Raw genomic sequence first — 57,671 nt, 5'->3', positions numbered from 1 at the left:
ATGAATCCTGGACGTTGGGATTACATTTACAACTATATCCCTGGAACTTATGCAAAAAAAGCAAAAATTCCAGCAGCACATGGTCAACACTTAAAGGTTTATTTTGATCAATCAGGTATTGTAAACAAAATCGAAGGTTTGGAAACCATTCCTGAGTCACAACCCGGTTTACCCGCTTCTAAAGAAGCAATATTGAATGCGCCTCCACTATAGACACTTTGTCATAAAAAGAAACCCCTCTTTGAGGGGTTTTTCATATGCATTCAATTGTTTAAAGCGATTAGCTATAATCGCTTAAGATTTGAAGAGTAATTGCTGATAACGATTTCCACGGCAATAACGCCCAACAGGATTGGCTTTGGCGCGATTACGACGAATGTCTTTGGGATTAATGGTTAAAGCTCTATAGATTTCAACACGATCACCAGCTTCTAACAAATGTGCTTGATCTTTAATCTTGACACCAAAGATGCCAAAACTAAAATTTTCAGGCAATTCTACTTGCTCCGCCAAACCACTTTGGGCAATTGCATCAGCAACGCTCATGCCCGGAGAAAATTGTAACTCAATGTGAAATTGTTGCTTTTCGGTAGCATATGCTACCCAAATTTTATCCACTTGATTCACCAATACCCTTAAATAAATTGTCCGATATACGCAACCAATGCAATTAAAATGGCTAAAGGTAAAATGATACGCACTGCAATACGCCAAATATTATAAAAGCCTTCTGAACTGAAATTAATTGCTTTTCGTAAGTGACTGATTTTCATCATCCAACCCACAAAAATTGAATAAATCAAACAAATCAACAACCCCCAGATCATTAACAATGGATTAAATATCATCGAAATGTTTGGAATCGCCCAAATAAATAATGCCACCAAAAGCACTGCAAATTGAATTACCACAGCCACTTGGCGTTGCACTAGCTGTTCTTTGCTCAATTGTAATAATAGAGCAGCGGAAATGATCGCAGTAAATAATAATGCATAAGCTGGAATTTGTGATGAAACAGCAAAAAAACCAAATGCTATTACTGCAATCAATTGTGCAATCCAGATCGGTAGAGCGGTTTTGCTTGCCTCATTGCGCTGTTGGACATTGAGCAAGCTTGTTTGCCAATACAGCCCAAGACCTAACCCTGTTGCAACTAAAGCTAAAATTGTGGCAATACCCCACTCTTTAAACTCAACAGGTGTCACATGCCAAGTCTGCAAACCTGTTCCAAAAAACTGAGCCAAAGCCAATGAAACCAGTACGCCAACTGTTGTTAAACCGACCAAGAACTGACGCGGAACAAAAGATAATGCAAAAGCGACCACAGCACTGCCAACAAAAATCAAATGTGGCGCAACTGGAAGTTGAGCAATATGTGCAGCACTAGCACTAATATTTGAAAGTATGCCACCCGCTAAGAATGGAATAAAAATGACTGCCAACCATCCTACAATACGCCAGGATTGTGATGCATCTGCGTCACGAGTTAAGCTAGACAAGGCATTTAATGCGGTTGTTTTAGAGCGTTTTGCTAAAGCAACCTCTAAATAGGTAATCGGCAATGCCAAAATCAGCATTGACACTAACCACAATATCCAAAAATCAATTTGTCGATCAATTTGAATACCCAGACTTGGTGCTAAGCCTGCGATAATCATGAATGATAAACAAAATGCCATGAGCGGCGATAACCATCGTGACATAGAATTATCCTGCATGAGGTGTTTCGTAAAAAGTTCTGCTATTTTGCCTTTGTCGATGCTGAAAATCAAAGCTTAAAAGAAAAAAGCAAATCACCCCTCGATGATTTGCTGCGCTAGACTTTTTTATAATCGCTCTTATTTCTTTTTATCCCCTCTGAATTTTTTTAATTAGAGAGCTGGTCATTTCCATAACTTAGGCTGAAATCAGCATGAGGTTATGAAAAAAATCGTGCAAACCAATTCTTGCCTTTTTTCTTTTCATTTTCTTTAATGATCCCCATCATATTTAATTTCACAGCTCCAACATAATCAGCGTCATCGTGCTGAATATGATTAATTAACCATTTAGACAAGACTTCATGTAATTCTTTTTCGATTGAATGACCTTGTTCAAAACTTTCACGGTAACTTTCTATACGCTTGATAAATAAATCATGAACACGTTTATGTGGTACACGATATTTATAACCTGCTTCTTCTTGTAAACTTTCTTCAAATGTAAAATGTGATTGCGTATAGTCGATAATATTATCGAGTATTTGTTTAATACGAACACGATCCGTTGCTATACCAATTTCATCAATTTCATTGATGTAATCCAAAATCCTTCTATGTTGATCGTCAATCACATCGATACCAGTATTATATTCTGGAATCCATTTCATCTTCATACGATCACCTTAAAAAATAATGTCTTGACCTTTAAAATCCATATTAACGAGAATCAAGTCAAATAAAAATGAACCGTATTACTCGGGATTCATTAAAAAAACCGTATTATTATTTAAGTTATTGTTTATATTAAATTAATATTATTAATCAAACTAAAAGAGTAAGATATTTTTTAACCAATATTAAAATTCAAATGATTTTATAGATGATTTAATTATCTATTTATAGGTTTAATTCATTAGAGTAGATACATAGTAATTTCAACTCATCAATTAATATTAAACTAATGCTGATCTGCCTTGGTTATTCTGACTAAACTCGGGTCAGCTGCTTCACGCACCAAGCGCTCGACATGAGTGGTGGCAGTTTTTATCACCTTCCCCTCTTTAAATAAAATCATTTCACCTGGTTTATAAGCTGTCCACACTTCATTTTGAGTCAACGGTTCTGTTGTTATTACAGCTACACGATCTTCTTTGGTGGTAAATTGACTAAAATCGATATCGACATCAATATCAATTAAACGCGCATATTTAAAAGGATACTCTCTAACAATCCAATGCAGTTTGGTCGTCGCATAACTGAATAATGCTTGTCCATTAGAAAGACAGAAATTAAAAGTCCCGTATTCTGCAATTTTAGGAGAAATTTCTTCAAGTAAAGCAAAAATATCATTTAGACTTGGCTCAAAATAACCAAATCTTAAAACCAGCTGTTCGAGTAAATAGCAAAATGCCAATTCACTGTCTGTACTGCCTACAGGCGTAAAGCGCCCCGACAAATGCGGATGAAAATTAAGTAAGTCGCCATTATGTGCAAAAATCCATTGTCTCCCCCACAATTCACGAATGAAAGGATGCGAGTTTTCTAAAGTGATTTTACCTTGTGTCGCCTTACGAATATGTGCAATCACATTGCGTGATTTAATCGGATAATTACGTACCAACTCAGCAATTGGCGATACGACTGCAGATTGATTATCCACAAATAAGCGACAAGCTTTATCTTCAAAAAAAGCAATACCAAACCCATCAGAATGATCAGAGGTTATTCCTGCACGTTGAGAAAACCCACGGAACGAAAATGTAATATCGGTGGGTGCAGCACAGTTCATTCCAAGCAATTGGCACATAGCGTATTCATACAGCGTTTTATTTATAAGAATATTGTGCATGACTCCGCTTCCGCTTGCAAATCTCAATAACTGAAAATAACAGCATACAAGCGGATATTAGACCAAAGGAGTGAAATTGGGCATTGAAAGAAAAAAAAGGATATCTTTAGGCTTTCATACTTCATCGGCAAGTATAAAAACTTAGGCAGTACCCTTTGATCATTTAAACTTAGCGATTAACCATTTTATTGAGTACGAATTTTTTTGCGACTTCATTGACATCGAGAAATACAAAATAATCCAAGCAATTGAATGCTTCATCATGATATGCCTGCTTTGATAAGCGTGCATTCATTTTCAAATACACATCAAATAATTTTGGAATTCTTTCATCTTGTGGAAAACTGTATTCTGGATGGCTCGGTTCAAAAGCGGGTTTAGCCTTAACATCAATTGATTGCTTAGCCGTCATTTTTTTAAGATGTTGGTGAGTATAGTAAGCGCGTGCTTTATTGTCTTCCAAACGAATGCTGACACAGCCCATCAGATGTTTGGCTTTCATTTTCCAAAGTACTGTAGGAACTAGATTTAACCAAAGCATCGACAGCGCGCGTCCATTACGATAGCGAGGATGGACACAGGTACGCCCAATTTCAACAATATTTGATAGGTCTGAGAACTGTGAAACATCAAATTCTTGCGCGCTATAACTACGCGCAAGCTCATGACCTTGGATCAATTTTAAACGGGTATAAGCAACAATTTCATTGCTCCACTTATCTCGTAGCACAGCATGTTCACAATCAAGATCATAAAGATCTTGATCTAAACCATTTTCAAAGTAGATACCAAACTGATCTGCAAATTGTACTGCGCGGAATTTTTGTACTTCTTTAAGCTGTTTAAGGTCTTCAACCCATTCAAATTTATATTGTGACTGTGCTTTTTTAGGTTTAGGCAAAGGTAAATTGAAGTTCTGGAAGTTCTGACGATACTGATTTAATTTTGCGAACATATTTTTAGACTCCTTGAGCTTTTACTTACACTAGGCAATCCACATGACACTTATATGACGAAAAAATGACCATTTTAAAACACACTACAAACGGTGATAGGGGATAAATCCCTCCTCCAATAAAAAACCAGTGTAAAAACACTGGCTTTGATCAGACAAAAATAGATTTATGCGTGATTAGACTTTGAGCGGTTGGTAATCAAAGTACCCACACCATGATCAGTAAAGATTTCTAATAATGTTGCATGAGGTACACGACCATCAACAATATGTGCACTGACCACCCCACCTTTTACGGCATCTAAAGCACAGCCTACTTTTGGAATCATGCCACCATAGATCACCCCTGTTTCGATTAGGCGATCAACTTCTTGTGTACTGAGCCCAGTGAGTAGATTTTTATTTTCATCTAAAACACCGCTAATATTGGTCAACAAGATCAGTTTTTCAGCACCTAAAGCTTCTGCAACTTTACCCGCCACTAAATCTGCATTGATATTATAAGTTTGACCATCTTCATCCACACCAAGCGGTGCGATCACTGGGATAAAATCACTTTGTGTAAACATTTCCAAGACATCGGTCTTTACACCAGTCACTTCTCCCACAAGACCTAAGTCAATCTGGGTCACTGTACCATCATCTTGAGTTTTTTCCATCAACAGCTTTTTGGCACGTAATAAATTACCGTCTTTACCTGTTAAACCAATTGCGCGACCACCATGCTTATTGATCAAGTTGACGATTGATTTGTTCACGCTGCCACCTAAAACCATTTCAACCACTTCCATGGTTGCTGGATCAGTTACACGCATTCCATCAATACGATCAGACTCACGTCCTAACTGTTTTAATAATGAATCCACTTGCGGACCACCACCATGTACAACAATTGGATTTAATCCGACGGTCTTCAGCAAGACAATATCGCGCGCAAATGAACTTTCCAATGCAGGATCAGTCATTGCGTTACCACCATACTTCACAACTAGCGTTTTACCTGAAAAGCGTTGAATATACGGCAAAGCTTCTGTCAAAATTTGTGCTTTGTCGATGCCAGTGTGCTGGTGTGGCATTCGTCTCTCCTTAATGAGCTATAGCGACTTGATCGATGAGTATGGATCGTGCAAAAAATCAATGTGCCTGTAAAATATCTTGGGCGATCATAGGATAGCGATCATGGAGCATAGACGCAAATGTCTGACGAATCTCATCTAAACGATTTTGACAATCGGCATCAAAACGAACGGTAAAATACTCCCCCGTATTGGATGCGCGAATAATGCCGAACCCATGTTCAAAATCAAGTCGAACCCCATCAATTTTACTTAATTCAGCACCAAACTGATGACTGAGATGCTCAATTTCATTCAGCACAATTTTTGGATCTGTATGGTGGGTACTGATATAAGTATCTTCAGTATAAAAACGATCAGGATAAGTAGCTAAAATTTCTGACAATGTGGCTTGAGGAAAATGACATAAGTATTCCATCACACGCAAAGCAGCATATAAGCCATCGTCATAGCCAAGCCCACGCCCGTCGTTAAATACATAATGACCCGCATACTCGCCACCAAACACAGCATGTCCTTTTGACTGCGACATATACTTACGTAAAAAACTACTGCCTGTACGAATCATTTTCGCTTGTCCACCTAAGTGCTCAACGACCTGACGCACCATAGAGGAACATTTCACATCAAAAACAATTTCATGTTGTGGATGATCTTTTAAACACATTTGTGCAAATAGAGCCAACAGTCGATCAGCCGAAATGATATGCGCATTTTCATCGAGTAGAACAACCCGATCTCCATCACCATCTAAAGCAATCCCTATATCCGCTTGATGATTGAGTACATTCTGACGTAACAATTCTAAATGTGTCGCTTGTGATGGATCTGGTGCATGATCTGGAAAATTACCATCCGCATTACAACGCAAAGCAATTACTTCGCAACCGAGCTTCTTCAACACAAGATTGGCACAAAACCCAGCCGAACCATTTAAACCATCAATCACCACTTTTAAAGGTCTGGTTAATTGAATATCGTTAAGTAGTGTGGATTGATAAGATAAACAGAACTCAGATTTAATGTGATGCGATGCTGTTTTAAATCCTGATACTGGCATACGCTCCACAGACTGGGCATTTTGCAGATATTGTGCGGCTTGAACCCCAATATGTTGGATCATTTCTGGAGATGGTGGCTCAGACTGAATAATCCATTTAATACCGTTATCCGTTTTAGGGTTATGGCTGGCGGTCACCATAATGCCATTTCCCTGCGTATTACGTGCGGCAAAATACAATTGCGGTGTGGAACAACACCCTATTTCAGTCACATCGATGTCTTTATGTTGAAATACTTGTTTGATAATTTGAGCAAAAACGGGGCTGCTTAAACGTGCATCATAGCCCAAAGCCACTTGTGATTGACCCTTTTCAATGAGTTGATTTGCTAAGGCATCAGCAATGCCCTGAATTAACTCAGGTTTCATCATTTCAACTTTTCCACGAATATCATATGCACGGAAAATTTGAAAAGGAAAATCATTCATTTTCATCATAAGCAAAAACTTCTATTTGCCAACCCTCTATTACTCAACTTTCATTTTGATCATGATGAGTAAACAATTCATTTATTTGAGAATTTATTCTAGGGCTCAATGCAATTTATCAACAAATTCTTCATAATATATTCAGTTTTCTACTTGGCTTTATACATACTTTTTGTTACATATCAAAAAATACTTTAAAAAGCCTGATAACTCAGGCTTTTTAAACAAGTGTTAAACGATTAGTTTTTGCCTGTATGACCAAAGCCACCAGCACCGCGTTCTGTCGCCTCAAACTCATCCACAATATCAAATTGCGCTTGAATTACAGGTACCAACACATATTGTGCCAAGCGCTCACCAGGTTCTAAAGTAAACGTTGTTTGACCACGATTCCATACAGAAACCATCAATTCACCTTGATAGTCTGAATCAATCAATCCAACTAAATTACCCAACACGATACCATGCTTATGACCTAAGCCTGAACGCGGTAAAATTAAGCCTGCAAATTGAGGATCTTCGATATAAATCGCCATCCCTGTTTTTACTAAAACGGTTTGACCTGGTTCAATTTGAATCGCCTCATCAACACATGCGCGCAAATCCAAACCTGCAGAACCTGTAGTTGCATATGTAGGCATTGGCCATGCTTGACCTAAACGTCGATCAAGAACCTTTACTTGAACTTTCATATTGAAATCCTTGCTTAAATAAAAAAATTAAATGCACTTTGCGCTCTTGCTAAATTGCCTGTGTATCAACAGTCAGGATACAGAACAAGCAAAGTGCATATTTCAAAATTAGCGTTTTAATAACGCTTTTAGATTCTGTAAATACTGTTGAGCCTGTTGTTTTGGATCAACATTTTCAGCAAGTTTTTTCTTACGCCCCAACCAATCCAGCTCATCCTGTGGCAGTTCATCTAAAAAGCGACTCGGCGTCATTTGCTTCATTTGCCCACCGTTTTTACGCTGCTCAGCCAAAGTTAAAGTTAAACCTTGTTGTGCACGAGTAATGCCCACATACATGAGACGGCGTTCTTCCTCAATGGTTTCCGCGGCAATCGAGTTCTTATGTGGTAAAAGTTCTTCTTCCAAGCCCATAATATAAACAAATGGAAATTCCAAACCTTTGGATGCATGCAGTGTCAAAAGATTAACTTTGTCAGTGTCTTCATCTTCCTGTTGCTGCTCTAACATATCCAGTAAGACCATTTTACGAATTACACTTTCAATGTTCTTTTCATCCACATCTTCTGCACGATTGATTAAACTCTGGATGCTGGTATAAAGCATTTCGACATTATCCAGTTTGGTTTTTTCTTGTGCCGGCGTCGCCGCAGTTTCACGAAGATAATCAATATAGCCAGCTTCATTCATCATCTGACGAATTTTAGGAACAGGTTCATCGTCATCCAACAATTCACGAGTAAAATCATTGATAAAGCCTGCAAACTCAGCCAACTGTGTGGTTGCCTTTTTCGGCATCACCATTGTCAAACGCTGATCACTGGCTGCTGCCAATAAAGATAAATGGTTTTCCTGCGCAAATAGTCCCAATTTTTCCAATGTCACTGGACCAATGGCACGTTTAGGCGTATTGATGATGCGTAGGAATGCACTATCGTCTTCAGGGTTAATAATGACACGCAAATAGCTCATGACATCCTTGATTTCAGCGCGTCCAAAGAATGATTGTCCGCCCGATAACTTATAAGGAATCTGCATTTGTCGAAGTTGAGTTTCCAGTACACGAGCTTGGAAGTTACCACGATAAAGCACCGCATAATCCTTCCAATTCTTACCATTCATTAATTTATGCGTAAGCAAGTCTTTAACGACACGTTCTGACTCATCATCATCATTACGGCAAGTAATCACTCGAATCACTTCACCATGCCCTTTATCACTCCACAATTTTTTATCAAAAATATGCGGATTGTTTTCGATTACATGGTTGGCTGCTTTTAAGATACGACTGGTTGATCGGTAGTTTTGCTCAAGCTTGATGACTTTTAAATTGCGGAAATCCTCTTTAAGTAACGCCATATTCTCAGGCTTGGCACCACGCCATGCATAAATGGACTGGTCATCGTCGCCTACAGCAGTGAATTGCCCCATGACCCCGACCAATAATTTTACCAAAATATATTGGGCTGTATTGGTATCCTGATATTCGTCTACCAACAAATAACGCACACGGTTCTGCCAACGATCACGCACTTCGGCATTCTCTTGTAACAGGCGTGTTGGCATCACAATAAGATCATCAAAATCTACTGCATTATAAGCACGCAGGTTTCGCTCATATAGCTGATACAAATGGGCAAATTGGACATCTTCGGGTGTTTCACAGGTGGTATGTGCTTGCTCAGGCACAATCAGATCATTTTTCCAATCAGAGATCTTCTTCATGGCTTTAGCAATCAAATCTTTACTTTCAGCACCTGACAAATTATCACGATGCATTAAGTCCATCAGGATTCGTTTACAGTCATCCGAGTCAAGAATTGAAAAATTATTTTTAAGTGGTGTATTTTTAAGCTCTATACGTAATAGATTTAAACCAAAGGTATGGAAAGTTGAGACTGAGAGCCCTTTACCTTCTTCTTTACCCAATAATTTACCAACACGCTCTTTCATTTCACGCGCTGCTTTGTTGGTAAAGGTCATTGCTGTAATTCGGTGTGCAGGAATACCACATTGCTGTACAAGATAAGCAATTTTTCTTGTAATTACTGAAGTTTTACCTGAACCCGCCCCTGCAAGTACTAACAAGGGTCCTTGAGTATATTTCATGGCTTCAAGTTGCTTGTCATTTAGTTGACTTGCTTTCGACATTGTTCATCCTCATCAAACTTCGAGCTCGATTATAGTCATCTAAAGTAGACTTGCAAAATGCTTAATTTGAATTTTTCCGACATAAAAAAACCACGTCTAGATGGTTTACTTTAAATAACGTATTTGGTGATCTATTTTGCTTGTTGAGTTTCAATCACTACCTTTTTTTATACAATCATTATGCCCATTTTAAATTGCAGTTGGTTGTTCAGCCATTTAAGACCCTCCCTATTCTCCTTAAACAATCATCGTCGATTATTTTCCAAACAGTTTGCTTGAGTAAAATATAGGCTAGATACATCAGCACTTTTTTAGCATTAAATCACCAGTTAATAGTCAATCATCTGCTATATCAACCACAAAATAAAAAAAGGAATCATAAAATTATGATTCCTTTTCAAACACTTAAACCAAAAGAATAAGTATTTATCGTTTTTAGCTTGCAGCGTAAATGCTGATTTCTACACGACGGTTTTGTTCACGACCAGCAGCAGTTGAGTTATCTGCGATTGGGTTTTGTGAACCATAACCTTGAGTATCAATACGGCTTTGAACACCTTGACCTCTCAAATAGTTTGCTACAGAAGCAGCACGGTTTTGTGACAATGGGATATTGATTGAATCATTACCAGTATTATCAGTATAACCAGTCACAAGAATTACACTCTTGTTGTCTTCTTTCAATGTTTGAACAACTTTGTTCAACGTACCGTAGAAGTTAGGTTTGATGTTTGCCTTGTTGGTATCAAAAGTAATGCTACCTGGCATAATCAATGCAACAGAGCCATCTGGATTACGGCTAACTTCTACACCAGTACCCTGCATTTGTTGACGTAATTTTTTCTCTTTATTGTCAAGGTAAAGACCAGCACCCGCACCTAAAAGTGCGCCAATTGCTGCTGCACGGTTGTTTTGTGCAGAACTGTTCGCGTTACCACGAGACAAACCATAACCTGCCGCCGCACCGATCAAACCACCTAAAGCAGATTTGTCGTATTCCATACCGCCGATGTTATTACCAGTCGTTTGACAGCCAGAAAGTACAAGAGCCCCAGCTGTAAGTGTTGTAATTAATAGTGCACGCATTGCATGCCTCCAAGTTGTGTTTTTTGTTAGGCTAATTTTGGTATAAAAAACAAAGCGCCACTATAGACGTTTTGTTAAAATTCACATTTTTTTTTACATTTTGTAATATTTACAACGAAATTAACAAAACTGATCATCATAATTTATACATAGTCATTAAATGTACCTTTTTAAATTAAATCGTAACGACTATATTGTGTACTTTGAGCACACATTCACCATAAATCACTAGGACTGTTCTATGTCATCTCAGCAGCAGAAGCAACCTATTTTAAAAAAAATTACGAAAGGGCTAACCGTTGGTACAGTGATCACTGGGAGTACTTTTTTTCATGGTCCGCCAGTGCTTGCTTTAGGTCTGACTAAATTGTTTAAAAAGTCCAAGAAAGTGGATGAAACCAACATTAATATCACCAATAGCTGGCTAGCTGTAAATAACTGGTTGATTGACCATGTTTTACCAGAAACACAATGGGATATCAGTGTTGATGACAATCTCGATCTGAATATGCAGGGACGTTATTTAATGACCTGTAACCATCAAAGCTGGGTAGATACCACGGTCAACCAATACTTCGGCTTAACTCGTATGCCTTTGACCCGTTTTTTCACCAAATGGGAACTTATATTTATTCCCTTTGTTGGGCAAGCCTTTAAAATTTTAGGCTTCCCAATGATGAAGCGACATAGTAAAGCGCAAATTACAAAAAATCCAGAACTCAAATATCGCGATTTGGAGGAAGCACGAAAAGCCTGTGAACAGCTTCTCAGCCAGCCATTCACCCTATTAAACTATTTGGAAGGTACACGATTTACCCAACAAAAGCATGATCAACAACACTCTCCTTTCACCCATCTGCTTAAACCGAAAGCAGGAGGATTAGCGCTTGCTTTAAGTATCTTGGGTGATCAAATTGATGCTTTGGTGGACATGACCATTGTTTATCCAGATGGTGCACCTGGTTACGGTGAATTTTGGTTGGGTGAAGTGCCCCGAATCGCTGTAAATATGCGTAAAATTGAAATTCCAGATTGGGTACCGGGCGGGAACTATGAAGACGATGCGGAATATCGTCAACGTTTTCAAAATTGGGTAGATGCGTTGTGGGCTGAAAAAGATCAGTTGATCAGCACCATGAAAGAAAAATATAAAAGCTAATCTCAGCTTTTTTGTAAATTCAATGTAAAGGATTGGCATGACAGAGCAAGTTAACGCCCCTCAACAAGAGGCACAACCCAAACAAGAGATGTCACGAGGATGGTGGATATCATTTGGTTATGACATCTTTATGATGTTTATCATTGTGTTTAACTTATTCTGTTTATGTGCCAATGCCTTTTTGATGAGCAATTTTGGCGATTGGTTGTTTAATGAAATTCACCTTCCCCAAGTATTACAGTACTACAAAACGGATTTACATCCCTGGGTGATTAAAACAGAAAGTTGGTTTATTACTTTCTTGGTTGTTGAGTTGGGCATCCGCTGGTTGATTGCTATTGTCAACAAACATCATGCCCGTTGGTTCTTTTTCCCCTTTATTCACTGGTATGAAATTTTAGCCATTATTCCCTATCTACGTTTTTTACGTTTAATTCGGGCAGGCATCATTGCATATCATTTTCATGAATTAGGCTATAAGGTCATTCCTGACAGTATCATGAGACGTATCGTCTTTTATTATCGTGTACTGATGGAAGAACTTTCTGACCGTGTTGTCATCACTGTGATTGATGGGATCAAACATGAACTTGACACCAGTTCGAGTCATAAAAAGATTATTCATGACTTGGTGGATCACCACCGAGAACGTTTTGCACAGACTTTGGCTGAAATTTTACAGGAGTCTTTGGCTGTAGAATTAAAAGCACAAAGCACTCAAATTACCCACAATGTTGGGCAAATCGTTCGTCAAGCCATTGAAGATACCCCCCAACTCACTCAATTATTAAGATTGATTCCGATTGCAGGTAGCATGATTGAAAATCAAATTCAAAATATTGGACAACAACTGGGAGAAAACATTACTCAAGGCTTAGTGCAACCATTTACCCAAGGTAGTGTGCAAAATCCAAACGCAACTTATCAACTTATTTCAACCAAGCTAAGTCAGATAAATATTGAAAATCAGCATCTTGAAGAATTAGTTGAATCTGTTGTCTATGAAAGTTTAGAATCATTAAGAAAGCAAGTGAAAGTAAAACAATGGCAAATTGAATTAGAAAAAAATGATCAGGTCAAAGATTGAGTGATTCAAAGAATAAGCAATTCATTGAAAATATTTGTATCTTTGCTAGAGAAATCATTGAATATGTTCTAGCATTTGCCCTAATTTACAATTTGACTTTAGATAGAAAAATTTAGGTCACAAGCCTTTTAAGGAACAATTATGGCTGATATACGGATTACAGGCAGAATGGTTAATTTTACCCGATTAACCTTCGATACTAATGATCATGATGCCATCCGCCAGCAATTAACTTCAATGATGAGTGAAACCTCTTATCAAGGGGCTTTGGTCATTATTGATACCACAGTTGAACAAGAGCTTATCGCCTTGATTCAATTGATTATCAGCTTAGATTTACAGCCAATGGCTGTGATTGATGGTTTGTTGGGTGATCAAGCCAGAGCAATTCAATTCCCTGTTTTGCCTGCCGATCGTCCTTTACAGCGGATTAAACCCACCAAAGAACAAGTGGTTGAAACACCTGTAAAACAGCCTGATCAACCAACAAAAACTGCAACAGTGAATACGCCTAAAACATTAAGTCATGCAACCTCATATCATGATGAAATTTTAAGAACTGGGCAATGTATTGTTCAAGACCACGGCGATGTCATTCTAAATGCTGGTATCAATAGTGGTTCAGAAGTCATTGCTTCAGGAAATATACATATCTATGGCAGTGTTCGTGGTAGAGTCATCGCTGGTGCAGGTGGGAATACCACTGCAAGAATTTTTTGTCATTCATTAGAAGCCGAATTGGTTTCTATAGCAGGAACATATTGTGTAGCAGATGACATTCCACAAGATGTCATAAAAAAAGCTGTACAAATTTACTTGAATGATCAGCAAGAGCTAGTATTTGAAGCTTTGCAATTTTAAGGTATAAATTAAACACCATATAAAACTCGTTCAATCGAGTAAATGACCATAACAGGAGTGGATTCGGTGGCCAAAATTGTTGTCGTTACATCAGGCAAAGGTGGCGTAGGTAAAACTACGACGAGTGCATCTTTTGCAACAGGATTAGCCCTACGTGGTCATAAAACTGTTGTGATTGATTTCGATGTGGGGTTGCGTAATCTTGATTTGATTATGGGCTGTGAACGTCGTGTTGTTTATGATTTTGTTAATGTCATCAATAACGAAGCGCGCTTACAACAAGCCTTGATTCGTGATAAAGATATTGAAAATTTATATATTTTACCTGCATCACAAACACGTGATAAAGATGCCTTAAGCGATGATGGTGTCGCACGTGTAATTGATGAACTTTCTCAAGAGTTTGATTACATTATTTGTGACTCACCTGCTGGGATTGAACGTGGTGCGATTTTAGCCATGTATCATGCAGATGAAGCCATTATTGTGACCAACCCTGAGATTTCTTCTGTTCGAGATTCTGACCGTATTATTGGAATGCTCGACAGCAAAACGAAAAAAGTTGAAAACAACGAAGGACGTGTTCGTAAACATTTATGTATCACACGTTTTAACCCTGAACGTGCTGATAAACAAGAAATGTTGACCATTGACGATATTTCTAAAGATATCTTACGTGTGCCTACTCTTGGTGTTATTCCAGAGTGTCCAAGTGTGCTTCAGGCATCGAATGAAGGTAAACCTGTCATTCTTTACCAAGAAGCTTCTGCTGGACAAGCGTATGATGATTTAGTTGCTCGTTTCTTGGGTGAAGAACGTCCTTATCGTCACATTACAGTGAAACCTAAGGGTTGGTTAGCACGATTATTTGGAGCGTAGAAATGGCAGGATTTTGGAGTAAACTTTTTAGCAACGATGACAAACCATCTAGCGCCCAAACTGCTAAAGATCGCTTAAAAGTTATTGTTGCTTCTGAAAATGGTTTGGGCAAACGCCTGAGCCAAGACAAGATTGATCAAATGAAAAAAGAAATCATGCAAGTGGTCAATCGTTATGTACGTGGTGTGGATGAACAGCATATTCAAATGCAAGTTCGTTCAGAAGCCAACATTGAAATGTTGGAAATGAATATCAATTTACCTGAAGAACGATAATTTCATTATTGATTAGTCAAGTGAATTGATTCAGGGCAAAATATGTCGCGGAGTTAGAAAAGCATGGCTTTTACTCTTGCTAGATATTTTGCCCTTTTATTTTAGATTTTATTCAGCTAAATATTGTATTTATCCGTATTAGCGTAAATATCAATAGCTTTTATATAATGCTGCAAACTAAGATAAACAATTAGATTTAGATTTTTTGAGGAGATGCTGTTATGGCACTTTCACAGCCAGCAACGTTCAATGAAGAATGGTCAGACGAGCGTGTATTTGCCTATTTAGATCAACTTCCTCCTGAAGGAATCAACACAGATTTCCATGTGTTGTATCATGCTTTTAAGCATATGCGTCCTTTTGATTATGAACGCTTATTGACTAAGTTTGTTGCTGATGGTCGTGACATCAATGCAACCAATCCTGAAGGTCAGCGTATTCATGACGTGATTGCTGAATACCCGCGTCAAAAAGAAGGTTTCTTAGAAGTATTGGCAAAGTTTGCTTAAACACTCAAAAGGAATAGTGACGAACTTTTAAAAAGTTTAGACTTATTTGATACAAACGCTCGATGAATATCATTGGGCGTTTTTTATTTTTTCTGAATAACAAAGCTAAAGCAACGAATACATGATTGTGTACTAATTTTTTGTATTAGATATAAATATTGACGATCACCAAACATTAAAGATTTCAGGATAAATGTTGGGTGACTTTTTTGTGCCCTTATTCTCCCTCTCATGAAGATCCATTGTTGAAGTTAAAATATAGAGTTATTCAAAATAATCACCAGTTTACTTCACAAATACACCTTGAAAGATATAACTTATCATCAAGCATAAAAAAACCCAGCTTACGCTGGGTTCTTCGAATCAAGTCAGTGCTTAGTGAGCAGCGAATTGGTTCATTGTGTTTTTAGCATCGTCATGCGCTTTAAGTGCATTGTCACCAGAGAAGATTTCTTTGTGATCATCACCGATGTCTGAACCAGCCATTGCTTGGTGTTTAACACAAGCAATACCACCGCGGATTTCTTTACGCTGTACGCCAGCAACATAAGCCAACATACCTTCAGAACCGAAGTAACCTTGTGCAAGCTCATGAGTTGAAAGCGCAGCAGTGTGGTAAGTCGGAAGTGTGATCAAGTGATGGAATACACCTGCTTCACGAGAAGCATCTGCTTGGAAAGTACGGATTTTTGCATCAGCATCAGCAGCTAATTCAGTGTTATCGTACTCAGCGCTCATTAATTTAGCACGGTCGTAAGCAGAAACATCTTTACCTTCAGCAACCCAACGATCGTAAGCTTGTTGACGGAAGTTTAAAGTCCAGTTGAATGATGGGCTGTTGTTATAAACAAGCTTCGCATTTGGAACTGTTTCACGTACACGGTTAACCATGTGAGCGATTTCTTCAACGTTTGGAGTTGCAGTTTCGATCCAAAGAAGGTCAGCACCATTTTGTAAGCTAGACACACAGTCAAGTACAACACGGTCAATTTGAGTACCTTCACGGAATTGATATAAGCCAGAAGCTAAACGCTTAGGACGGTGTAATTTACCATCACGTTTGATCAAGATTTCATCTTCTTGAGCATCAGCAATATCAATTTCTTGAGTATCTAAGTAGCTGATATATTGAGAAGCAATGTCACCTGGCTCTTTAACCACTGGGATTTTTTGAGTCAAGTCAGCGCCTTCAGAGTCAGTACGTGCAACGATGATACCGTCATCAAGACCCATTTCTAAGAATGCATAACGTAATGCATGGATTTTAGCGATGAAGTCTTCGTGTGGAACTGTTACTTTACCAGCTTGGTGACCACATTGTTTCGCATCAGATACTTGGTTTTCGATTTGAAGGGCACAAGCACCAGCTTCAATCATTTTACGCGCAAGTAAATAAGTTGCTTCTTCGTTACCGAAACCAGCATCGATGTCCGCAATAATTGGCACAACGTGAGTTTGGAAACCATCGATTTGAGCAGTAATTTCAGCAGCTTTTGCAGTATCACCTGCTTCTTGAGCTTTATTAAGCGCACGGAATAAATCGTTTAATTCTTTCGCATCAGCTTGACGTAAGAATGTATAGATTTCTTCGATCAATGCAGGTACAGAAGTTTTTTCGTGCATAGATTGGTCAGGAAGAGGACCGAATTCTGAACGAAGTGCAGCAACCATCCAACCAGAAAGGTAGATGTAACGTTTGCTTGTTGTACCGAAATATTTTTTGTTCGCGATCATTTTTTGTTGCGCGATGAAACCATGCCAGCAACCTAATGATTGAGTATATTTGCTAGAATCTGCATCATATTCAGCCATATCACGACGCATGATCGCAGCTGTGTATTTAGCGATATCTAAACCAGTTTTGAATTGGTTTTGCATCTGCATACGAGCAGCATCTTCTGGGCTAATATCGCGCCATGTGCTTCCGAATTTTGCTTTTAATTCACGGATTGCATCAATCGCTGTTTGGTATGTAGTCATGATATGTTCCTGTAATAATATTAGGATTTCATCAATCGAAGAGCCAAATCCACTCGGTATTTGATTGTTCAGATTTAGAACACTTCGTTGTTATGAAGTTAGCTTAGATTGAGTGCCTAAATTAATCCAATATTTTGAGTTAATTTTCAGTATTTATTTAAAAAATATATAGATCAAAGTCGTATTATAATTATGTAAGAATTTTTTAAGCCTTTATTTTTTCTTTAATTTTAAATCATCTCAATCAAAGAACTTTGATTAATTATGCGCCAAAATGCTCAATTTATATTTATTAGACTTAAGTCTGAAGTTGTTAAAAATATACTTGACGCTGTTTTTTTTGATGTAAAAATATACAAACACTGAACTTCTTATGCTTTAAATGAGTACCATATTTGCTGTTTGGAAGGCGCATAGCTCATTGCAAAGTACACTTTCATATAGAATCTCAAACATGATGATTTGTATTTTTGAAAGTATTTAACCTATCCAATACAATTACGCACAAACTACCTTTAGAAATCTCATAATAAGTAGGGTCTGTTGTTGTTTTTTCATCTACTTTTTACACAAAAGCATTTCCTTATGGCATAATCCCATGTGATTTCTAAATTTTATTTTCGGTATTTTTTTTATGAATCTGGAGCGGGTCGATCTTAACCTCTTAATTTACCTTGACGTTCTTTTACGTGAAAAAAATGTGACTCGTGCAGCTGAACAGTTGGGTGTAACGCAACCGGCAATGAGTAATATTTTACGTCGTCTGCGTAATTTATTTAATGATCCTCTTTTGATTCGCTCATCGGAAGGTATGACACCAACAGAACGTGCACTGGAATTACAACCGCGTATCCGTGATGCCCTCTCTGACTTATCGATGATTTTAGAACCACGTACTGAGTTTCGACCTTATACCAGTAACCGTGTCTTTCGCATTATGACTTCAGACTATGCGGAGGCAACTTTAGTTCCTCGTTTAGTTAAAGCACTACGCTCAGAAGCCCCGAATGTGGTTCTTGACTTTCTTACGCCAAGTGACGTGTCTTACCGAGATATGGAACAAGGTAAAGTTGATTTAGCGATTAACCGCTTCAATGAAATTCCACAAAGCTTCCACCAAGTTTTAGTGTGGCGTGACAGCTTTTCTTGCCTACTCAATAACAAACATCCTGCTTCAAGCAACTTGAATCTTAAAAGCTATTTAGATGCACAGCATATTTGGGTTTCAAAAACGGGAATGGGTGTAGGATTTGGAGTTAACCCTGAAAAACAAGCTGGATTAGGTTGGATTGATCAAGCCTTAGAGCGTATTGGTCAAAAACGTAAAATTTCTGTATTTACCCGCCATTATCAAATGCCAGCATTATTGGCATCGAATGTAGATTTGATTGCCACTTTGCCGACGCGTATTGCGCGCTTACAAGCGAAAAGCCAGAACTTATTAATCAAAGATCCTCCATTCTATATTCCTGAGTTTGAGTTAAAAATGGCATGGTGTCCTTTACTACATCATCACCCTGCTCATCGTTGGTTACGTCAATTGATTCTTTATGTTGCACGCCAAATGATTGAAGAAGAAAACCGTGAATTCATGCAAAATAATTCACATTTTTCGCAATATTAAGATAAATTTCTTAAATTCTTATCATTTCAAGCTTATACTCATTCCAAATCGGTAGTGGATTTATTCACTACCGCCCCTTTTTATGTGTTAATTTATTATGTATTCATAACTTCTCATAATAATGATGATCCACAGGTGGATTCGTGAGCCTCTTCCAGAATATCCTAATTATCGCAGTACTCATTGCAGGAGCTGGTTTTTTATCTTTAACTGAAATCGCACTTGCCGGTGCGCGTAAAGTTAAACTCAAAATTCTTGCCGAATCTGGCGATGAGCGAGCACAAAAAGTCTTAGACTTACAGCAAAACTCTGCCGATTTCTTTGCTGCCTCCCAAATCGGGTTAAATGCGGTCGCTATTCTAGGTGGTATTTTAGGTGAAGGCGCATTCCGCCCTTATTTCTTTGAATTTGTTTCTCGCTTTTATGTAGGTCCGTGGGCTGAAACCATCAGCTTTGCACTGTCCTTTACTTTAGTAACCTCGCTATTTATTCTTTTTGCAGACTTAATGCCAAAACGTATGGCAATGATTGCACCTGAAAAAATTGCAGTTGCAGTCATTAATCCAATTCAAGTTTTTATCGTCATCTGTAAACCTTTGGCTTGGTTTATCAATGCAGTTGCAAACCTATTGTTCCGCCTGTTCAAAGTGAATACCACCCGCGAAGACAACATCACTTTCGATGATATTTCAGCAGTGATGGATGCTGGTGCTCAAGCAGGCGTGCTACAAAAACAAGAACACCATTTTATTGAGAACGTGTTTGAGCTTGAAGAGCGTAATGTTCCCTCAAGTATGACACCACGTGAAAATGTGGTGTTTTTTACATTAAAAGAGCCAGAGGAAAGCATTCGTCAAAAGTTAGCGGAATATCCCTATTCAAAATTTTTAGTTTGTAATGAAACGATTGATCAAGTGATTGGCTATGTGGATGCTAAAGATATTTTAGTTCGCATTCTCAACAATCAAAAAATCAATCAATTAAACGAATCGACCATTCGTACTGTGTTGAGTATTCCAGACACGCTGACTCTTTCTGAATTGCTTGACCGTTTCCGATCAAGTAAAGAAAAGTTTGCGGTGGTGTTTAATGAATATGCTTTAGTGGTTGGTGTGATAACCCTCTCTGATATTATGATTACAGTGATGGGTGATTGGGTAACCCCAATGGACGAAGAGCAACAAATTATCAAACGAGATAATAATTCGTGGCTGATTGATGGAAGTACGCCCATTGAAGACATGAAGCATGCGCTAGAAATTGATGAAATGCCAGATGAAGAAAACTATGAAACTTTGGCAGGTTTTATGATGTACCAATTAAGAAAAATTCCTAAACCTGCAGATACTGTTATTTTTGGCGGCTATAAATTTGAAGTAGTCGATGTCGATCATTTTAAAATTGATCAGCTTTTGGTGACCCGCTTACTTGAAAGACCAGAACTACCACCATCTGAAGAAAACCCTTCTTCATAGCCATTTATTTACTACAAAAGCTCAGTTTCCTTACTGAGCTTTTACCAATAAAAGATTCCCTTTATCACAAAAGCTTTGCTCTTTTATGTTATTCCTATCACATTTATTCATAATATTTTGAAATATGAAAATTACCATGAATCCCTCATTCAAAAACAATATTAGAATAAAAATATATAAATCAATGCATTAAATTTTATAACCATTTTGGTGCAAAAATGAATGACGTTTTTAAATATCTGTTTTAAATACTCTATTTATTAAAAAAATAGTCACTCATTTAATATTTCTACAAATATATTTAAATTTAATCAAATAACTATTAGCATTCTTCTGCTTAAAAAACTAAAAGACTTCTGCAATAAAAGTCTCATTCAAGGATTGAACTATGCTAACCGTATTAGGTTTAGGCATGATTTTATGCTTTATGTATTTAATTATGTCTAGACGAATGACTGCACTTGCTGCGCTCACACTTATCCCAATTCTATTCGCACTCATCGCTTACGGTCTTGGCTTCTACGTGGACAGTCTAGGGCATATTGAAATCAAAGAACTTGGCGAAATGATGTTAGAGGGTGTTAAAAAGCTTGCCCCTACTGGCGTGATGCTATTATTCGCCATTCTCTACTTTGCCATCATGATCGATACAGGTCTGTTTGATCCTTCAGTCAAATTCATTTTAAGACTGGTTAAAGGTGACCCGTTAAAAGTCGTCATTGGGACAATTACTTTAACCTTAATTGTTTCTTTAGACGGTGATGGCTCAACCACCTACATGATCTGTGTAGCCGCAATGTTACCACTCTATAAACGATTGGGTATGAGCCCACTGATCATGGCATGTTTAATGATGCTTGCCAGCGGAATTATGAACCTAACTCCTTGGGGTGGTCCAACTGCTCGTGCTGCCAGTGCATTACATGTAGAAGCAAGTGATATCTTTGTCCCGATGGTCTTACCGATGTTAATTGCCATTCTATGGTTATACTTCGTTGGTTTTATGTATGGGCGTATGGAACGTAAGCGTTTAGGGATTATCGAACTTGATGTCAGTCATGGTGATGACATTCAGATTTCAACTAATCCTGAAGCAAACCGTGCACATTTAAGATGGTTCAATGGTTTATTAACCGTTGTATTAATGATCTGTTTAGTGAAAGGTGTTTTACCTTTACCCATTCTATTTATGATCGCACTTTGTATTGCACTGGTTGTGAACTACAAAGATATAGATATGCAAAAATCTTTAGTCGCTCATCATGCAGGGAGTGCGCTAAACGTCGTTGGTATCATTTTCGCAGCAGGGATCTTTACGGGGATCTTAACAGGAACAGGCATGGTCGATGCCATGTCTAAAGAATTGGTGGCGATTATTCCACAGAGTATGGGTCCATTTTTAGCACCCATTACCGCTGTGATTAGTATGCCATTGACTTTCTTCATGTCGAATGATGCGTTCTACTATGGTGTACTGCCGATTCTTTCAGAAGCTGCAAGTCACTATGGGATTACACCCGTAGAAATGGCACGTGCTTCAATTGTGGGGCAGCCTGTACATTTACTCTCACCACTGGTTCCATCCACTTATTTATTATGTGGATTGGCTGGGATTGAATTTGGGCAACATCAAAAGTTCACCATTAAATGGGCGATTCTCACCTGTTTAGTCATGCTCGTTGCAGCAATGCTACTTGGCGTATTCCCATTATATTCAACCATGCATTGAACGTAATAGATGCTTAAAAATGCAAAAAAGCCGATATTAATATCGGCTTTTGTGCATTTAACGGTATAAGCACATACCCAGCTTAAAAATATTCCTGACTTTTGGCGCTATTTACATAAATAGAAGTATTTGAATCAAACAAAATTGCCTAAAATTCATGAATAATTGTATGTTTTTAGACTAAAAAAACGATAAATCATTTCAATCTATTTAAAAATTTTTTCAAGAAAAGGAGATACAAATAATCCTTTTGGATCATATCGTTTTAATACCTGTCCTGCGGATTGAATCGTTAAATCATTACTTTGACCGAATGCATGTACTTTAGGTAATTCATTTTCTAAGTAATTTACATTGTCCCATGCCTTGTCATAGGTATAAGCCCATCCTTTTGACCATTCAGGACGAACCAAACAATCTCCTTGATAGTGCTGAGTCATCCATGATTCGATTTCAGCATAGAACCTTGCTGCAAAAGGCGTACCTGGCAAAGTTAATATATCAAACCAAACCGCACAGTCCCATTCTGGATGATCAGGACATGGCTTTATCGCAGATAAAGCGGCAGTTTGTGCATTGGCAAGTATTGAATCAGCGGGATGATCCAATCCAGTAACACGTATCTCAACGGGTCCATTCACTGGGTAACGATTTATTCGTTGGTATTGTTTTAAACGGATTTGATATTCTGAACAGAAATCAGCAATCACACGTTGCACATTCTCTCGACTGGTCAGTACAGCATAACCATTTGCAGTGACCCTTAAAGTTGTTGGTTTTACATAGAGTAAAGTGTTTTTAGAGGGTCCCCATAAATCAGATGTTTGTGTTGCAGCTAAACCATGCGTAAGGATCGTCGTAATACCTGAAAAAATTGTCCCTTGCAGCCCCAATGTCGCAATTTGTAACTGCATTTGTCCAAATGCAGGCGTTAAATAATGATTCTTCTGAATGACAATTTTTTGAATCAAATCTGCAAGTGGTTTAGGTAAATTATCTGAAAACCAAAAATTAAAAGGATGGAATGCAATACGAGATGTCAGTGGTCTACGTGGAGTCACTGACCAAACTTTCAACCAAGGATAATCGGTAAACGGAAACCATATCGCTTCAACTCGACCAGACTGATCAAGAAATTTAGAGAAAGTACGCCCAGCATCTTTATTGGGTGAAAATAACTCTAATTGGTGAATATCGGTAATACTTTCACAGCGTAAATATTGATTTGCTCCTGTTTGCAATTGTACAGATAACACAAATGCACGACCAAGATTCACCAAGAAAGCTCGAATGTCGGGATTGTTCCGATAAAAAGTTTTTTCGACATATTTCTGCTGCTGTGCATCAAAGACAGCGACTGTCATTGAGACGACCAAATTACTGATCGAACCAAATGTTTGTCCTGCAACTAAAGTTTCTCCCTTGGCAGGAACACCCGTACCATGACCATTAATTGCCAAAACACCACCCAATGTTAAATCACCTGGTGCTGGTATTGAAACAAAGCCACGCCCATTGTCCTCCATGAACTTTAAGAGTGCCTCCATTTGAATTCCCGCTTCAGCAGTGACCACCCCATCAGATTCAATAGACATTCTATTGATATGAGTCGGCATATCGATCAGAATCACTTTCATGATTTGATCGTGGTCATCTAGCATTAAAGGCGACCAATTATGCGACATACCTTTTGCCCGAACTTTATATCCATTTTCAGCAGCCCAATTGATCACCGCTAAAATCTCTTGTTGATTTTTGGGTACAGCAGTCCATGCATTTTCATATTTTGATTCACCCGACCAATTTTCATAGCGTTGCTTATGAAGACGTATTTTCGATGGAAAATTATTTAATCGATCATGGTGTTGAAATATCCAAGCCTTGGCACTTTGAACAGGCATCCATGTAGTCACGGCACCAAATGCAGCAAGGCTTCCCATTGTTTTTAAAAAATCACGTTTTGCTGGATCGAAATCAACTTTCTTATTCATCATCATCACTCTTTTTCAAGGTTTATTTTTATCAATCAGCTGTAAATATGAAGATTTACAGACCAAATCAAAAGTTCGCACTAGGCGCAATTTAAATCATAAATACATGATATTTATAAATATTAAATAAATTACAAACAACGTTTTTAATCACGTTGAAGAATGTACAAGAACAAATGAAATCTATATTTAAATTTTGAAGTACCCTCCGCCTTTCAAAACTAAAAAGGGGCTTAATTGTGTTCATAAAATTTACTTGCTCAACATAATGTTATGAATTCAATCCCCACAGCGCATATATCAAATGGACTTGGTACTGTTTTGCTTGAATTAAAATCATATGATTTCCCTCTTTTATTGAGTTTATTGTTAAATGATTATCTTAAATTATTAAGAAAACCTTAATCTATCACGATTATTTTTCATTCGCAAAAAAATTATACAACAATACGATATTTTCTGATTTATTCAGTTTCTGTGTTACGAAATAAAATAAAAGAAATCAATAAACCAAGCTCAAATAAAAAATACATAAAGCAACCAGCAATTGCCATCGAAAGCATATCTGGCGGCGTGATAAACATGGCAATAAAGAAACAAAAAACAAAGATAAATGATCTTTTTTGTTTTAACACGTTTAAATCAATTAAATTAAAATATACAGCAAGCACAGTAATGAGTGGTAATTGAAAAACAATACCCAAAACGACAAAAAGCTTTATCGAAAACATTAGATACTGATTTATATCCGTCATGGGAAGAACAACATCTGGAGCAATCCCCATAAAAAAACTTAACACCTTAGGTAAAATAAAGTAATACCCAACCAATATTCCCAAATAAAATAAAATGACGCTAGACATAAAAAACAAAGACAGCACCCATCGCTCCTTTTTATGAAGTGCAGTATTTAAAAATGAATAAACCTTATAAAAAATAAAGGGCATTAATAAAATCAGCGTAATAAAAAAAACAAGCTTAAAGGGTGATAAGAATGTAGATGTTACATCGGTGGCAATCATATGTGCAGAAGGTGGCAACTTTAACTGTAGAGGTAAAGCTAGAAAACTATAAATTTTCGCTGAAAATGGCGCTAAGCTTAAAAAAATCATTAAAAAAAGAATAGACAGTTGAATGACAATTTTTCTTATTTCAATAAAATAGAGTAAAAACCCCTTTTCTTTTATGATTGGCTTTTCTGTAAGAACGTTATTCAAAACTTCTCCTCTTTTTTAAATCTTAAAACAGTTCCATAACATCAGATGCTCTAGAACAAATACTGTATTAAAAGGTGCTTTAAATTGAAAATGATCGATTGGATAATATTTTATATTTTCTTCCTTATCTTTATTTTCCATATAGTTTAAATATTCATATAATTTTTCCTCTAATTTTTTTATATTACCCATTTCATGTGTTAATTCACTTTTTAAATCATTTAAATCTAATTGCTTTTGAATAGATTGATGAAATTCACTTTTAAAATGACTTAATTTTCTTCTTGCTTGAATAATATAATTTATTGCATCAGATGCTTTATTTGGTCCTAAAACAATAATTGCAACAATGATAAGTAAAATTAGCTCACTAAAACCAACATCGAACATAATTCTCCACCACGCTCAATTTATTTCAAATGTGTAGAGTCTTGGTCATCTTCTTTGATTGCTTTTCTAAAATCTTTGACTGCACCACCAACATCTTTTCCAAGATTCTTTAATTTGGCAGTACCAAAAATAACAAGGATAATGATTATAAATAAAGCAATATGTCCAATTGACATTCCCATCATTATTTTTATCTCTCAAATGTAGTTTTGTTAAAATAAGCAGTATAAAACAATTATTATTATTGACGAATATAAATTGTTAAACAATTGTTAAGATTTTCTTTATTTTTATATTTTCTAATCAGCAACAAAACCTTTGCTTGTGCTGATTAGCGCTTTTTATAATTCAAGGATGAATTAAGACATCGAGTAATGCTTGATAGTGGATTGAAATATCATCTTCTAAAATTTTATAAGCACTGTCGAATTGTACCATTGGCCAACCTTCTTTCCAGAATGGGAAAATATTGTGCAAATCATGTGTCACAATTGCATCTTCACGAACAATTGCCTGCGCGACTTGTGACAATACTTGCGCTGTTTCAGCACCATCAATCGCTAAATAATCAATGCCTTTGGCTTTTAAAATACGAACACGGTCTTTTTTGTAACGGATTTTCTTCGCTTGCGCTTCATTCAGATTTAGAGCCAATGTAACCGCTTCAACAAATTTATCTTCAAAGCTCTGGTTTAATGCAACCAATGCCTGTTTATGTGCTTCTTGACGCCCTGCTTTTCCACCCTCACGAATGATTTTTTTTGCATCAACATTCAATTCATCCGATTTCATCGACTGAAGAATGTCTAAAATTTCAATATCACTTAATGATGCAGAAGAATCTGTCATGGGAGTCCTAAAACAAAAAATAAATAGAATCGCTATTTTCGCATAATTTTGAAATTAAATCAGAGTTAATCTTAATTTCAGATCCATAGAAGATTGGCTTCAAAATATTCATCTCACAATCATTCTTAAACTGCCTCTATTTGCAATTTTTTCATTGTATAAACATATATTTAACCAGACACCTCTTCTACTATTGTTTTGCTTAGCCACCATCTGTGTACTTTTCGCAATTCTCTCAAGCATTGTTGTTTATATCCATTCCATTAAAAGTAATGACAAAGTGGTGGTAAAATTTTAATCATATCTTCGCTTTATACCCTACTTTTACAGTTCATGAATTTTCTTCAATCTAGTTTTGTTTTTTTGTGGTCGAATTTTTTATTAAAAATAACGTGAGTTCGATGCAATTAAATATTCAACTCATTGAAAAATAATAAATCTCTATGGATTCTTGCTACCTTTTCATCCAATTTTAGAATGAGGAGCGGAGCTCCGCAAGCGCAACCATCAATAGCGTTTCATTTCTCTTGATCAATAAAATGAAAGCGATCAATAGATTGTTTGATGATCTAAAGCTTGCACTGCCATGCTTTACTTCTAACGTTTAAATTGTTTTGCGTAGTCGATGCCTCACTTTTCAGAGATGAAAAGTGACAAAAATCTTTCGGTGAGCTAGGGGTACATCCTTTACCCCCGCTCAACATGGCGACATCCATGTCGCCTCACGATCGCAAGACCATCAATGATTCAAAAAGTACAAAATAAATGAATCATCTAAATCACTTATATGAATAATCAGGCAGTTTGACTGTATCATTTTTCATCAAGGATTTTTATCGAACTCAGGTTAAAGATACTCATTTAAATTTAAAGAATAATCATCTACTCACAAATTTATGCTTTCATCTACGCTTTTTTTTTGCTATTGATTTGATAACGCAATAAAAAATAGTGAACTTCATGAAAGCTGTTGCCTATAAAAAACCTTTAGCAATTACTGAAACCCATGTTTTTTCCGAAATTGAAATTGATACCCCAGTCGCAACTGGTCACGACCTATTAATTGAAATCAAAGCGATTTCAATTAATCCTGTCGATATCAAAATGCGCCTACGCACCTCACCGGACAATGAAACATGGAAAATTTTGGGTCATGACGCAGTCGGGATTGTTAAAGCCATTGGTGACAAAGTTCAAAACTTTAAAGTTGGTGATGAAGTCTTTTATGCAGGCTCTAACCAAAGACAAGGTTCTTATGCAGAATATCAATTGGTAGATGAACGCATCGTAGGTTTAAAACCTCAATCCATTAGTAATGCCGAGGCTGCCGCTCTACCTTTAACGTCTTTAACCGCTTATGAAATGTTATTTGATCGTTTAAAAATTCAAGATACCAAACAAGAAAAGCCTATCATTTTAGTGATTGGCGCAGCAGGCGGTGTCGGATCAATTACCGTTCAACTGCTCAAAGTATTAACTGAATTTACTGTAATCGCCACTGCATCTCGACCAGAAACCAAAGCTTGGCTAAAAGAAATTGGCGCGGATTTTATCGTAGATCACAGTCAACCCTTGGAACAGCAAATTTTAGACCTCAATATTGGTTCACCGCATTATGTATTTTCAATCAATGGCACTGGACGTTATACACAGGCAATTGCCAATTTAATTGCACCACAGGGGCATTTTGGTTTGATTGATGACCCTGAGAACTTTGTTATTAATCCTTTTAAAATCAAATCTGTGTCTATTCATTGGGAGTCAATGTTCACTCGTTCTACATTTCAGACCAAAGATATGACAAGACAAGGTGACATTCTCAATAAAATTTCCAAATTAATTGATGACCATAGGATTAAAACGACGTTGGGACAAAACTTGGGCACAATCAATGTAGAGCATGTAACTCAAGCACACAAGATGATTGAGTCGGGACAAAGCATTGGTAAAATCGTTTTAGAAGGCTTTTGATTTTTCTGAATCACGCTGATTTTTATTAATCGCTTAAATCTATGTACAGATTTAAGCGATACTATTCAGCTACTTTTAAACCATCACAGAGACTGAAATGATGATACTCATCATAAAGTTTTAAATGACTTCTACCACAACTTTACCAATATGCTCGCCTGTATCCATAGAAGCGTGCGCAGCTTGAATTTGATCAAATTGAAATGTTTTATAAATCATTGGCAAACATTCACCTTTTTGCCAAAGTGGAGCAACATGCTTCATTAAGCCTTGCGCAATTTCAGCTTTTTCAGCTGTATTACGTGCACGCATGGTTGAACCGGTGATGGTAAGACGCTTCATCATGATTTGTCCCAATTTGACCTCTTTAGCTTTAGCACCACCGAGAAAAGCGATATAGACCAAACGTCCATCTTTTCGGAGCAAGTTTAAATTTTGCTCAAGATAAGGAGCTCCGACCATATCAAGAATAATATCAACTCCTGCATTTTCAGTCTTTTCGAGAATCACTTTTTCAAAATCTTCGGTTTTATAGTTGATCGCATCCGTTAAATGCCCAATCGCTTCGACTTTTTCATCAGAACCAACGGTCGCAAAGCTTTTCAAACCTAAAGATTGCGCTAACATTAAGGCAGTCGTACCAATACCACTTGCCCCACCGTGTACCAAAAGTGTTTCACCTGCTTTGGCATGTGCCATTTGAAACACATTCGCCCATACGGTAAAGAAGGTCTCAGGTATTGCCGCAGCTTGAACAAAGCTCACCGCATCAGGAATCGTAATGGTTTGAGATTCTGGTACAACACAATACTCTGCATAGCCACCACCATTGGTCAGTCCGCAGACCTTATCTCCAAGTTTAAATAAGCTTACATCTTCTCCAATCGCAACAACCTCGCCAGCAACTTCTAACCCTGGCACTGGTGTAACCCCTTTGGGCATTGGATATAAGCCTTGTCTTTGTAAAATATCAGGGCGATTAATCCCAAAAGCATAAACCTTTACCAAAACTTCATTTGCTTTAGGTTGCGGAACTGCCACATCTTCATATGCGAGTTTTTCTACACCGCCCGGCGCTGTAATAATGATCTGTTGCATAGACTTTGTAGACATATTTTTCTTTCCTAGTTCGTGAATTTAATGCTCTCGATATTTGAACATAAACCATCAAATCTGCAAATATTTCTCCACCAAGGTCTACAAAGATCATCATTGAAACTTATTAGAGAAAATAAAAATACTTTTTATCAAAAATTTATCATTTAGTACTTGATTCAAACTCTAATTTTGATATGTTCAAACTGATCATAATGAATATGATTAAGCATTAATCAATAAAGCGCCATAAAAATAATTTCAAAGTATATTGTCAAGGAGACGATAAATATGCGAATCAATAAAGTACTCATCGCAATGATGTCTATTTATCTTCCCAGCTCTGCACTGTACGCAGCAGCTCTAGATAGATCAGGACAATCTATGTCAGCATTTTTACAGCCAGGTAATTATTTTGAAGCAGGTATCTCTGTTTTAGACCCCACTGTAGAAGGGCGTGAAGCGGACACATCAGAAAGTCGTCGACATATTTCAGACATGGGAGATGACTATTACTTTCCATCCGCAGCAATCAAGTTACAAGTCACAGACAATGTCTCATTTGGCTTGTTATATGACCAACCTTTTGGAGCAGATGCAGCATACAGTGGTCAAAATGTCTTTGTTTCATCTCCAAATGATACGGTATTACCACAGGCACGTTTAAGTGCACTTCGTGCTAGTACAATTAAGTCTACATTTGATGGCATGTCTGTACAACAACGAGTTGGTGCGTTTTTACAAGGTCAAAATATAGATCTCTCCACGCCCAATGGGCAAATACAATTGACTAATACCATTAATGCCTATAATACTAACGCAACAATCAAAGCAGGCGTTGATGCCGTAGTACAAAATGGCATTACCAATAAAGTGGATCAAGGTATTGCAGCAGCCAATGCCAGTCTAGGTAAAGGCAATACCAAAGTAGAAGTAGACTCTCAAAACTTATCGATGGTTTTTGGTTTTCAACCCAATAAAAACTTCAATATTTATGGGGGTGGTGTTTATCAAACTGTAAAAGGATCGACAAGTCTACGAGGTCAAGCCTATAGCTTATATAATGGTTATGACAGCAAAATTAAAGAAACCAGCGGTGTGGGTTGGTTAGCAGGTGTCGCTTTTCAAATTCCTGAAATTGCATTAAAAACATCCGTCACTTATCGCTCTGAAATTGATCATGATGCTGATGTACAAGAAAATATTTCTGCACTAGGTGCACTGGCTTTACTTCCAGGAGGACAAGCTGCGATTAGTAAAATCCAGAATGCCAGTGGAAAAACGCGTATTACCACCCCTCAATCAGTCAACTTAGACTTCCAAACAGGAATCATGGCAAATACGGTGGCTTTTGCAAATCTACGCTGGGTAAACTGGAAAAACTTTTCGATTCGACCAGTCAAGTTTGGCGCTGTTTCTGAAGCAATTGGACCTTTAGTAGGTAAGCCAAATGGTTTTAACCTCGTTGATTATTATGATGATCAAATCTCTGCAACAGTAGGTGTTGGACGTAAAGTCAATGATCATTGGGCTGGTAACGTTTCAGTGGGCTGGGACTCTGGTGCAGGTAATCCTGTCACCACTTTAGGTCCAACAGAAGGTTATTGGAATGTTGGCTTAGGTCTTCAATACAGTCCAACACCAGCCACCTTCATTGCGGGTGGTGTAAAATATTTCTGGCTTGGTGATGCTAAAGCACAAACATCCTCGCAATTCGGAACCGATACACATGTTGCTGAATTTAAAGACAACAATGCAATCGCTTATGGCTTAAAAATGGGTTATCGCTTCTAAGCTATTTCATTTTAACAAGCATGTAATTCTTCAAGTTTTACATGCTTTTTTATGGTCTAAATTTAGGACTTATCAAACCATTGGTTATTTTTTGATTGCTATTTGTATTTTACCCTGATAATATCCAATCGAAAATTATTTTTACCCAGATAAAATACCAATAGGTTTTAAAATGAATACTGAACTAACCTACACAGCCTTTATCGGTCATCGGCAATTAATCAGTGATCAACTGCTTAATGTCGCACTGATGATCAAACAACAAGGCAATATCTCTACACCAGTTCTGATTTTTAATGATCAGACAGGTCAGCAGATTGATGTCAATATCATGGGTTCTGAACTTGATATCCAGCAACGTTATGGCGAGCCTGAAGTGATCAAGAAAGTGGGAAGACCAAAGTTGGGAGTCATCTCTCGTGAAATCACCTTGCAAGAAAAACATTGGAATTGGTTAGATCAGCAAAACTCGAGTGCATCAGCAGTTATTCGAAAATTGATTGATCAAGAACTCAATAATCCGCATTCTGAAAGTAATAAAATGATGGTAAAACAAGCCATAGATCGCTTTATGTCTGCTATGTCGAGCAATATCCCCAATTATGAAGAAGCCGCTCGAGCTTTGTATCGAGACAATCAAGAAAGCTTTATTGCTTTAATTGAAAATTGCCCTGAAGATATCAAGACATATTTATTGGCTAAATCAAATTATGCATTTTAAGGAAAGCATCCTTAAACAGACTGAAATGCTCTAGGTCCATTGGACGAGAGCATTTTTTTATGAGCTATTTTTTTCAAAGTATTTGTATTACCGTCATATACAACGCATCGTTATCTCTGATTTTCTGAATCATCACAAGCCTGTTTTAAGCGTTGCATCGCCATTGGATCCATCGGTGCTGTCATCATTGCATGATAATGACGACACTCTTTAGTCGGTTCATATATTTTAGATTGATTTGACGCACAAGCTGTTAATACAAAAACGATCATGACAAGGAAAAATACTTTCATTACATTCTATCCACTTAGAGCTTGAGCTAAATTAAAACTAATTTTTTTAATTTTTACTGTACTTACTCTGTTTTTATTCGATTTCATAGCGGTGCTTATATGATGATCATATTATTTGTTCAATGACATGATCAGTATAACCAATCTATTAAAAACTTATACAGTAAATACAATTTCTAAATTAATCGAATCAATGTTCTGTTTTTGCTCAAGTCAAAGGAGATATCCATATCACCCTTGAGCAATGGCGACATCCATGCCGCCAACAGTGATAACGACATGAGATAAAATTGGCTGATGAAAAAAGCAAAAACTCATTCATTGATATTAAGTGAATAATATTGATTGATATAAGAACAGCTATTCTAGATAAAGCTTGTTCTCTGTATTAAGCGTACTCACTATCATTTCTTTCAAAAATAGACCCGCCATAAGGCGGGTCTATTTAAATATATTTAAACAATTAAAGGCGAACCAATTCCACAATTTTCTCAGCCAATTCTTCAACTGCTTCTTGAGCAAATGCTACATCAGCACCTTGTTCAACATCAGTCACCACCACAACACCTGTTTGACGGAGTAAACTAACTTGATCACTTGATAGCCCTGCTTTTGCAATCGCAACAACACCTTGCTGAATCAACAAGCTTTCGAGTGCTTGTGCATTTTCAAGTGCTTGTGCAGATACTGCAACAACCGCTGGTTTTTGACCTAAACGTGCAGCACGTGCTTCAGCAGTCACAGGCTCATTATGTGCAGTCCACTCAACTGCCGCTTCGACCATACCCGCACCGACAGTGACGTTGCTTAAACGATCAATAAAAATGAATGAACCTGTATAACGACTGTCATGATAACGATCAAATACAACAGGCGCATCAAACTCGATCGTTACATCAGCAATCGCATTTAAATCAAGCTGTTCAACTTGAATTTTTTCCAAGGTATTCACATTGGTACGATAGTTAATTTTTGCAACTTTCGCAGGAATCGTTTGTGTACCGAACTTCACATTATAAAGTTTGCCTAAAACTAAAGGCTGGTCAGTCATCCATACGACCGTCGCACGAGCAGAACGTGAAATGAGCGGTTGCTCGCCTGCTTTGACCAAAACATTACCACGAGAAATATCGATTTCATCATTCAAGGTCAAAGTCACTGCTTGACCAGCAATTGCATGTGTTAAATTACCATCAAAAGTGACAATTTCTTTCACTGTTGATTTCTTGCCTGAAGGTAAAGCTACAATTTCATCGCCAACCTTCACTTCTCCTAATGCAATCGTACCGCAGAAACCACGGAAGTCGAGATTGGGGCGATTGACGTATTGCACAGGGAAACGAAATTCATGTTTGCTAACGTCATGGCTAATTTCAACCGTTTCCAACGTTTCCATCAAAGTTTGACCTTGATACCACGGCGTATTCGTTGATTTGTTCACAACATTATCACCGTTCAACGCTGAAATTGGCGAGAAGATGATATTGGCAGGTTTACGATCACCCAATTGATTAACGAAATTGTTGTACTCAACTTGAATTTCATTGAAACGTGCTTCAGAAAACTCAACCAAGTCCATTTTGTTAATTGCAACCACAATATTGCGAATCCCTAAAAGGCTTGCAATAAAAGTATGACGGCGAGTTTGCGTTTGTACACCATAGCGAGCATCGATCAAAATGATCGCAAGGTCAGCAGTCGATGCACCTGTTGCCATATTACGCGTGTATTGCTCATGCCCAGGTGTATCGGCAATGATGAACTTACGTTTTTCCGTTGAGAAATAACGGTAAGCCACATCAATGGTAATTCCCTGCTCACGTTCCGCTTGTAGACCGTCAACAAGCAATGCCAAGTCTGGTGCATCACCTGTTGTGCCTACTTTTTTAGAGTCGCGTGTCACGGCTTGTAATTGATCTTCGTAAATCAATTTTGAGTCGTAAAGCAAACGACCAATTAACGTTGATTTACCATCATCCACATTACCGCATGTTAAAAAGCGCAGTAAGTCTTTATTTTCATGCTGTTTTAAATATGCCAAGATATCTTGGCTAATCAATTCTGATTGATGAGACATTGCTCAAAGCTCCACAATATTTTGAAATCGGTTGCTATATTTTTAAATCCTCCCAAATCCTCCATTTTCTTGCTGGAGTTCCCCCTCTTTTATAAAGAGGGGTTAGGGGGAGATTCATATAAAAATACTTAGAAATAGCCTTCTTGCTTTTTCTTCTCCATCGAACCAGCCTCATCATGATCAATCATACGACCTTGACGCTCTGAGCTCGTCGCTAGAAGCATTTCTTGAATAATTTCGGGCAATGTTGTTGCAGTTGATTCAACTGCACCTGTTAATGGATAACAGCCTAAAGTACGGAAACGTACCGATTTCATTTGTGGAACTTCACCTTCTTTTAAGCGCATACGCTCATCATCCACCATGATCAGCGTACCACTACGTTCAACCACTGGACGTTCAGCAGCCAAATATAGTGGCACCAAAGGAATACTTTCTTGATAGATATATTGCCAAATGTCTAACTCTGTCCAGTTTGACAATGGGAAAACGCGGATACTTTCACCTTTATTGACTTTACCGTTATAAAGATTCCAAAGTTCTGGGCGTTGGTTTTTAGGGTCCCAACGATGTTTCGAATCACGGAAAGAATAAACACGTTCTTTCGCGCGTGACTTTTCTTCATCACGACGCGCGCCACCAAATGCCGCATCAAACTGGTATTTATCCAAAGCCTGCTTTAAACCTTGGGTTTTCATAATATCGGTATATTTTGAACTACCATAATCAAATGGATTTACGCCAGCATCTTTACCTTCTTTGTTTTGATGCACAATCAGGTCAAAACCGTGTTCTTTTGCCATGTTGTCACGGAATTTGATCATGTCCTTAAACTTCCAACCTGTATCGACATGCAACAGTGGGAAAGGAAGTTTTGCAGGATAGAATGCTTTTAAAGCAAGATGCAGCATGACAGCTGAGTCTTTACCAATTGAGTAAAGCATCACTGGATTTTCAAACTCAGCAGCAACTTCACGGATAATATGAATACTCTCAGCTTCAAGCTGTTTAAGATGAGTAAGTCTTTCCTCAGATATAGGCATTGACAGCACCAGCTCACAAAAACGTGTACTTATTACACATATTAAAATTTATATTCATTATAGTGATTTACACGCTAACCCTTTTGCTTGTTTTTTTATATTCATATATAAAAACATCATAAGCAAAAAAATATGAGATCGCGATGTCTACACAAATTATTGCCTTAGAAGAAGTTCACTTTGAGCAATGGCTCCCCCTTTGGCAAGGCTATTTAAGATTTTATAATGCACAGATGAACGACGAACAAATAAGATTATCTTGGAAGCGAATCACAAATCCTGATCAAACGGATATGTTTGGCTTTGCCATCAAAGTAAATGGTCAGGTGGTTGGCTTTGTACATTTGATTTCTCATCCAAGCATGTGGACGAATTTACCCTATTGTTATTTACAGGATCTTTTCATCAAAGAACAATTTAGAAATCAAGGTTTAGCCCAGCAATTAATTGAGCATTGTTATCAGGTCTGTACTGGAAAATTTGATCGCATCTATTGGCTAACTCAAGCATCTAATATCACTGCTCAATATTTATATGATCGTATTGCAACTAAAACAGGGTTTATTCAATATAAAAAAGCATTAGCTTGATCAGATTATGGGTTTATTCAACTTATTGAACTGTATACCTCAAGAACCAATGGTATACAGTTCAAATCAAGATAAATTAATGCCCCAATATCGATTTATCTAAAGGAATTTCAATTCCTACAGAAGCACCAGCATCGTTGCCGTGTACATCCGAATCGCTGACCCAGCCATTAATTTTTAAAGGCATGGTCGGTTTAATATAATGCGTCCATGTTAAATCTAGAGCTTTAATCTTATCCTTTTCTAGAAATGCGAGATTGATTTCATGATCGCCAAATATTCCAGCAGATTGATTTACTTTGGCATAGATTACACGTCCAGATAAACGGTTCATCACATCAAAGCGAATATTACCACCTACGGAAATCATTTCTCCATCCCCACCCATTGCATGTCCAAGTGGGAAACCTTGCTGATAATAACCATCTCCATAGATTCGATGACTATAAGAAATTCCGAGTGGATCACCATTCGTGGTTGTATCAGCCCATTCAGCATAAAACTGAACCGGCATATTTTTAAAACTTGTAGAGTAGTCTACGCCTGCTAAATACATTTTCTTAGAAGGCAAAAATCCTGCTTCATCTTCACCCACATATTGCCCATAAAAACTGACTGGAACATTTAATAAGGATTGAAGGTTTAAACGAGCATCAAAGCCTGCGATTTGATTGGATTTATCTTCATCACCGTTTTCAAAGTTATCATTCCCTTTGATTGCATTCCAAAGTGAGCTCCAACTTTCTGGACGTCCGTCACCGCCCCATTGCAAAATACGCGAAGCCCCTAATTCTAAATAAGGTAAAGGCTGAGCTGTCAAACGGAATCCTAAAAGCTTAGCATCAGGCACGGCTTTATAATCTTCTAACTGTCCAGCAAAAGCTTGATATTGCCAAGGTCCAATCCAAGATAACCATTTAGATTCAAAAGCTTTTTGTTCAGCGCGTTGCGCGGTAAAACCGTAGACTGGACGGCTGGCATCACCACGAATCAAACTTCCATCATGCCCAGGTCCCCAATAAGTTGGAATTTGACCTGCAATCACCCATTGATTCCACAATTTTCCAGCAATGTATGAGCCTTCAACATTGACATCACGGCGATTGTCAATCTGAGGATCTTTTTCGCCATTCACACGCAGCTTGGCATCCCAGTTTTCACCACCACCATTAAACTCAAGTGACCCAACATATTGTGCTTTTTCACGATCGCCAAAAGCTTGCGGAATATTTTTCTGATCTGTTTCTGCAAATAAACCCAGTTTTGCTGTTTGATTATCAGCTTTTAATGCATTTTGAATTGAATCAATAACTTTTTGTTGTGTGTTGTTCGAAATCTTCGCTTGAGATAATGCACGTTGAATTTCATCACCACTCATTGGCCAAGTTGAAGTGCTGATTTGAATCACACCTTGTTGATTTAACCAGTTTAAATCTGTACGGATATCTTGATTATTTAATACAATTCCCTGAGCCAAAACAGGTAAAGACATTCCAAATAACACAGCAGCATACAGTGCTTTTCTTAAATACATGCTCATTTTTCTCAAGTGTGATTTACTGCCACACCATAGTTATTTTAAAAGTTTTTTTCAATGGTGAAATTGTGTTATTCGCATTGCAAAAACGCATACATCATTCGAAAAAAAAGTGTACCGAAGTACACTTTTAAATATTTTAAATGCCAAGACAGCCAACATTCTTTTTCAGAAAAATCAATACGACTGCTTTTAATTAAAGACTTTTAACAATAACCAGAACAATCCACCTGATAAACAAATAGTTGCAGGTAAAGTAAAGATCCAAGCAGAAAGAATGGTTTTGACAGTCGCAAAATTTAAGCCAGATTTGTTGGCAACCATCGTTCCGGCAACCGCACTATTCAGGACATGGGTTGTTGATACAGGCAAACCAAAACCATCAGCAGCAGCAATCGTTGACATTGCTACCAGTTCAGCAGACATGCCCTGACCATATGTCATATGATGCTTACCGATACGTTCACCCACAGTCACCACAATACGCTTCCAACCCACCATCGTACCTAGACCTAAAGCCAAGGCAACAGCAACTTTTACCCAGTTTGGAATATATTGTAAGAATGAATCGAGATTCTTACGGTAATCTTTTACAACTTTAGCTTGAGCTTCATCCATTTTTGGAAGTTGATCGGCTTTATCTAAACGTTTAAATGCCGTTGTACTTAAGTACATATCATTACGTAAAGATGATACTTCAGCTTCTGGAATATCCTGAAGATTTCCAAACTGACCTACACGCTCACCCAAATGATCGGTCAAACTTGCTAGAGCAGGAACAACCGCAGGGTTTAACTCTTTGGTTTGAATAAACTTCGTGATCGTTGCACGTGCTTGCTCATCTGGAATATCAGCGTGTTCTGCATAAATTGCTGTCGCGGTTTGACTAGACAATTGTGAAAATGACTGCAAATGTTGTTGATCCAAACCACGGTTTAAAGAATAAGCCAAAGGCACAATACCAATCAAAATCAACATGATCAGTCCCATACCTTTTTGACCATCATTTGAACCATGCGCAAAACTTACCCCTGTACAGGTAAAAATAAGAATCGCACGGATCAAAGGTGGTGGCGGTTTATTGCCTTCTGGTGGTTGGAACAATTCAAGTTGCTTTTTAAACAGCTTTTTAACAATCAGGAAGACCACTGCTGCAAAAGCAAAACCAATTAAAGGAGAAAACAACAATGCTTTGCCGACTTTAATGACCTGATCCATGTCTACACCGCTTGCACCACTGGATGCGTGCAAAATGTAGTTCATGATTCCCACACCTAAAATTGAACCAATCAAAGTATGGGAACTCGATGCAGGAATCCCTAAAAACCAAGTTCCTAGATTCCAGAGAATTGCAGCAATGAGCATTGCAAAAACCATTGCAAAGCCAGCACCACTCCCCACATTCATGATTAATTCAACAGGAAGTAATGCAATAATCCCGTATGCAACAGCACCACTTGCAACCATGACCCCAAGAAAATTACAGAAACCTGCCCACATCACTGCAACTGGTGCAGGTAAGGCGTTGGTATAAATCACGGTAGCCACAGCATTGGCAGTATCGTGAAAACCATTTACAAACTCAAAGCCTAAAGCAATGAATAAAGCAGTCGCTAAAAGAATGACTGAATAAAGACTTAAAGGTGGAACATGTGCTAAATCTGCACTAACTTGCACCCCGATATAAATCAAGGTTGCAATAATAATCGTCAGAAACACCGGCATAAAAAACTTCGGTGTAGGTACATGCACATTCGTCGATTTAGCAGCTTGAGACGATGATGCAGAATCTGAGACGGGAGGTAAATTCGAATTCATGCAGAAGGTAAGCGAATATTAGAATGCGCTTATTGTTCAATTAAATTGTGACAATTATATGACAAATAGCTCCCCAATGAAGTGAATTTTTTACTTTTTTCACTTCAGTATTTCGCAATACTTGCGACTCAATCTATATTTTTATTTATTTTATTCAATGATTTAAAATAATTAAATAAAATTAATTTGATTAAATTTTTACATTTCACCCTGAAATAATATTTGTAATATTTCCGTCAAATATGACAGGTGACCAATATTTTCACTCAGTATCTGCGATATTTGTGACAATTTGATGAAAAAACAAACACTATTTTTGAATAAGCTTTGCTTAAATTTCGACAATACAATTTAGCGTTATACAAAATATAAAGGTGCAAATTTAAAGCCAACTTTCGCTTAGACTCGAAAAATATAACTATAAAAAACTCAGTCCCCGGAGGGACTAAGTTTTAAGAGAGTCACATGAAAAATGCTGAAATCAAAACTTCCTGTTTAGATTATTTCCATTGGTAGCCTACCGATACAGCACCGCCGATATTGCTACGACTGTCTGCAGACGCCCCCATTTTCCAAATGATCTTGTTGCTGTCGCTAATCGCACTAATACCCACTGCAACGGCTGTTTCACCGCGATAACCTGAAAGCCCTGCACTCATCATGCTCATACCCGCTTCAGTCGGTTGCGGTAAATTACCCACAGCCATTGCACCTGCAATCCCTGCATAGGTATCGTTGCGTAAATCATCTACATTTTTGTTGGTGTTGTAGAATGCTTGTTCAAGGTTGCTAACACGTGTATCGACTGCACCCAATGCATCCCCTACATTATTATAGCTTCCACCCGCTACATTATAGGTTGGCGCTTTGATTGAGCCATCTTGGTTCAATGTTGAGCCACCGCCGAGGTACTGTGCAACATTGCTATTGGTTTGGTGCAGTTGTGAACCATTAATCGCATCTGTAGAGTCTTTGCTAATCGTACCATTGGCTAAACCACTGACTTTATTACTGGTCCCATCAATAGTCACTTTACCGACATTCACCTGATTTGCCATGACTTGATTGGCAATCACTTGGTCTGCTTTTACCTGATTGGCTGTAACTTGATTTGCAGTCACCGAGTTCAAGTTAATGTCATCTGCCAAAGCCACTTGATAATTATTTGATCCATCTGCATTGGTACTACTGTTCACCACAGTATTTTTACCCGCAGAGACACTGGTCTTAGAACCTGCTACCTGCCCTTGTAATGAAGCAATGGCATCATGCACATTGTCTTTACCTGTGTTGCCGATATTGCTGGTGCTGACAGTACCATCTGCATTAACTTTTGCATTGCCACCCAAAACATTGGCAACACTTTCAGCAGTCCCATGGAGTTGGCTACCATTAACAGCTTCATTGGACGTTGCACTCACTTCACCATCAGCCAAACCAGTGATCTTATTTGTTTGCGCATCTGCTTTGATGTTACCTACGGTGACTGAGTCAAAGCTCACATCATCTTTGGTTGCGACTTGGTAATCAGTTGAACCATCTGCATTGGTGGTTTTAGTGATGGTGGTATTTTTGCCTTCAGTTACAGTACTTTTTGCGCCACCCACTTGACCTTGTAATGATGAAATTGCCTGATTGGTCGCATAGAGTTGTGAACCATTGACTGCATCGGTACTGGTTGCACTGAGTTGCCCCGCTGCAACATTGATGATTTGACGTTCACCGCCGACTTTACCGACACTGACCACACCATTACTCGCAGAGCCTACACCGGCAAAGGCATAGTCCTGACCAAGAATGGTCACTTTAGATTCGGAAGTAGCCGCACGATCTGCGGATTCATTTCCGATTACCACACTATTGGCTTGAGTGGTGGTGATCGAACTACCTAATGCAACCGTTTTATCTTGTGCAACATTGTTGTTATAACCAATCACTACAGCATTTTCACCTGCTGCTTTACTCCCTACACCGACTGCCAGTGCATTTTTACCAGTTGCACCGTCATTGTTGTAGTTATCTGCTTGTACACCATCATCATTGACGCTGACATAATGGGTTTTACTGTCTGCGATGGCTTGATTAGTCGCATAAAGTTGTGAACCATTTATCGCATCTGTACTGGTCGCACTCACTTCACCCGCAGTCAAACCTGTAATTTTACCTGTTGCGCTGTCGGTGATCACCGTACCCACTGTAGTCTTGTTAAAACTCACTTCTTTCGCAGTTGCAACGTTGTAAACACTTTGACCATTTTTACCTTGGGTTTCGGTCACAACAATGTTGTCACCCTGTATAACTTCGGTTTTTGCTGCCGCTGCCGATTTTCCAACTTCTGTAATCGCTTGATTGGTTGCATAAAGTTGTGAACCATTCACTGCATCGGTACTGTCACTGCTGACTTTTCCTGCCGCCACATTGATGATTTGACGTTCAGCGCCTGCTTTACCGACACTGACCACACCATTGTTAGCTGATCCTACACCCGCAAAGGCATAATCTTGACCATTGATGCTGACTTTTGACTCAGAAGTCGCTGCTCGATCTGTAGATTCATTGCCTAATACAACACTGTTGGCTTGAGTGGTGGTGATCGAACTACCTAATGCAACCGTTTTATCTTGTGCAACATTGTTGTTATAACCAATCACTAAAGCATTTTCACCTGCTGCTTTACTCCCTACACCGACTGCCAGTGCATTTTTACCAGTTGCACCGTCATTGTTGTAGTTATCTGCTTGCACACCATCATCATTGATGCTGACATAATGGGTTTTACTGTCTGCAATGGCTTGATTAGTCGCATAAAGTTGTGAACCATTTATCGCATCTGTACTGGTCGCACTCACTTCACCCGCAGTCAAACCTGTGATTTTACCTGTTGCGCTGTCGGTGATCACTGTACCTACTGTAGTCTTGTTAAAACTCACTTCTTTCGCAGTTGCAACGTTGTAAACACTTTGACCATTTTTACCTTGGGTTTCGGTCACAACAATGTTGTCACCTTCTACAACTTCAGTTTTTGCTGCCGCTGCCGATTTTCCAACTTCGGTAATCGCTTGATTGGTGGCATAAAGTTGTGAACCATTCACTGCATCAGTACTGTCACTGCTGACTTTTCCTGCAGCCACATTGATGATTTGACGTTCAGCGCCTGCTTTACCGACACTGACCACACCATTGGCAACTGAGCCAACACCAGCAAAGGCATAATCTTGACCATTAATGCTGACTTTTGACTCAGCAGTTGCAGCACGATCTGTCGATTCATTTCCTAATATGACGCTATTATCTTGAGTAGTAGTAACTTGATTACCTAATACAAAGGTATTGTTGTTTGCAACAATATTACTGATACCCACTATAGCAGAAGAGCTACCACTAACATTATTTGCCTGTCCAAGAACATAGGCTACACTACCTTTATTAACTTGATTATATCTACCTAAAATCCCAGATGAATCACTTTGAACAGTGTTATCTGTTCCCAATGCAATACTGCCATTTCCTGAAATCTGATTTCCGATTCCAACCGCTGTAGTATTCATATTTGTCACATTATTACCAGTACCAAGCGCAAGCGTGCTAGCGCCTGAAACTTGGTTACCAAATCCTAAAGTTGCTGCACCACCACTGGTTAATATATTGTTGTTTCCAATGGCAAGGCTTGTACCACTTGAGGTCAATATCTGATTTTCATTCCCTAAAATGCTACTATTTTGTTGCTCAGAACGGTTATTTGTACCAATAACATGTGCATTATTTGCTAAAGCAACACTATTGCTACCTATAACCGTTGAACCACCATTAGAGGCTTTAACTCCACTCCCGATTGCAATACCACCATAGTTTGAAACAGCGTTAGTCCCAAGGGCAACACTATTTTCGTTCTCTGCTTTTGAGGCTACACCAATTGCAATTGAGTTTTTACCAATCGCCCCATCATTATTGTAGTTTCCGCCTTGTGTTCCATCGTCATTGACGCTGATATAGTGGGTTTTACTGTCTGCGATGGCTTGATTAGTAGCATAAAGTTGTGAACCATTCACTGCATCGGTACTGTCACTGCTGACTTTTCCTGCCGCCACATTGATGATTTGACGTTCAGCGCCTGCTTTACCTACACTCACAACACCATTACTAGCTGAGCCTACACCCGCAAAGGCATAGTCCTGACCATTGATGCTGACTTTTGATTCAGCAGTTGCAGCACGATCTGTTGATGCATTCCCGAGAATCACACTATTGGCTTGGGTCGTTGTAACATTGTTACCAAGAACTTGGGTATTGTCTTGAGCAACGATATTTTTATTTCCAATTGCTGTTGAATTTTTGGCGTTATTGAGCTGATTTTCATTCCCTAAAACATTGTTGTTATCACCACCAGTGATAGTATTACTAAATCCAGCCGCTAAAGATTTGGTGCTATCCGTAATTTTATTAAAAGCACCAATTGCTGAGCTATATTCACTGGCACTTGAGATTTCATTGACAACACCGACACCCAAGGCACGACGACCTAAAATCTTATTATTTGCACCTAAAGCCGTGGCACGCTCCCCTCCAGCTGTATTCCAAAGACCAATTGCTGATGACCACTGACCATCTGTTTGGTTTTCTGCACCAACCGTAATAGAACGATAACCGAATGCACGGTTATAACTACCCACCGCGACACCTGAGAAATCTTTTACAGTGTTGTTTGAACCCAAAGCCACGGCTTCATTGCCCGTTACATTGTTATTGCTACCAATGACTGTACTTGCACCAGCAGTATTACTTAAAACATTATTATTCCCAATGGCAATACTATTTGCTGCATCAGTAGTCACATTACCAATCGCAATTGCATTTTCACCCGTTGCTTTAGCACCCACGCCCAACGCTAAAGAATTTTTCCCTTGCGCCCCATCATTATTGTAGTTTCCACCTTGTATTCCATCGTCATTGACACTGACATAATGGGTTTGACTATCTGCAATGGCTTTATTGGTCGCAAAGAGTTGTGAACCGTTGACTGCATCGGTACTGGTTGCACTCACTTCACCTGCTGCCACATTGATGATTTGTCGTTCAGCACCTGCTTTACCAACACTGACGATACCATTTGCCACAGAGCCAGCTCCTACAACAGTATAGTCTTCACCATTGATTGTAACTTTATCTACTGTGGTTGCTGCACGGTCAGTTGATGCATTCCCTAGAATCACACTGTTGTCTTGAGTAGTTGTAATACCGCTACCCAATACATAAGTATCATTTTGAGCTACAGTATTATTATTTCCAAGTATGCCAACACCAGAACCATTAACAATATTGCTGTCACCAACAACATAACTATATCCATTATTGATTTTGTTATGACGCCCTAGTGCCATGCTATAATAAGCTTGAACGTTATTTGTATTACCTATTGTGTAGGATTCATTACCACCAACTATATTACTCCCTCCCAAAGCTCCAGAACCCCATCCATGAACATTATTAGCATCCCCAAAAGCTGAAGAGCCATCCCCACTTCCAACATTATTTGCTCGACCAACTGCAATATTACGACTACCCGTTACTTTATTAACACTACCTAGGGCAAAGACTTCACTTCCACTAACTTCATTGTAACGTCCAAAAGCACCGGCACCCCACCCTTGAACATTATTACCATCCCCAAAAACGGAAGAGCCATTCCCCCCCCCAACATTATTTCCTCGACCAACTACAGTATTAGAATCACCCGTTACTTTATTAACACTACCTGCAGCAAGGGACTCACTACCATTAACTTCATTGTATCGTCCAAAAGCAGCAGAAGCCCATCCATTAATATTATTACCTTCTCCAACAGCCTGTGATCCATTCCCACCCTTAGCAATATTCCCATTACCAAAAGAAATATTACCTTCAGCTTCCATTTGGTTCCCTACACCCATTGCGATACTATTGGTTCCTGATGCACTTGAATTCACACCAATCGCCAGACTATTGGAACCTGTTGCACTTGAATTCACACCAATCGCCAGACTATTAGTCCCTTTTGCCCCATCATTATTGTAGTTACCACTTTGCGTACCACCGTCATTAATACTGACATAATGGGTTTGACTATCTGCAATGGCTTTATTGGTCGCGAAGAGTTGTGAACCATTCACCGCATCTGTACTTGTTGCACTAACTTCACCTGCTGCCACATTAATGATTTGCCGTTCAGCGCCTGCTTTACCAACACTGACGATACCTTTTGCGACAGAGCCAGCTCCTGCAACAGTATAGTCTTCACCATTGATTGTAACTTTATCTACTGTGGTTGCTGCTCGGTCAGTCGATGCATTACCCAATACAACGCTGTTGGATTGAGTTGTTGTTACTTTATTACCGAGTACATGCGTATTATCATTTGCAACAATATTGTCATTGCCAACCACACTACTTTCGCTGCCATTGACTTGGTTAACTGCACCAAGCGCATTCGACCTTCTGCCATTGATTACATTATCAATACCAATCGCTGTAGCGTGATGAGCTTCAACAATATTATTTCTCCCCAATAAAATAGAATAACCCAATGTGCTTTTATTCGACAATCCTGTAACAACATTAAGAGGCCCATAAACCTCATTCGCTTGTCCTGCGACAGCACTGTGCTCTGCATTTACAGAGTTCCCTCCTCCAGCAACAAAGTTAGTCAATCCCAAAACGTTATTACTTGAACCAAAAACATTGGTATACGGACCTGAAACAGTATTTCCTTGCCCCATTACATTAGTGGCATAATCACCCTGAATGTTATTACCATTTCCTACTGCAAGATTTTGGCTGCCCTGTATATTGTTTTGATTACCAATTGCTGTGTTACGTATACCATCAGCCGTATTATTCAGCCCCATCGCAACAGAAAAGTCATTTGTAGCGTTATTACCAGCTCCAATCGCCACAGAAGCATTTCCAGCAGTACTGCTGTTTAGTCCCATGACAACATTACTGATTCCATTGGTTCGAACATTGGTACCGATTGCTACGGTGTTGTAAGTATATTGATTAACTACATTATGGTCAGCGACAGCATTTAAACCAATTGCAACCGCACCTGATTTTAGCGCTTGAGAGCCTGTCCCTACAGCAATCGCATCATTTCCAGTGGCTTTCGTTCCTACACCAATCGCCAGACTATTAGTCCCTTTTGCCCCATCATTATTGTAGTTGGCACCTTGCGTACCCCCATCATTGACACTGACATAATGGGTTTCAACGGCTTTCAGTTGTGCAAGGTTGACTACATCTGTATCTACTGTACCAGCGGCAACATTGGTAATTTGACGTGTATTGCCTGCACTTCCCACACTGACTGCACCCAATGTCGATTGAGTTGCATTGATGGCTGATAACTGGGCTTGATTTGCACCAGTAGGAATATAACCTACAACACCAGCGGCTGTATTGGCAACAGAGCTACTGCCTAGCGCAACACCACTCTCGACCTCAGCGACACTCCCTGCACCAATCGCTGTCGATCCTTGAGCAGATGCTTTCGCTCTCGAACCCATTGCAGTGGCATAAGCTTTCCCAATCGTATCTGGGTCTGTACCTGCTGATGGTTGACTAAACGAATCTGTACCAGCAAGCGCACTATAGCCATAAGCTGTACTTTCCAACCCAACTGCTAAAGAGCCATTGCCCATTGCTGTGGCTAACTTATTAGCATAAGTTCCCTGTCCTAAAGCGGTACCATCTGTATAAGCAATCGAATTCCCACCCAAAGCCATACTGTTAAATGCAGTTGCTATAGCATCATGACCCAATGCCATACTTTGATAACCTGCTTGCGCATTATTGCCTATTGCCACACCTTGAAAACCATGAACATCAGCATTGTTACCAATCGCGACACCTGAAGCACCCGAGCTACTCGAATCTGGACCAATCGCAACAGAGCCATCAACACCAGCACCATCATTATTGTAGTTTCCGCTCTGTACACCACCATCATTAACACTGACATAATTATCAGCAGCGAATGTCACACCTGACATGGTGGAAGCGACGATTACCGCACTTGCAACAATTGCTTTCCCAGAAGAGCGTTTGCCACGAACCTTTGAAGTTTCAGAAATTGCACACCATGTGCCTAATGATTCGTTCCAAACAACTTTATATGTCTTATTCATTGATAATTACCGTAAGTTTTTAGAATAGTTCTGAGTAATAGTTAACATTATTTATTGGCATTGCAATGCTTTTACTAACGTATGCGAAAAAATCAGCCATACCTGAAAATGATTGATTTTTTGGAATGAATATTTGACTTTTTGGTACACTTTTTAAAGTAAAAAACCAACTTTTGTTTGATCAGCAATGATTTTCTATTTTCCAAAGCTTCTTTGAGAATCATCAACTTTTTAATATTTTGGTTTGATAATTATCGTCATTTATCATCGATTATATTTTAGATGTAACACATTTATTATTTTGTGATTCATTGAGCAAGTTTATAATTTTTGCCACAAAAATAAATTTAAAAAAATCACACTTTCATTAAAATAATGTGATTAAAATCATTATTTTGTTTTTATATTTACTTTCCAAACTGAACTTTGTTTTTAGTTGAAAATTAATCAAATTCATTCATTTTTCAAATCATCCATATCGACAAAGATGAATACCTTGCCGCGCTACATTCTGATAACATAGCGCTATTTTTAAAATCCGATTTTATTGAGAGTTTGAATGTCTACGCTTACCACGTTAAAAGAGCTTCTTGCCCAACGTATTCTCATAATTGATGGTGCGATGGGAACCATGATCCAACGCCATAAACTGGAAGAAGCAGATTATCGAGGTGAGCGTTTTGCAGATTGGGCATCTGATCTCAAGGGCAATAACGATCTTTTGGTGCTGACACAGCCTGACATTATCCAAGGGATTCATGAAGCATACTTGGACGCTGGTGCAGACATTATTGAAACCAACAGCTTTAATGGTACACGTGTATCCATGTCTGACTATCATATGGAAGACTTGGTCCCTGAGATCAACCGTGAAGCTGCGCGTATTGCCAAACAAGCATGTTTAAAATACTCAACACCAGATAAACCACGTTTTGTCGCAGGTGTATTAGGTCCTACATCACGTACCTGCTCTATCTCGCCCAATGTGAATGATCCTGCTTTTCGTAACATTACCTTTGATGAGCTTAAAGACAATTATATCGAAGCTACACATGCGCTTATTGAGGGCGGTGCAGATATTATTCTGATCGAAACTGTATTTGATACCTTGAACTGTAAGGCTGCAATTTTTGCAGTAAAAGAGGTATTTAAACAACTTGGTCATGAACTGCCATTGATGATTTCAGGAACCATCACAGATGCTTCAGGTCGTACACTGACAGGACAAACAGCAGAAGCTTTTTGGAACTCTGTGCGCCACGGTGACTTATTATCAATTGGCTTTAACTGTGCTTTGGGTGCAGATGCCATGCGTCCGCATGTCAAAACTGTTTCAGATGTTGCAGATGTTTTTGTCTCAGCGCATCCCAATGCAGGTTTACCCAATGCTTTCGGTGGTTATGATGAAACGCCAGAACAAACTGCTGCATTTTTAAAAGAGTTTGCTGAAAGTGGTTTGATTAATATCACTGGTGGCTGTTGTGGTACCACACCAGATCATATTCGTGCGATTTATCATGCCGTAAAAGACATCAAACCTCGCCAAATTCCAGAAACTAAACCTGCTTGTCGTTTAAGTGGTTTAGAGCCATTCAACATTTACGATGACTCCTTATTTGTCAATGTCGGTGAACGTACCAACGTCACAGGTTCTAAAAAATTCTTACGTTTAATTCGTGAAGAAAACTTTGCAGAGGCACTCGACGTTGCTTTACAGCAAGTGGTTGCAGGTGCTCAAATCATTGACATTAATATGGATGAAGGAATGTTGGATTCGGAAAATGCAATGGTGCATTTTTTAAATCTGGTTGCATCCGAGCCTGAAATATCCAAAGTTCCAATCATGATTGACTCATCAAAATGGGAAATCATTGAAGCAGGATTAAAATGTGTTCAAGGTAAGCCTGTTGTAAACTCGATTTCTTTAAAAGAAGGTTATGACGAGTTTGTGCATAAAGCACGCCTATGCCGTCAATATGGTGCTGCGATTATTGTCATGGCATTTGACGAAACAGGTCAGGCGGATACAGCTGCACGTAAGCGTGAAATCTGTAAACGTTCTTATGATGTATTGGTCAATGAAGTCGGCTTTCCTGCTGAAGACATTATTTTTGACCCGAACGTATTTGCTGTTGCAACAGGGATTGAAGAACACAATAACTACGCTGTGGACTTTATTGAAGCCACCGGTTGGATTAAACAAAACTTGCCTCATGCCATGATTTCTGGCGGTGTTTCAAACGTTTCATTCTCGTTCCGTGGCAATGAACCTGTGCGTGAAGCCATTCACTCTGTATTCTTATATCATGCTATTCAACAAGGCATGACCATGGGAATCGTAAATGCCGGTCAAATGGCAATTTATGATGATATTCCAAAAGAATTAAAAGATGCGGTTGAAGATGTGATTCTCAACCAAAATCAGGGAGCAAGTGGTCAAGATGCAACTGAGAAACTGCTCGAAGTTGCAGAACAATACCGTGGTCAAAGTGCTGCTCAAAAACAAGTTGAAAATCTTGAGTGGCGTAATGAAACTGTTGAAAAGCGCCTTGAATATGCGCTTGTTAAAGGCATCACCACTTTTATTGATGAAGATACCGAAGAAGCTCGTTTAAAATCAAAACGCCCGTTGGACGTGATCGAAGGTCCATTGATGGACGGTATGAACGTTGTTGGAGATTTATTTGGTTCAGGTAAGATGTTCTTACCGCAAGTTGTAAAATCTGCACGTGTCATGAAACAAGCTGTTGCATGGCTAAACCCGTACATTGAAGCTGAAAAAACAGGAAGCCAATCTAAAGGAAAAGTGTTGATGGCAACAGTAAAAGGCGATGTTCATGATATTGGTAAAAATATTGTGGGCGTGGTGCTTGGCTGTAATGGTTATGACATTGTTGACCTTGGTGTTATGGTCCCTTGCGAAAAAATTCTACAAACCGCGATTGATGAAAAAGTTGATATTATCGGCTTATCTGGCTTAATTACTCCTTCTTTAGATGAAATGGTATTTGTCGCTAAAGAAATGCAACGTAAGGGATTTAAGATTCCATTGTTGATTGGTGGTGCAACAACATCGAAAGCACATACTGCGGTAAAAATTGATCCACAATATTCAAATGATGCAGTGATTTATGTTGCCGACGCCTCTCGTGCAGTTGGTGTTGCGACAACATTATTATCCAAAGAAATGAAGCCGGCATTTGTCGCAGAACATCGTGCTGAATATGAAAAAGTACGCGAGCGTATTGCCAACAAACAGCCCAAAGCTGCCAAGTTGTCTTATGCTGAATCGATTGAGAATGGGTTAAAAATTGATTTTGCGGCTCATCCACCAGTAAAACCAAACTTTATCGGTCTACAAACCATCACCAACTACCCGCTTGAAAAATTAGTCGATTACTTTGACTGGACGCCGTTCTTTATTTCATGGAGCTTGGCAGGCAAATTCCCGAAAATTTTACAAGATGAAGTGGTCGGTGAAGCTGCGACTGATTTGTATAATCAAGCACAAGCGATGCTCAAAGACATTATTGAAAATAAACGCTTTGATGCGCGTGCTGTATTTGGAATTTATCCTGCCAATCGTTCAGCAGCGGACTCAGTTGAAGTCTATGATGAGTCTGGTGCAAATACCACCCATACTTTCCATCATATCCGTCAACAGTCTGACAAAGTGACCGGGAAACCTAATTTATCGTTGGCGGATTTTGTGGCAACCAAAGCACAAGCTGAAGACTACTTGGGTGGTTTCACCGTTTCAATTTTTGGCGCAGAAGAAATGGCACATGAGTACAAAGCCAAAGGGGATGATTACTCTGCCATTCTTGCTCAGTCCTTAGGTGATCGTTTTGCTGAAGCATTTGCTGAACATTTGCATGAACGTATTCGTAAAGAGTTCTGGGGCTATCAGGCTGATGAACAACTCTCAAATGAAGAATTGATTAAAGAAAAGTATGTCGGTATTCGTCCTGCACCGGGCTACCCTGCTTGTCCTGAGCATTCTGAAAAAGCATCTTTGTTTGATTGGTTAGGTACGACTGATAAGATTGGTACCCAATTGACCAGCAGTTTTGCAATGTGGCCACCTTCAAGTGTGAGTGGTTTCTATTATGCGAATCCTCAATCTGAATACTTTAATGTCGGTAAAATTGCATTAGATCAGCTAGAGGATTATGCAAAGCGTAAGAACTGGACTTTGGATGAAGCGAAACGTTGGTTAGCTCCGAATTTGGATGATTCAGTTTCTTAGGTTCAGTGTTATAGAATCCCCCCACAAGTCCCCTTTTTCCAAAGGGGGCTTGTATATAAATCAGGCGAATTAATATTCTTCTCTCTTTTAAAAAAATAGATTTATAATTCTTGATACAATATTACAATTAAGTTTTAAGTATTTGAATTTTATAATGATAAAAAAATTTAGAAATAATTTAAATAACTAGATTCATTTCTACGATAAATTTACTCCTAATACCGTAACTGTTAGATTTTATAGCCATCATTTTTTCATGTATGATCATTTTATTGCGCCTGTAGAGATAAAACATGTTTGAGATCATTGATGATTTAAAAGCTAAATTGGATCAACATCGACCTCTTTCTCCTACGATTGTTAAAAATCTACACGAAGACCTCGTTTTACGTTGGACTTATCACTCCAATGCCATTGAGGGTAATACCTTAACTCTGTTAGAAACAAAGGTTGTACTTGAGGGAATTACGATCGGTGGTAAAGCATTAAGGGAGCATTTTGAAGCAATCAATCATCGTAATGCGATTTTGTATGTTGAAGATATTATCAAAAGTCAAGAACCCTTTTCGGAATGGCAAATTCGTAATATTCATCAACTCATTTTGAAAAATATTGATGATGAAAATGCTGGGCAATATCGCCAACAAAATGTATTAATCTCAGGGGCTACGGCGCTTCCACCAGACCATACATTGCTCAATGATAAAATGACTCAGTTTATTGATTGGTATAATCGTGATTGTCAAAAATTGCATCCTATTGAACGAGCAGCCAAAGTCCATGCAGATTTTGTAGCGATCCATCCTTTTGTTGATGGAAATGGACGTACATCTCGATTATTGATGAATCTTGAATTGCTTAAATCTGGTTATCCACCAAGTGTAATTACTGTAGAAAATCGATTAGCTTATTATGAAGCTTTAGATCAATGGATGGCGAATAATCACACTGAACCATTTATTCATTTGGTTGCTAATGCCGTATTGGATGGATTTAAACCTTATCAGATGATCTTAGGAATTTAAACAATAAATCCTATTTTCAATAATACGTAGGATAGATTACTGAAAGGAAATTGTAGATCCAGCATTATCTTGAAATTCGCAATATTATTCTATTTAAATAAGTAATTACGCTACTTTTCTAGCAACATAGTACAATGAAAATTTAATAGGAAAAACAATAACGTGATTTTTATTCTATGCTTTTAATTACCAAATAGTTAAATTAAACTTAATATAAAATTTAAATCAGATAAATAAAATGGAAAGGTCATGGCAGGTGGTTCACAGATAATTATCAATAAAGAGCTGAAAATCTGCATTTTTATAATATTAATTGCGATTATTATCATCATCTTCCTAGAAACTAAGGCAAGAATAACCATGCAAAAAGAACCGACTTTAAGTTTTTCGACTCTAGCTCATCAAGACATAGACCCTGAAATTCAAATCAATATAAGACTCATCAATAACATCAAAGAAAAGGGATCAAGTAAAAATAAATTGATTACACTGTTAAAAGATGGTGTTTTTTTATCCCTTAAACAACACAAAAGACTTTTCAATGTATGAAATATTTATTAAACAAAATCATCAATTTGCCTATATTGCTAGTGAAAATATCTATTTCAGCGAGGATAATTCATCGATCAGAGCCAATAGTAACCGAAAAGGAATTATTTTTATCAATCCTACTATAGCTGATGACTCGATTACTCTTGAATATCATCAATATTATGGAGAAAAGCAGACTCAATATTCAAAACGTTTGAAACTATCTGATTCATATAAATATAACAGTCGAATGTTCAATCAACAAACGACACTAGATGATTTTGATCAGGTCAATATCTTAAAATAACTCAAGTCAAAATCTTAAAAAACCAAAGGCATTTAAATCAAATGCCCCCCAATTTTCAACAGCGATTACTTTCTAAAATTAGACAACAAAGTATTGGTAATCGACTTATTGTTCTCAACAACTCTCGTCTTTTTAGCCTTGGCGGACTGGTCTTCTACCCGTTCGATTTTAGCGGCTTTCAACTTACCGTTATTTTCAACTACGATAAATTTAACTCGCTCGTTACGCTTTGGTTCTCCCTCAGCAAGCGGAAAATCAGAAATATGGAAGAAAATATCCTGCTCAAGCCCACCAATAAATCCAAAGCCTCTTTCAGCATCGTATTGTTTAATTTTTCCTTGTTGGAATTCAGGCTTCATACATATTCCTCATCGCAGTACACAATCTGTGTATTATACCCTGATCTTGATCAATAGATAAAATACAGGCTATCTATCGACTAAACATAAAGAATATCTATAAAAAAGCCCGCTTTTCAGCAGGCTTTCAATAACACTTAAAATTTAATGGGCATGCCCTGCGCCCACATTACCTTTCGGTTTAGGGCATAACCAAATAATTAACCCTGCAAAGATAAATACCATCGCAAAAATCAAAAACACATGATTGACAGAAAGTGTTAAAGCTTCCTTATCCACCAAGTTGGAAATCGTACCCAAAGCCATTTCTGGGCTAAAACCACTATTGACCAGATTACGCTGGGTTTCTTCGACATGCATGGTTGAAACGATTTCACCCCGTGCCAACTTGGTATGATCATCCCAAATCGTCACAGCCAGAGAGGCACCTATCGCCCCTGCCATCGTTCGCATAAAGTTCATTAAACCCGCAGCAGAAGCAACTTCATCTGGACGAACCACACCCAAGGCAATGTTGGACAAAGGAATAAAGAAGAACGGCACAGCAAAACCTTGAATAATCTGTGGCCAAGCCAATGCCATAAAATCTGCATCCGTGGTCCAAAATGAACGCATCAAGGTCACGCCACCCAAAATCATCAAACCAAAACTCGACAATGCTCTTGGATCATATTTGGTTGCCATTTTCGCCACAATCGGTGACATCATCAAACTACCGAAGCCCATCGTTGCAGTGAGATAACCTGCCCAAGAAGCGGTATAGCCCAAGTTGATCTGTAACCATTGTGGAATCAATACAATACTGCCAAAGAATGCTGCAAAGGCGAAAGCCAGCGATATTGTGGCAATGGTAAAACCACGGTATCGGAAAATCTGTATGTTGACGATGGGATGTTTTTCATAATATTCCCAAATGAAAAAGGCAATAAATCCAACCACCAAAATCACAGCCAAAATACAAATAAAGGTATTATTGAACCAGTCCCGTTCATGCCCTAAATCTAGCATGAGCTGCAATGCACCAATCCAGATAATCAGCAAAGTTAAGCCAATGGTATCAATAGGTAATTTTGCAATCGGGGTTTCTGCTGTTTTCATCAAACGCATGACACCCAAAGCACAGATTACACCTACAGGAATATTGATAAAGAAAATCCAGTGCCAAGACCAATTATCACTGATTGTTCCACCCAGAATTGGACCTAAAATTGGACCAACCACTGTGGTCATTGCCCACATACCCATTGCTTGCGAATGCTTTTCAGGCGGAAAAATACGCATGAGCAGCGTTTGGCTCAATGGCATGATTGGACCACCAAATAAGCCTTGCCCAATACGACAGATCACCAGCATTGCCAAACTATTGGATAAACCACACAGAATGGAAAATGTGGTGAAACCGATCAAACTGATGGTAAATACCCGAACAGCACCAAAGCGCCCAGCCAACCAGCCCGTTAAAGGCACACAGATGGCTTCCGCAACAGCATACGAAGTAATGACCCAAGTTCCCTGTGAACTTGAAACTGCTAAACTTCCCGTAATATGTGGTACAGAAACATTGGCAATGGTCATGTCCAACACGACCATAAAATTGGCAAGTGCTAAAAAGAATGCAGCGAGGAGTAAACGCCCGCCTTTCAGCTCATTTTGAAATGTTGCTGTATTCATAAGCGATTACTTCGCTGATGAGGTATCGACCTCAGCATTCATGGACAAACCCACACGTAATGGATGTTCAGCCAATTCTTTAGGATCAAGTTTGATACGCACTGGTAAACGCTGAACCACTTTAATCCAGTTACCTGTCGCATTTTGTGCAGGAATCAAAGCAAATGCAGAACCAGTGCCTCCAGAAAAGCCAATCACTGTACCGTGATATTCAACATCCTTACCATATAGATCAGAGGTTAAAGTTGCCTTTTGACCGACTTTGACATTCTTTAACTGGCTTTCTTTAAAGTTTGCATCGACATACAGATCAGCTATTGGCACGATTTTCATTAAACTTGCACCAGGCGCCACACGTTGCCCAATTTGAATGCTACGTCGCGCAACAATTCCGTCTAGCGGTGCTTTAATTTCAGTCCGTTGTAAATCTAAAAGCGCTTGATCAAGTTTTGCTTGAGCTACCAATACATCAGGTGTTGAACTTTGTGAGGTACCACGAATTAATGCTTCATTGGCATCTAAGTTACTTTGCGCTGCTTTTCGTTTTGATTCAGTTTGGGCAAGCGCCGCTTTTGCTACATCAACGCTGGCTTTAGCATTATTTAAAGCACTTTGTGCTTTGCTAAATTCTTCCTTCGATATTGCACCTGTTGCACTTAATTGCTGACGGCGAGCAAATTCTTGTTGCGCTTGCTGATATGCGACTTCGGCTTGTGCTACTTGCGCTTTAGCACTATTAATATCGTCTGTACTCACCAAAATTTGCGAGGACAATGAACTGCTATTTGCAGAACTTTGCGTGTATTGGCGCTTTGCCTTAGTTAACGCTGCTTCGGCTTCTGCAACCGCAATTTTAGCATCACGATTATCAATAATTGCCAAAACATCGCCTTTCTTGACTTGCTGTGTATCACTCACTAAAACTTCAGCCACCTGACCACTGACCATTGAAGTAATTTCAGCAGTTTCAGCACCAACATAGGCATTGTCTGTTTCCACAGTATTGCTAAATACTAAAGCCCAAATTGCATATAGAATTGCTGCTGCGACAACAATAATGGCAAAAATCTTCAGCATTTTTTTACGTTTTTGTTTGGCTTCCAAATCCGCTTGCGCTTCATTTTCATCGTTTGGAGAGGCATTCGTCGTTTGCGCTTCAGTCATCGCATATTCCTAGCTTACTTGGACTTGTCAAAACATCAGTGCATTTTAAGGATATAAACTGAACATCAGCTTAATCACTTTTTTGGGGGTTTTGCGTGATGGTTGAATAAGTCAACTTCTTAAAATTGTGGTGCTCAATTTTACAGACAAAAATCATATTATGAGAATAAAAATATTACTCTAAAGTTTATCTTTATAAAATAGATCAATCTTAGGGTCTATTGATATTTCATAAATGGCTTGCGTT

The 57,671-nt window shown here is 38.4% G+C and carries 44 protein-coding genes (1 of these 44 running past the window's edge); 18 read left to right on the top strand and 26 right to left on the bottom strand.

The window, feature by feature from the left end:
• Positions 1 to 213: the 3' portion of an outer membrane protein assembly factor BamE gene (locus AAV97_RS05815; protein ID WP_004828048.1), read on the top strand. 186 nt of this gene lie to the left of the window's left edge; 213 of the gene's 399 nt are visible here — the last part of the coding sequence; the start codon falls outside the window, past its left edge; its stop codon occupies positions 211 to 213.
• Between the two features lie 81 nt (positions 214 to 294).
• Here the strand turns inward: AAV97_RS05815 and AAV97_RS05810 are convergent, their stop codons facing one another.
• From AAV97_RS05810 to AAV97_RS05765, 10 genes are all read right to left on the bottom strand, one after another.
• Positions 295 to 618: an RnfH family protein gene (locus tag AAV97_RS05810; RefSeq protein WP_009585850.1), complete on the bottom strand. Its 324-nt coding sequence runs from the start codon at positions 616 to 618 to the stop codon at positions 295 to 297.
• A gap of 17 nt (positions 619 to 635) precedes the next feature.
• Entirely contained in the window at positions 636 to 1,718 is a 1,083-nt protein-coding gene (locus tag AAV97_RS05805) for a membrane protein (protein WP_046760070.1), read from the bottom strand.
• A 200-nt stretch (positions 1,719 to 1,918) separates the two neighbouring features.
• The gene (locus tag AAV97_RS05800) at positions 1,919 to 2,374 is read right to left on the bottom strand and encodes a bacteriohemerythrin (RefSeq protein ID WP_004828043.1); all 456 of its coding nucleotides are present in this window, start codon (positions 2,372 to 2,374) and stop codon (positions 1,919 to 1,921) included.
• 284 nt (positions 2,375 to 2,658) lie between these two features.
• Positions 2,659 to 3,507 (bottom strand): class II glutamine amidotransferase, encoded by an 849-nt coding sequence (locus tag AAV97_RS05795; RefSeq protein WP_009585828.1) that lies wholly within the window; start codon positions 3,505 to 3,507, stop codon positions 2,659 to 2,661.
• Positions 3,508 to 3,718: 211 nt separating this feature from the next.
• Positions 3,719 to 4,504 carry a GNAT family N-acetyltransferase gene (locus AAV97_RS05790; protein ID WP_046760069.1) on the bottom strand — a complete coding sequence of 262 codons (786 nt, stop codon included), beginning with the start codon at positions 4,502 to 4,504 and terminating at the stop codon, positions 3,719 to 3,721.
• Positions 4,505 to 4,671: 167 nt separating this feature from the next.
• Positions 4,672 to 5,580 (bottom strand): acetylglutamate kinase, encoded by a 909-nt coding sequence (gene argB / locus AAV97_RS05785; protein ID WP_004828038.1) that lies wholly within the window; start codon positions 5,578 to 5,580, stop codon positions 4,672 to 4,674.
• A gap of 58 nt (positions 5,581 to 5,638) precedes the next feature.
• The gene (locus AAV97_RS05780; RefSeq protein ID WP_046760068.1) at positions 5,639 to 7,078 is read right to left on the bottom strand and encodes a phosphomannomutase/phosphoglucomutase; all 1,440 of its coding nucleotides are present in this window, start codon (positions 7,076 to 7,078) and stop codon (positions 5,639 to 5,641) included.
• Positions 7,079 to 7,308: 230 nt separating this feature from the next.
• Complete coding sequence (gene dut / locus AAV97_RS05775) at positions 7,309 to 7,761, bottom strand: dUTP diphosphatase (RefSeq protein ID WP_005030849.1); 453 nt, start codon at positions 7,759 to 7,761, stop codon at positions 7,309 to 7,311.
• 108 nt (positions 7,762 to 7,869) lie between these two features.
• Positions 7,870 to 9,909 carry a UvrD-helicase domain-containing protein gene (locus AAV97_RS05770; protein ID WP_004828034.1) on the bottom strand — a complete coding sequence of 680 codons (2,040 nt, stop codon included), beginning with the start codon at positions 9,907 to 9,909 and terminating at the stop codon, positions 7,870 to 7,872.
• A gap of 435 nt (positions 9,910 to 10,344) precedes the next feature.
• Positions 10,345 to 10,995 (bottom strand): OmpA family protein, encoded by a 651-nt coding sequence (locus tag AAV97_RS05765; protein WP_004828032.1) that lies wholly within the window; start codon positions 10,993 to 10,995, stop codon positions 10,345 to 10,347.
• 241 nt (positions 10,996 to 11,236) lie between these two features.
• Between AAV97_RS05765 and AAV97_RS05760 the strand changes: the two genes are divergently transcribed.
• From AAV97_RS05760 to AAV97_RS05735, 6 genes are all read left to right on the top strand, one after another.
• Positions 11,237 to 12,154 (top strand): acyltransferase, encoded by a 918-nt coding sequence (locus AAV97_RS05760; protein WP_046760067.1) that lies wholly within the window; start codon positions 11,237 to 11,239, stop codon positions 12,152 to 12,154.
• Between the two features lie 37 nt (positions 12,155 to 12,191).
• Entirely contained in the window at positions 12,192 to 13,241 is a 1,050-nt protein-coding gene (locus AAV97_RS05755; RefSeq protein ID WP_046760066.1) for a hypothetical protein, read from the top strand.
• Positions 13,242 to 13,382: 141 nt separating this feature from the next.
• Entirely contained in the window at positions 13,383 to 14,102 is a 720-nt protein-coding gene (gene minC / locus AAV97_RS05750) for a septum site-determining protein MinC (protein ID WP_005030853.1), read from the top strand.
• Positions 14,103 to 14,168: 66 nt separating this feature from the next.
• Positions 14,169 to 14,981: a septum site-determining protein MinD gene (minD, locus tag AAV97_RS05745; protein ID WP_004722761.1), complete on the top strand. Its 813-nt coding sequence runs from the start codon at positions 14,169 to 14,171 to the stop codon at positions 14,979 to 14,981.
• 2 nt (positions 14,982 to 14,983) lie between these two features.
• Positions 14,984 to 15,256 carry a cell division topological specificity factor MinE gene (minE, locus tag AAV97_RS05740; protein ID WP_004722763.1) on the top strand — a complete coding sequence of 91 codons (273 nt, stop codon included), beginning with the start codon at positions 14,984 to 14,986 and terminating at the stop codon, positions 15,254 to 15,256.
• Between the two features lie 221 nt (positions 15,257 to 15,477).
• On the top strand, positions 15,478 to 15,765 hold the full coding sequence (locus tag AAV97_RS05735) for a PA4642 family protein (protein WP_004828024.1): 288 nt from the start codon (positions 15,478 to 15,480) through the stop codon (positions 15,763 to 15,765).
• 375 nt (positions 15,766 to 16,140) lie between these two features.
• Here AAV97_RS05735 and AAV97_RS05730 read toward each other — a convergent pair whose 3' ends face one another.
• On the bottom strand, positions 16,141 to 17,745 hold the full coding sequence (locus AAV97_RS05730) for an isocitrate lyase (RefSeq protein ID WP_046760065.1): 1,605 nt from the start codon (positions 17,743 to 17,745) through the stop codon (positions 16,141 to 16,143).
• Positions 17,746 to 18,379: 634 nt separating this feature from the next.
• Here AAV97_RS05730 and AAV97_RS05725 point away from each other — a divergent pair.
• From AAV97_RS05725 to AAV97_RS05715, 3 genes are all read left to right on the top strand, one after another.
• Positions 18,380 to 19,369, top strand: a complete 990-nt coding sequence (locus AAV97_RS05725) for a LysR family transcriptional regulator (RefSeq protein ID WP_004722769.1) — start codon at positions 18,380 to 18,382, stop codon at positions 19,367 to 19,369.
• A gap of 143 nt (positions 19,370 to 19,512) precedes the next feature.
• Positions 19,513 to 20,844, top strand: a complete 1,332-nt coding sequence (locus AAV97_RS05720) for a hemolysin family protein (RefSeq protein ID WP_046760064.1) — start codon at positions 19,513 to 19,515, stop codon at positions 20,842 to 20,844.
• A 388-nt stretch (positions 20,845 to 21,232) separates the two neighbouring features.
• On the top strand, positions 21,233 to 22,573 hold the full coding sequence (locus AAV97_RS05715; RefSeq protein WP_046760063.1) for a CitMHS family transporter: 1,341 nt from the start codon (positions 21,233 to 21,235) through the stop codon (positions 22,571 to 22,573).
• Between the two features lie 206 nt (positions 22,574 to 22,779).
• Here AAV97_RS05715 and AAV97_RS05710 read toward each other — a convergent pair whose 3' ends face one another.
• The 5 genes from AAV97_RS05710 to AAV97_RS05695 form a co-directional block, all read right to left on the bottom strand.
• Positions 22,780 to 24,564 carry a cholesterol oxidase substrate-binding domain-containing protein gene (locus AAV97_RS05710; RefSeq protein ID WP_228136515.1) on the bottom strand — a complete coding sequence of 595 codons (1,785 nt, stop codon included), beginning with the start codon at positions 24,562 to 24,564 and terminating at the stop codon, positions 22,780 to 22,782.
• 464 nt (positions 24,565 to 25,028) lie between these two features.
• A complete protein-coding gene (gene tatC, locus AAV97_RS05705; protein ID WP_004828013.1) occupies positions 25,029 to 25,781 on the bottom strand; it encodes a twin-arginine translocase subunit TatC in 753 nt (250 codons plus the stop codon).
• A 15-nt stretch (positions 25,782 to 25,796) separates the two neighbouring features.
• Positions 25,797 to 26,171 carry a hypothetical protein gene (locus AAV97_RS05700; protein WP_046760061.1) on the bottom strand — a complete coding sequence of 125 codons (375 nt, stop codon included), beginning with the start codon at positions 26,169 to 26,171 and terminating at the stop codon, positions 25,797 to 25,799.
• A 20-nt stretch (positions 26,172 to 26,191) separates the two neighbouring features.
• Positions 26,192 to 26,356 (bottom strand): twin-arginine translocase TatA/TatE family subunit, encoded by a 165-nt coding sequence (gene tatA / locus AAV97_RS20825; RefSeq protein WP_004828008.1) that lies wholly within the window; start codon positions 26,354 to 26,356, stop codon positions 26,192 to 26,194.
• 163 nt (positions 26,357 to 26,519) lie between these two features.
• Positions 26,520 to 27,020 (bottom strand): hypothetical protein, encoded by a 501-nt coding sequence (locus tag AAV97_RS05695; protein WP_004828006.1) that lies wholly within the window; start codon positions 27,018 to 27,020, stop codon positions 26,520 to 26,522.
• Between the two features lie 960 nt (positions 27,021 to 27,980).
• On the opposite strand from AAV97_RS05695, the gene AAV97_RS05690 reads away from it, so the two are divergent.
• On the top strand, positions 27,981 to 28,991 hold the full coding sequence (locus AAV97_RS05690; RefSeq protein ID WP_046760060.1) for a zinc-binding alcohol dehydrogenase family protein: 1,011 nt from the start codon (positions 27,981 to 27,983) through the stop codon (positions 28,989 to 28,991).
• Positions 28,992 to 29,111: 120 nt separating this feature from the next.
• Here the strand turns inward: AAV97_RS05690 and AAV97_RS05685 are convergent, their stop codons facing one another.
• On the bottom strand, positions 29,112 to 30,104 hold the full coding sequence (locus tag AAV97_RS05685) for an NAD(P)H-quinone oxidoreductase (protein WP_046760059.1): 993 nt from the start codon (positions 30,102 to 30,104) through the stop codon (positions 29,112 to 29,114).
• A 273-nt stretch (positions 30,105 to 30,377) separates the two neighbouring features.
• Here AAV97_RS05685 and AAV97_RS05680 point away from each other — a divergent pair, with 273 nt between their 5' ends.
• Positions 30,378 to 31,880 (top strand): outer membrane protein transport protein, encoded by a 1,503-nt coding sequence (locus tag AAV97_RS05680; protein WP_046760058.1) that lies wholly within the window; start codon positions 30,378 to 30,380, stop codon positions 31,878 to 31,880.
• A gap of 172 nt (positions 31,881 to 32,052) precedes the next feature.
• On the top strand, positions 32,053 to 32,601 hold the full coding sequence (locus AAV97_RS05675; protein ID WP_005030862.1) for a DUF2239 family protein: 549 nt from the start codon (positions 32,053 to 32,055) through the stop codon (positions 32,599 to 32,601).
• 110 nt (positions 32,602 to 32,711) lie between these two features.
• On the opposite strand, the gene AAV97_RS05670 is transcribed toward AAV97_RS05675, so the two are convergent.
• The 3 genes from AAV97_RS05670 to cysD all read right to left on the bottom strand — a co-directional run bounded on the left by AAV97_RS05670 (position 32,712) and on the right by cysD (position 36,008).
• The gene (locus AAV97_RS05670; RefSeq protein ID WP_046760057.1) at positions 32,712 to 32,894 is read right to left on the bottom strand and encodes a hypothetical protein; all 183 of its coding nucleotides are present in this window, start codon (positions 32,892 to 32,894) and stop codon (positions 32,712 to 32,714) included.
• Positions 32,895 to 33,357: 463 nt separating this feature from the next.
• Positions 33,358 to 34,971: a sulfate adenylyltransferase subunit CysN gene (cysN, locus tag AAV97_RS05665; protein WP_009585805.1), complete on the bottom strand. Its 1,614-nt coding sequence runs from the start codon at positions 34,969 to 34,971 to the stop codon at positions 33,358 to 33,360.
• 128 nt (positions 34,972 to 35,099) lie between these two features.
• Positions 35,100 to 36,008: a sulfate adenylyltransferase subunit CysD gene (gene cysD, locus AAV97_RS05660; protein ID WP_026040334.1), complete on the bottom strand. Its 909-nt coding sequence runs from the start codon at positions 36,006 to 36,008 to the stop codon at positions 35,100 to 35,102.
• 149 nt (positions 36,009 to 36,157) lie between these two features.
• Here cysD and AAV97_RS05655 point away from each other — a divergent pair, with 149 nt between their 5' ends.
• Positions 36,158 to 36,604, top strand: coding sequence for a GNAT family N-acetyltransferase (locus tag AAV97_RS05655; protein ID WP_005030864.1), 447 nt, complete (start codon positions 36,158 to 36,160; stop codon positions 36,602 to 36,604).
• 76 nt (positions 36,605 to 36,680) lie between these two features.
• Here the strand turns inward: AAV97_RS05655 and AAV97_RS05650 are convergent, their stop codons facing one another.
• The 3 genes from AAV97_RS05650 to AAV97_RS05640 form a co-directional block, all read right to left on the bottom strand.
• Positions 36,681 to 38,138: a capsule assembly Wzi family protein gene (locus AAV97_RS05650; RefSeq protein ID WP_046760056.1), complete on the bottom strand. Its 1,458-nt coding sequence runs from the start codon at positions 38,136 to 38,138 to the stop codon at positions 36,681 to 36,683.
• A 195-nt stretch (positions 38,139 to 38,333) separates the two neighbouring features.
• On the bottom strand, positions 38,334 to 39,959 hold the full coding sequence (locus AAV97_RS05645) for an inorganic phosphate transporter (RefSeq protein ID WP_005030866.1): 1,626 nt from the start codon (positions 39,957 to 39,959) through the stop codon (positions 38,334 to 38,336).
• 500 nt (positions 39,960 to 40,459) lie between these two features.
• A complete protein-coding gene (locus AAV97_RS05640) occupies positions 40,460 to 48,118 on the bottom strand; it encodes a YadA-like family protein (RefSeq protein ID WP_081409722.1) in 7,659 nt (2,552 codons plus the stop codon).
• A gap of 559 nt (positions 48,119 to 48,677) precedes the next feature.
• Between AAV97_RS05640 and metH the strand changes: the two genes are divergently transcribed.
• From metH to AAV97_RS21365, 4 genes are all read left to right on the top strand, one after another.
• A complete protein-coding gene (metH, locus tag AAV97_RS05635; RefSeq protein ID WP_046760055.1) occupies positions 48,678 to 52,367 on the top strand; it encodes a methionine synthase in 3,690 nt (1,229 codons plus the stop codon).
• A 293-nt stretch (positions 52,368 to 52,660) separates the two neighbouring features.
• Positions 52,661 to 53,392, top strand: coding sequence for a Fic family protein (locus tag AAV97_RS05630; RefSeq protein WP_046760054.1), 732 nt, complete (start codon positions 52,661 to 52,663; stop codon positions 53,390 to 53,392).
• A gap of 249 nt (positions 53,393 to 53,641) precedes the next feature.
• Positions 53,642 to 53,941: a hypothetical protein gene (locus tag AAV97_RS21370; RefSeq protein ID WP_228136514.1), complete on the top strand. Its 300-nt coding sequence runs from the start codon at positions 53,642 to 53,644 to the stop codon at positions 53,939 to 53,941.
• Positions 53,934 to 54,230 carry a hypothetical protein gene (locus AAV97_RS21365; RefSeq protein ID WP_228136513.1) on the top strand — a complete coding sequence of 99 codons (297 nt, stop codon included), beginning with the start codon at positions 53,934 to 53,936 and terminating at the stop codon, positions 54,228 to 54,230. The genes AAV97_RS21370 and AAV97_RS21365 overlap by 8 nt, the downstream gene beginning before the upstream one ends.
• Positions 54,231 to 54,295: 65 nt before the next feature.
• Here the strand turns inward: AAV97_RS21365 and AAV97_RS05620 are convergent, their stop codons facing one another.
• The 3 genes from AAV97_RS05620 to AAV97_RS05610 form a co-directional block, all read right to left on the bottom strand.
• Positions 54,296 to 54,589: a cold-shock protein gene (locus AAV97_RS05620; RefSeq protein ID WP_042090153.1), complete on the bottom strand. Its 294-nt coding sequence runs from the start codon at positions 54,587 to 54,589 to the stop codon at positions 54,296 to 54,298.
• A 144-nt stretch (positions 54,590 to 54,733) separates the two neighbouring features.
• On the bottom strand, positions 54,734 to 56,260 hold the full coding sequence (locus tag AAV97_RS05615) for a DHA2 family efflux MFS transporter permease subunit (RefSeq protein WP_046760053.1): 1,527 nt from the start codon (positions 56,258 to 56,260) through the stop codon (positions 54,734 to 54,736).
• Between the two features lie 6 nt (positions 56,261 to 56,266).
• On the bottom strand, positions 56,267 to 57,424 hold the full coding sequence (locus AAV97_RS05610; RefSeq protein WP_004827975.1) for an HlyD family efflux transporter periplasmic adaptor subunit: 1,158 nt from the start codon (positions 57,422 to 57,424) through the stop codon (positions 56,267 to 56,269).
• Between the last annotated feature and the right edge of the window lie 247 nt (positions 57,425 to 57,671).

The organism is Acinetobacter sp. Ag2, from assembly GCF_001005515.1.
GTDB lineage: Bacteria > Pseudomonadota > Gammaproteobacteria > Pseudomonadales > Moraxellaceae > Acinetobacter > Acinetobacter bereziniae.
The sequence above is the reverse complement of the archived record's forward strand: the minus strand, read 5'-3'. Positions and strand labels throughout refer to the sequence as shown.

Coding starts and splice junctions, on each gene's coding strand:
- AAV97_RS05715 (WP_046760063.1), top strand. CDS start 21,233: ATGCTAACCGTATTAGGTTTAGGCATGATTTTATGCTTTATGTATTTA.
- AAV97_RS05795 (WP_009585828.1), bottom strand. CDS start 3,507: ATGTGCCAATTGCTTGGAATGAACTGTGCTGCACCCACCGATATTACA.
- AAV97_RS05700 (WP_046760061.1), bottom strand. CDS start 26,171: ATGTTCGATGTTGGTTTTAGTGAGCTAATTTTACTTATCATTGTTGCA.
- AAV97_RS05790 (WP_046760069.1), bottom strand. CDS start 4,504: ATGTTCGCAAAATTAAATCAGTATCGTCAGAACTTCCAGAACTTCAAT.
- cysN (WP_009585805.1), bottom strand. CDS start 34,971: ATGTCTCATCAATCAGAATTGATTAGCCAAGATATCTTGGCATATTTA.
- AAV97_RS21370 (WP_228136514.1), top strand. CDS start 53,642: ATGGCAGGTGGTTCACAGATAATTATCAATAAAGAGCTGAAAATCTGC.
- AAV97_RS05695 (WP_004828006.1), bottom strand. CDS start 27,020: ATGACAGATTCTTCTGCATCATTAAGTGATATTGAAATTTTAGACATT.
- AAV97_RS05710 (WP_228136515.1), bottom strand. CDS start 24,564: ATGAATAAGAAAGTTGATTTCGATCCAGCAAAACGTGATTTTTTAAAA.
- AAV97_RS05760 (WP_046760067.1), top strand. CDS start 11,237: ATGTCATCTCAGCAGCAGAAGCAACCTATTTTAAAAAAAATTACGAAA.
- AAV97_RS05755 (WP_046760066.1), top strand. CDS start 12,192: ATGACAGAGCAAGTTAACGCCCCTCAACAAGAGGCACAACCCAAACAA.
- AAV97_RS05680 (WP_046760058.1), top strand. CDS start 30,378: ATGCGAATCAATAAAGTACTCATCGCAATGATGTCTATTTATCTTCCC.
- AAV97_RS05630 (WP_046760054.1), top strand. CDS start 52,661: ATGTTTGAGATCATTGATGATTTAAAAGCTAAATTGGATCAACATCGA.
- argB (WP_004828038.1), bottom strand. CDS start 5,580: ATGCCACACCAGCACACTGGCATCGACAAAGCACAAATTTTGACAGAA.
- AAV97_RS05780 (WP_046760068.1), bottom strand. CDS start 7,078: ATGATGAAAATGAATGATTTTCCTTTTCAAATTTTCCGTGCATATGAT.
- AAV97_RS05610 (WP_004827975.1), bottom strand. CDS start 57,424: ATGACTGAAGCGCAAACGACGAATGCCTCTCCAAACGATGAAAATGAA.
- AAV97_RS05805 (WP_046760070.1), bottom strand. CDS start 1,718: ATGCAGGATAATTCTATGTCACGATGGTTATCGCCGCTCATGGCATTT.
- AAV97_RS05770 (WP_004828034.1), bottom strand. CDS start 9,909: ATGTCGAAAGCAAGTCAACTAAATGACAAGCAACTTGAAGCCATGAAA.
- tatA (WP_004828008.1), bottom strand. CDS start 26,356: ATGATGGGAATGTCAATTGGACATATTGCTTTATTTATAATCATTATC.
- AAV97_RS05650 (WP_046760056.1), bottom strand. CDS start 38,138: ATGTATTTAAGAAAAGCACTGTATGCTGCTGTGTTATTTGGAATGTCT.
- AAV97_RS05800 (WP_004828043.1), bottom strand. CDS start 2,374: ATGAAGATGAAATGGATTCCAGAATATAATACTGGTATCGATGTGATT.
- AAV97_RS21365 (WP_228136513.1), top strand. CDS start 53,934: ATGTATGAAATATTTATTAAACAAAATCATCAATTTGCCTATATTGCT.
- AAV97_RS05685 (WP_046760059.1), bottom strand. CDS start 30,104: ATGTCTACAAAGTCTATGCAACAGATCATTATTACAGCGCCGGGCGGT.
- AAV97_RS05765 (WP_004828032.1), bottom strand. CDS start 10,995: ATGCGTGCACTATTAATTACAACACTTACAGCTGGGGCTCTTGTACTT.
- AAV97_RS05735 (WP_004828024.1), top strand. CDS start 15,478: ATGGCACTTTCACAGCCAGCAACGTTCAATGAAGAATGGTCAGACGAG.
- metH (WP_046760055.1), top strand. CDS start 48,678: ATGTCTACGCTTACCACGTTAAAAGAGCTTCTTGCCCAACGTATTCTC.
- AAV97_RS05675 (WP_005030862.1), top strand. CDS start 32,053: ATGAATACTGAACTAACCTACACAGCCTTTATCGGTCATCGGCAATTA.
- AAV97_RS05640 (WP_081409722.1), bottom strand. CDS start 48,118: ATGAATAAGACATATAAAGTTGTTTGGAACGAATCATTAGGCACATGG.
- AAV97_RS05670 (WP_046760057.1), bottom strand. CDS start 32,894: ATGAAAGTATTTTTCCTTGTCATGATCGTTTTTGTATTAACAGCTTGT.
- minE (WP_004722763.1), top strand. CDS start 14,984: ATGGCAGGATTTTGGAGTAAACTTTTTAGCAACGATGACAAACCATCT.
- minC (WP_005030853.1), top strand. CDS start 13,383: ATGGCTGATATACGGATTACAGGCAGAATGGTTAATTTTACCCGATTA.
- AAV97_RS05615 (WP_046760053.1), bottom strand. CDS start 56,260: ATGAATACAGCAACATTTCAAAATGAGCTGAAAGGCGGGCGTTTACTC.
- dut (WP_005030849.1), bottom strand. CDS start 7,761: ATGAAAGTTCAAGTAAAGGTTCTTGATCGACGTTTAGGTCAAGCATGG.
- AAV97_RS05690 (WP_046760060.1), top strand. CDS start 27,981: ATGAAAGCTGTTGCCTATAAAAAACCTTTAGCAATTACTGAAACCCAT.
- AAV97_RS05725 (WP_004722769.1), top strand. CDS start 18,380: ATGAATCTGGAGCGGGTCGATCTTAACCTCTTAATTTACCTTGACGTT.
- AAV97_RS05730 (WP_046760065.1), bottom strand. CDS start 17,745: ATGACTACATACCAAACAGCGATTGATGCAATCCGTGAATTAAAAGCA.
- AAV97_RS05655 (WP_005030864.1), top strand. CDS start 36,158: ATGTCTACACAAATTATTGCCTTAGAAGAAGTTCACTTTGAGCAATGG.
- AAV97_RS05645 (WP_005030866.1), bottom strand. CDS start 39,959: ATGAATTCGAATTTACCTCCCGTCTCAGATTCTGCATCATCGTCTCAA.
- AAV97_RS05620 (WP_042090153.1), bottom strand. CDS start 54,589: ATGAAGCCTGAATTCCAACAAGGAAAAATTAAACAATACGATGCTGAA.